Source organism: Clostridium sp. CTA-6 (genome assembly GCF_054768115.1).
The window spans coordinates 173,015-230,685 of the sequence record NZ_BAAAAU010000007.1; the positions used below are offsets into that span (position 1 = coordinate 173,015).

58 protein-coding genes and 1 riboswitch (2 of these 59 running past the window's edge) are annotated in these 57,671 nt (G+C 28.6%); of the genes, 3 read left to right on the top strand and 55 right to left on the bottom strand.

The features are described 5' to 3' along the window. The 34 genes from ACYUDJ_RS12495 to yedE all read right to left on the bottom strand — a co-directional run. Nucleotides 1-668 carry the 5' portion of a DNA polymerase III subunit alpha gene (locus ACYUDJ_RS12495; protein WP_043032574.1) on the bottom strand. 2,890 nt of this gene lie to the left of the window's left edge, so 668 of the gene's 3,558 nt are visible here — the first part of the coding sequence; it begins with the start codon at nt 666-668; the stop codon falls past the left edge of the window. A 166-nt stretch (nt 669-834) separates the two neighbouring features. Continuing rightward, nucleotides 835-1,782 (bottom strand): DNA-binding protein WhiA, encoded by a 948-nt coding sequence (gene whiA / locus ACYUDJ_RS12500; protein ID WP_030037122.1) that lies wholly within the window; start codon nt 1,780-1,782, stop codon nt 835-837. 6 nt (nt 1,783-1,788) lie between these two features. Then, entirely contained in the window at nt 1,789-3,126 is a 1,338-nt protein-coding gene (locus ACYUDJ_RS12505; RefSeq protein WP_003483084.1) for a gluconeogenesis factor YvcK family protein, read from the bottom strand. Then, a complete protein-coding gene (gene rapZ, locus ACYUDJ_RS12510; RefSeq protein WP_030037126.1) occupies nt 3,123-4,007 on the bottom strand; it encodes an RNase adapter RapZ in 885 nt (294 codons plus the stop codon). Before rapZ ends, ACYUDJ_RS12505 begins: the two co-directional genes overlap by 4 nt. A gap of 119 nt (nt 4,008-4,126) precedes the next feature. Continuing rightward, nucleotides 4,127-5,047, bottom strand: coding sequence for a UDP-N-acetylmuramate dehydrogenase (gene murB / locus ACYUDJ_RS12515; RefSeq protein ID WP_043032575.1), 921 nt, complete (start codon nt 5,045-5,047; stop codon nt 4,127-4,129). Between the two features lie 68 nt (nt 5,048-5,115). Then, the gene (locus ACYUDJ_RS12520) at nt 5,116-5,847 is read right to left on the bottom strand and encodes a phosphatase (protein WP_043032576.1); all 732 of its coding nucleotides are present in this window, start codon (nt 5,845-5,847) and stop codon (nt 5,116-5,118) included. 59 nt (nt 5,848-5,906) lie between these two features. Then, the gene (gene uvrC, locus ACYUDJ_RS12525; protein ID WP_043032577.1) at nt 5,907-7,763 is read right to left on the bottom strand and encodes an excinuclease ABC subunit UvrC; all 1,857 of its coding nucleotides are present in this window, start codon (nt 7,761-7,763) and stop codon (nt 5,907-5,909) included. Between the two features lie 13 nt (nt 7,764-7,776). Next, nucleotides 7,777-8,385: a metal-dependent hydrolase gene (locus tag ACYUDJ_RS12530; RefSeq protein WP_003483078.1), complete on the bottom strand. Its 609-nt coding sequence runs from the start codon at nt 8,383-8,385 to the stop codon at nt 7,777-7,779. 186 nt (nt 8,386-8,571) lie between these two features. Next, nucleotides 8,572-9,468, bottom strand: coding sequence for an HD domain-containing protein (locus ACYUDJ_RS12535; protein ID WP_003483077.1), 897 nt, complete (start codon nt 9,466-9,468; stop codon nt 8,572-8,574). A gap of 27 nt (nt 9,469-9,495) precedes the next feature. Beyond that, nucleotides 9,496-10,923 (bottom strand): peptidoglycan D,D-transpeptidase FtsI family protein, encoded by a 1,428-nt coding sequence (locus ACYUDJ_RS12540; RefSeq protein ID WP_003483076.1) that lies wholly within the window; start codon nt 10,921-10,923, stop codon nt 9,496-9,498. Between the two features lie 4 nt (nt 10,924-10,927). Beyond that, a complete protein-coding gene (locus ACYUDJ_RS12545; RefSeq protein ID WP_003483075.1) occupies nt 10,928-12,157 on the bottom strand; it encodes an FtsW/RodA/SpoVE family cell cycle protein in 1,230 nt (409 codons plus the stop codon). A 10-nt stretch (nt 12,158-12,167) separates the two neighbouring features. Then, entirely contained in the window at nt 12,168-12,605 is a 438-nt protein-coding gene (locus ACYUDJ_RS12550; RefSeq protein ID WP_003483074.1) for an FHA domain-containing protein, read from the bottom strand. A gap of 98 nt (nt 12,606-12,703) precedes the next feature. Beyond that, nucleotides 12,704-15,526: an excinuclease ABC subunit UvrA gene (gene uvrA, locus ACYUDJ_RS12555; protein WP_003483073.1), complete on the bottom strand. Its 2,823-nt coding sequence runs from the start codon at nt 15,524-15,526 to the stop codon at nt 12,704-12,706. Between the two features lie 18 nt (nt 15,527-15,544). After that, nucleotides 15,545-17,533, bottom strand: a complete 1,989-nt coding sequence (uvrB, locus tag ACYUDJ_RS12560; protein ID WP_042384128.1) for an excinuclease ABC subunit UvrB — start codon at nt 17,531-17,533, stop codon at nt 15,545-15,547. A 1-nt stretch (nt 17,534) separates the two neighbouring features. Further along, nucleotides 17,535-18,830, bottom strand: coding sequence for a PDZ domain-containing protein (locus tag ACYUDJ_RS12565; RefSeq protein WP_043032578.1), 1,296 nt, complete (start codon nt 18,828-18,830; stop codon nt 17,535-17,537). 87 nt (nt 18,831-18,917) lie between these two features. Continuing rightward, nucleotides 18,918-20,123, bottom strand: coding sequence for a S41 family peptidase (locus ACYUDJ_RS12570; protein ID WP_042384126.1), 1,206 nt, complete (start codon nt 20,121-20,123; stop codon nt 18,918-18,920). 209 nt (nt 20,124-20,332) lie between these two features. Beyond that, complete coding sequence (gene ftsX / locus ACYUDJ_RS12575; protein WP_003483066.1) at nt 20,333-21,223, bottom strand: permease-like cell division protein FtsX; 891 nt, start codon at nt 21,221-21,223, stop codon at nt 20,333-20,335. Beyond that, on the bottom strand, nt 21,213-21,899 hold the full coding sequence (ftsE, locus tag ACYUDJ_RS12580) for a cell division ATP-binding protein FtsE (RefSeq protein ID WP_003483065.1): 687 nt from the start codon (nt 21,897-21,899) through the stop codon (nt 21,213-21,215). Before ftsE ends, ftsX begins: the two co-directional genes overlap by 11 nt. Before the next feature lie 155 nt (nt 21,900-22,054). After that, a complete protein-coding gene (locus tag ACYUDJ_RS12585; RefSeq protein ID WP_003483064.1) occupies nt 22,055-22,918 on the bottom strand; it encodes a YitT family protein in 864 nt (287 codons plus the stop codon). A gap of 126 nt (nt 22,919-23,044) precedes the next feature. Beyond that, nucleotides 23,045-23,395 carry a hypothetical protein gene (locus tag ACYUDJ_RS12590; protein WP_042384124.1) on the bottom strand — a complete coding sequence of 117 codons (351 nt, stop codon included), beginning with the start codon at nt 23,393-23,395 and terminating at the stop codon, nt 23,045-23,047. 72 nt (nt 23,396-23,467) lie between these two features. Next, a complete protein-coding gene (locus ACYUDJ_RS12595) occupies nt 23,468-24,409 on the bottom strand; it encodes a transketolase family protein (protein WP_003483060.1) in 942 nt (313 codons plus the stop codon). Continuing rightward, the gene (locus tag ACYUDJ_RS12600) at nt 24,409-25,233 is read right to left on the bottom strand and encodes a transketolase (RefSeq protein ID WP_043032579.1); all 825 of its coding nucleotides are present in this window, start codon (nt 25,231-25,233) and stop codon (nt 24,409-24,411) included. The genes ACYUDJ_RS12595 and ACYUDJ_RS12600 overlap by 1 nt, the downstream gene beginning before the upstream one ends. A 258-nt stretch (nt 25,234-25,491) precedes the next feature. Beyond that, a complete protein-coding gene (locus ACYUDJ_RS12605) occupies nt 25,492-25,845 on the bottom strand; it encodes a type II toxin-antitoxin system PemK/MazF family toxin (protein ID WP_003483056.1) in 354 nt (117 codons plus the stop codon). Beyond that, nucleotides 25,802-26,125 (bottom strand): CopG family ribbon-helix-helix protein, encoded by a 324-nt coding sequence (locus ACYUDJ_RS12610; protein WP_003483054.1) that lies wholly within the window; start codon nt 26,123-26,125, stop codon nt 25,802-25,804. Before ACYUDJ_RS12610 ends, ACYUDJ_RS12605 begins: the two co-directional genes overlap by 44 nt. 138 nt (nt 26,126-26,263) lie before the next feature. Then, a complete protein-coding gene (gene alr / locus ACYUDJ_RS12615) occupies nt 26,264-27,424 on the bottom strand; it encodes an alanine racemase (RefSeq protein ID WP_003483052.1) in 1,161 nt (386 codons plus the stop codon). A gap of 27 nt (nt 27,425-27,451) precedes the next feature. Next, nucleotides 27,452-28,066: a germination lipoprotein GerS-related protein gene (locus ACYUDJ_RS12620; RefSeq protein ID WP_003483048.1), complete on the bottom strand. Its 615-nt coding sequence runs from the start codon at nt 28,064-28,066 to the stop codon at nt 27,452-27,454. 189 nt (nt 28,067-28,255) lie between these two features. Beyond that, complete coding sequence (locus tag ACYUDJ_RS12625; RefSeq protein WP_043032580.1) at nt 28,256-29,767, bottom strand: bifunctional ADP-dependent NAD(P)H-hydrate dehydratase/NAD(P)H-hydrate epimerase; 1,512 nt, start codon at nt 29,765-29,767, stop codon at nt 28,256-28,258. Further along, nucleotides 29,764-30,144 carry a holo-ACP synthase gene (acpS, locus tag ACYUDJ_RS12630; RefSeq protein WP_003483045.1) on the bottom strand — a complete coding sequence of 127 codons (381 nt, stop codon included), beginning with the start codon at nt 30,142-30,144 and terminating at the stop codon, nt 29,764-29,766. The genes ACYUDJ_RS12625 and acpS overlap by 4 nt, the downstream gene beginning before the upstream one ends. 151 nt (nt 30,145-30,295) lie before the next feature. Further along, nucleotides 30,296-30,658 (bottom strand): DUF6514 family protein, encoded by a 363-nt coding sequence (locus ACYUDJ_RS12635; protein WP_003483043.1) that lies wholly within the window; start codon nt 30,656-30,658, stop codon nt 30,296-30,298. Nucleotides 30,659-31,053: 395 nt separating this feature from the next. Continuing rightward, on the bottom strand, nt 31,054-32,379 hold the full coding sequence (locus ACYUDJ_RS12640) for a Na+/H+ antiporter NhaC family protein (protein ID WP_003483040.1): 1,326 nt from the start codon (nt 32,377-32,379) through the stop codon (nt 31,054-31,056). A 136-nt stretch (nt 32,380-32,515) separates the two neighbouring features. After that, nucleotides 32,516-32,626: riboswitch (SAM riboswitch) on the bottom strand. A gap of 57 nt (nt 32,627-32,683) precedes the next feature. Then, nucleotides 32,684-33,541: a YihY/virulence factor BrkB family protein gene (locus tag ACYUDJ_RS12645; protein ID WP_003483038.1), complete on the bottom strand. Its 858-nt coding sequence runs from the start codon at nt 33,539-33,541 to the stop codon at nt 32,684-32,686. Nucleotides 33,542-33,819: 278 nt separating this feature from the next. Beyond that, nucleotides 33,820-34,056 (bottom strand): DUF3343 domain-containing protein, encoded by a 237-nt coding sequence (locus ACYUDJ_RS12650; protein ID WP_042384120.1) that lies wholly within the window; start codon nt 34,054-34,056, stop codon nt 33,820-33,822. Nucleotides 34,057-34,061: 5 nt separating this feature from the next. Next, nucleotides 34,062-34,277, bottom strand: coding sequence for a sulfurtransferase TusA family protein (locus ACYUDJ_RS12655; RefSeq protein WP_003483036.1), 216 nt, complete (start codon nt 34,275-34,277; stop codon nt 34,062-34,064). Continuing rightward, nucleotides 34,255-35,343, bottom strand: a complete 1,089-nt coding sequence (yedE, locus tag ACYUDJ_RS12660; RefSeq protein ID WP_003483034.1) for a YedE family putative selenium transporter — start codon at nt 35,341-35,343, stop codon at nt 34,255-34,257. The genes ACYUDJ_RS12655 and yedE overlap by 23 nt, the downstream gene beginning before the upstream one ends. Nucleotides 35,344-35,525: 182 nt before the next feature. On the opposite strand from yedE, the gene ACYUDJ_RS12665 reads away from it, so the two are divergent. Beyond that, nucleotides 35,526-36,683 carry an aminotransferase class V-fold PLP-dependent enzyme gene (locus ACYUDJ_RS12665; RefSeq protein ID WP_043032581.1) on the top strand — a complete coding sequence of 386 codons (1,158 nt, stop codon included), beginning with the start codon at nt 35,526-35,528 and terminating at the stop codon, nt 36,681-36,683. A gap of 69 nt (nt 36,684-36,752) precedes the next feature. Here ACYUDJ_RS12665 and ACYUDJ_RS12670 read toward each other — a convergent pair whose 3' ends face one another. Together ACYUDJ_RS12670 and rpsD are read right to left on the bottom strand one after the other, a co-directional pair. Further along, a complete protein-coding gene (locus ACYUDJ_RS12670; RefSeq protein WP_003483030.1) occupies nt 36,753-37,412 on the bottom strand; it encodes a hypothetical protein in 660 nt (219 codons plus the stop codon). 211 nt (nt 37,413-37,623) lie between these two features. After that, on the bottom strand, nt 37,624-38,217 hold the full coding sequence (rpsD, locus tag ACYUDJ_RS12675) for a 30S ribosomal protein S4 (protein WP_003483029.1): 594 nt from the start codon (nt 38,215-38,217) through the stop codon (nt 37,624-37,626). Nucleotides 38,218-38,673: 456 nt separating this feature from the next. On the opposite strand from rpsD, the gene ACYUDJ_RS12680 reads away from it, so the two are divergent. Both ACYUDJ_RS12680 and ACYUDJ_RS12685 read left to right on the top strand, forming a co-directional pair. After that, nucleotides 38,674-39,846: a dicarboxylate/amino acid:cation symporter gene (locus ACYUDJ_RS12680; protein ID WP_003483027.1), complete on the top strand. Its 1,173-nt coding sequence runs from the start codon at nt 38,674-38,676 to the stop codon at nt 39,844-39,846. 159 nt (nt 39,847-40,005) lie between these two features. Further along, on the top strand, nt 40,006-40,473 hold the full coding sequence (locus ACYUDJ_RS12685; protein ID WP_003483025.1) for a demethoxyubiquinone hydroxylase family protein: 468 nt from the start codon (nt 40,006-40,008) through the stop codon (nt 40,471-40,473). Between the two features lie 216 nt (nt 40,474-40,689). Here the strand turns inward: ACYUDJ_RS12685 and ACYUDJ_RS12690 are convergent, their stop codons facing one another. From ACYUDJ_RS12690 to ACYUDJ_RS12780, 19 genes are all read right to left on the bottom strand, one after another. Further along, nucleotides 40,690-41,481: a MerR family transcriptional regulator gene (locus tag ACYUDJ_RS12690; protein ID WP_043032582.1), complete on the bottom strand. Its 792-nt coding sequence runs from the start codon at nt 41,479-41,481 to the stop codon at nt 40,690-40,692. Nucleotides 41,482-41,489: 8 nt separating this feature from the next. Then, entirely contained in the window at nt 41,490-42,329 is an 840-nt protein-coding gene (locus tag ACYUDJ_RS12695; RefSeq protein ID WP_043032583.1) for a creatininase family protein, read from the bottom strand. A gap of 201 nt (nt 42,330-42,530) precedes the next feature. Then, complete coding sequence (locus tag ACYUDJ_RS12700) at nt 42,531-43,034, bottom strand: superoxide dismutase family protein (RefSeq protein WP_043032584.1); 504 nt, start codon at nt 43,032-43,034, stop codon at nt 42,531-42,533. A 255-nt stretch (nt 43,035-43,289) separates the two neighbouring features. After that, nucleotides 43,290-45,116 (bottom strand): glutamine--fructose-6-phosphate transaminase (isomerizing), encoded by a 1,827-nt coding sequence (glmS, locus tag ACYUDJ_RS12705; protein WP_043032585.1) that lies wholly within the window; start codon nt 45,114-45,116, stop codon nt 43,290-43,292. A 622-nt stretch (nt 45,117-45,738) separates the two neighbouring features. Further along, complete coding sequence (locus tag ACYUDJ_RS12710) at nt 45,739-46,416, bottom strand: fructose-6-phosphate aldolase (protein ID WP_003483017.1); 678 nt, start codon at nt 46,414-46,416, stop codon at nt 45,739-45,741. 18 nt (nt 46,417-46,434) lie between these two features. Continuing rightward, on the bottom strand, nt 46,435-47,082 hold the full coding sequence (locus ACYUDJ_RS12715) for an HAD family hydrolase (protein ID WP_003483016.1): 648 nt from the start codon (nt 47,080-47,082) through the stop codon (nt 46,435-46,437). Between the two features lie 23 nt (nt 47,083-47,105). Next, on the bottom strand, nt 47,106-47,891 hold the full coding sequence (srlD, locus tag ACYUDJ_RS12720) for a sorbitol-6-phosphate dehydrogenase (protein WP_003483015.1): 786 nt from the start codon (nt 47,889-47,891) through the stop codon (nt 47,106-47,108). A gap of 20 nt (nt 47,892-47,911) precedes the next feature. Continuing rightward, a complete protein-coding gene (locus tag ACYUDJ_RS12725; protein WP_043032586.1) occupies nt 47,912-48,277 on the bottom strand; it encodes a PTS glucitol/sorbitol transporter subunit IIA in 366 nt (121 codons plus the stop codon). Nucleotides 48,278-48,493: 216 nt separating this feature from the next. Beyond that, nucleotides 48,494-49,498 (bottom strand): PTS glucitol/sorbitol transporter subunit IIB, encoded by a 1,005-nt coding sequence (gene srlE, locus ACYUDJ_RS12730; protein WP_003483013.1) that lies wholly within the window; start codon nt 49,496-49,498, stop codon nt 48,494-48,496. A 12-nt stretch (nt 49,499-49,510) separates the two neighbouring features. After that, nucleotides 49,511-50,056, bottom strand: coding sequence for a PTS glucitol/sorbitol transporter subunit IIC (srlA, locus tag ACYUDJ_RS12735; protein WP_003357373.1), 546 nt, complete (start codon nt 50,054-50,056; stop codon nt 49,511-49,513). A 42-nt stretch (nt 50,057-50,098) separates the two neighbouring features. Further along, complete coding sequence (locus ACYUDJ_RS12740; RefSeq protein WP_042384109.1) at nt 50,099-50,494, bottom strand: transcriptional regulator GutM; 396 nt, start codon at nt 50,492-50,494, stop codon at nt 50,099-50,101. A 13-nt stretch (nt 50,495-50,507) separates the two neighbouring features. Beyond that, nucleotides 50,508-51,557: a galactitol-1-phosphate 5-dehydrogenase gene (locus ACYUDJ_RS12745; protein ID WP_043032587.1), complete on the bottom strand. Its 1,050-nt coding sequence runs from the start codon at nt 51,555-51,557 to the stop codon at nt 50,508-50,510. Nucleotides 51,558-51,591: 34 nt separating this feature from the next. Then, a complete protein-coding gene (locus tag ACYUDJ_RS12750; protein ID WP_003483010.1) occupies nt 51,592-52,563 on the bottom strand; it encodes a sugar-binding transcriptional regulator in 972 nt (323 codons plus the stop codon). Nucleotides 52,564-52,916: 353 nt separating this feature from the next. Beyond that, complete coding sequence (gene glmM / locus ACYUDJ_RS12755) at nt 52,917-54,266, bottom strand: phosphoglucosamine mutase (protein ID WP_003483009.1); 1,350 nt, start codon at nt 54,264-54,266, stop codon at nt 52,917-52,919. Between the two features lie 134 nt (nt 54,267-54,400). Continuing rightward, the gene (locus tag ACYUDJ_RS12760; protein ID WP_003483008.1) at nt 54,401-54,931 is read right to left on the bottom strand and encodes a 2-oxoacid:acceptor oxidoreductase family protein; all 531 of its coding nucleotides are present in this window, start codon (nt 54,929-54,931) and stop codon (nt 54,401-54,403) included. Between the two features lies 1 nt (nt 54,932). After that, on the bottom strand, nt 54,933-55,682 hold the full coding sequence (locus ACYUDJ_RS12765) for a thiamine pyrophosphate-dependent enzyme (RefSeq protein WP_003483007.1): 750 nt from the start codon (nt 55,680-55,682) through the stop codon (nt 54,933-54,935). Further along, a complete protein-coding gene (locus tag ACYUDJ_RS12770) occupies nt 55,682-56,752 on the bottom strand; it encodes a 3-methyl-2-oxobutanoate dehydrogenase subunit VorB (RefSeq protein ID WP_003483006.1) in 1,071 nt (356 codons plus the stop codon). Before ACYUDJ_RS12770 ends, ACYUDJ_RS12765 begins: the two co-directional genes overlap by 1 nt. A gap of 15 nt (nt 56,753-56,767) precedes the next feature. After that, nucleotides 56,768-56,977, bottom strand: coding sequence for a 4Fe-4S binding protein (locus ACYUDJ_RS12775; protein ID WP_003357528.1), 210 nt, complete (start codon nt 56,975-56,977; stop codon nt 56,768-56,770). Nucleotides 56,978-57,078: 101 nt separating this feature from the next. Further along, on the bottom strand, nt 57,079-57,671 hold the 3' portion of the coding sequence (locus ACYUDJ_RS12780) for a nucleotide-binding protein (protein ID WP_042384105.1). It continues 70 nt past the right edge of the window; only the last 593 of its 663 coding nucleotides appear in the window; the start codon falls outside the window, past its right edge — the gene reads right to left on this strand; the stop codon is at nt 57,079-57,081.

Genomic DNA, 57,671 nt, shown 5'->3' on the forward strand with positions numbered 1-57,671 from the left:
TAATCTTCTTTTCTTATATAATGGACATCATTTGTAGCTACTAAAGGTATATCTAACTCCTTAGACATTTGTACTAATGTTTCATTAACCTTTAATTGTTCTTCCATACCATGATATTGAAGTTCTAAATAAAAGCCTTCTTTAAAAATATCTTTATAGATTAATGCTGCTTTTTTAGATTTCTCTAAATTTGCCTTTAATATATTAGCTTGAACTTCTCCCCCTAAACATGCACTTAAGGCTATTAACCCTTCACTATGTTCTTTTAAAAATTCATGATCTACTCTAGGTTTATAATAGAAACCCTCTACAGATGCTTTTGATACTATTTCCATTAAGTTTTTATATCCTATTTCATTTTTTACAAGTAACACTAAATGATGTGTTTCATTTTCTTTATCTTGTTGTTTTATATACATAGATTTTGCAGCTACATATATTTCACAACCTATTATAGGCTTTATTCCTTGTTTTATTGCTTCTTTATAAAAATCTACACATCCATACATAACGCCATGATCTGTAATAGCAATACTTTTCATCCCAAATTCTTTTGCTCTCTTTATAAGATCTGATATTTTTGCTGAAGAATCCAACAATGAATATTCTGTATGTTGATGTAAACTTACCCACTCCGGCTTCTCTTCATCTAATCGATTTTCTTCCATAGTACCCCTCCTTCCTAAGGAAATACAAAACCAAGAACGAATTTTGCTCTTTGTTATTTTATTATAATCTTAAATTTTATATAACTCAAATAAAGAGGATATCTTTAAAATCAAATCTATTTGGAGATACCCTCTTTTATAAAAAATACTATATTATTTTTTTATTTTAAATTCCTTGTTTTAATTCATCTGCAATTTTCTCTATTCTTCTTAGCCTATGATTAACTCCTGATTTCCCTACTGGTGGATTTAGCATCTTTCCTAATTCCCTTAAGGACTCATCAGGATATTTAATTCTTAGTTCTGCTACGTCTCTTAAATTTTTAGGTAATCTTCCTAATCCTATTTCTCTTTCTATAAACTTTATACTTTCTACTTGTCGTACAGCAGCATTAACTGTCTTACTTAAATTAGCAGTCTCACAGTTTACTAGTCTATTAACATTATTTCTCATTTCTTTCATTATTCTAACATTTTCTAGTTCTAGTAATGAAGCATGAGCTCCTATTATATTTAATAAATCTACTATCTGTTCTCCTTCTTTTAAGTAGATTATATAACTATTTTTTCTTTTTATTACTTTAGAATTTAAATTATAGGAATTTATTAAATTGCTTAAGTCTTTGGCATAATCTTCATTATGAGTAACAAATTCTAAGTGATATGTTTTTTCCGGATTACTTATACTTCCTCCACCTAAAAAAGCACCTCTTATATAAGCTCTCCTGCACTCATCACATTCTATAATATTCTTAGGTATGTTGTAATCTAAACTAAATACATTTATGGTCTCTTTTATTATACCAACTTCTTTTAATAAGGATTTTACTCCTTCTTCTTCAGATATCAATATAATATATATATTATTCTTTTTTAAAGAATTGTTTTTCTTTATCATTATTTCTGTATGGATACCGAAATGTTCTTTTAAAATTTTAAAAACTAATCTCGCTATAGCTGCATTTTCGGTAGTTATTTTAAAATTAAATTGTTTATTAGTAAATAATAATGTACCACTTACCTTCATTATTGCTGATAATTCTGCTATGGCTTCTTGTTTATTTATTTCTATATGTTTACATACTTCATTTTTTACTTTCAATGAAAAAGACATAGTTCTCTACCTCTGCTTATTTTTATTTTCCTTTAATCTTTCTGACAAATAGAAGTACTCTATTATTTTCTTCTTATCATATAACAATTTCTTTTCCATTATAGTTTCTATCAATATGGAAGCAAGTTTTTCAGAATTGTGTCTTATCAATTCATTTTTAACTTTCAAGAAATTGCCTCCTATTACATCTACATTTAATTCTCTTATCTTTTCTTCATCAATTTTTACTAACTTAGATTTTTTTTTCTTATATTTTTCTTCTAACTCTTTATCTATTTGACCTACATTAACTATTACATAGTCCACCATTTTTCCATGACAATGTTTATTTATGGTTTTTATATGATCCGAAACAGTAAAATTATCTGTTTCTCCTGGTTGAGTCATTATATTTGATATATATATTTTAGGAGCTTTTGTCTTCTTTAAAGCCTCTTTTATATCCTTTATTAATAAATTAGGAATAACACTAGTATATAGGCTACCAGGGCCTAATATAATAGCATCTGCTTCCTTTATAGCTGTGACAGCCTCAGATAAAGCCTTAGCGTTTTCTGGTTCTATAAATACATTTTGTATTTTACTATTATGCTGTAGACTTTTCTCTGGTATATTAGATTCTCCCTCTACTATCATATTGTTTTCTAGCTTAGCTTTTAACACTATATTTTCTAAAGTTACTGGTACAACTTTTCCTGTAACAGCTAAAACAGAACTAACCTTTTGAACTGCTTCTTCAAAATTATTAGATATTCCATCCATAGCAGCTAAAAATAAATTACCAAAGCTTTGGTTTTTAAGTCTTCCGTCTGTAAACCTATATTGTAAAAGTTCCTCCATTAAAGGTTCTGTATCTGATAGAGATAATATACAATTTCTTATATCTCCTGGGGGTAACATGCCTAAATCTTCTCTTAATTCACCAGAACCCCCACCATCATCTGCAACTGTAACAATAGCTGTTATATTGGATGTATAATATTTAAGTCCTCTTAACATGGTAGATAAACCGGTTCCTCCACCTATAGCGACTATTTTAGGACCTTTAACTAATAGTCTCTTCTCATATATCAAATTTTCTAGTTTCTTAGAGTCTAAAGATATATTTAAATATCCTTTATTCACTAAGGCTATTATTGATTTCATTCCTTGAGTTACAGATATATATAGTACAAATACTCCAGAACCTATTAGAAATACATAAAAAGCTATATAATAATTGCTATAAAATCTGTTTCTAACAAATTCTAACATACCAAACACTATTAAAAGGATACCCATAATAGCTAACAATACCCATCGTTTAACTTTTATACCAGGCCTTAACCAGTCTATAAGCTTCATAGCTTTTTACCGCCTTTATGAATATCTTCATTTATGTCTCTATGATCTATATTTACTTTATGTCCCTTTAACTTTAATCCTTCATATATAGCGTTAGCAATAGCTACTGAACGATGTCTACCTCCAGTACAACCTATAGAAATTATTAATTGTCTTTTACCCTCTTTAAAATAATTTGGTATCAAAAAGTCTAACATATCCTCTAATCTATTTACAAACTTATTTGTCACATCAAAGCTCATTACATAATCACTTACTTTTTTATCTTTACCTGAATATTCTTTAAGTTCTTTTATATAGTAAGGATTAGGTAAAAATCTTACATCAAATACTAAATCAGAATCTAAAGGAATTCCATACTTAAATCCAAAAGATAATACAGTTATAATAAGTTGGTTTTCTATTTGATCCTGTTCTCCATATATTTCATTTATAGCTTCTCTAAGCTCTCTAGTTGCAAGTTCTGAAGTGTTTATTATATTATCTGCCCTATCTTTTACTTCACGCAATCTATTTCTTTCCATAGATATACCATTTAAAATTCTTCCATCCGGTGACAAGGGATGCTTTCTTCTAGATTCTTTAAATCTCTTTATAAGAACTTCATCGGAAGCATCTAAGAATAAAATCTCGTATTTATATCCCTCTTCTTTTAAATATTTTAAACTTTCAAATAGGTCATCGAAAAATTTCCCACCTCTTATATCTATAACTAAAGCTATTTTTTTAATCTTACCCTCTGTTTGATAACAAGCTTCTGCAAACTTAGGTATTAATGTTGGTGGTAAATTATCCACACAGAAGAATCCTAAATCTTCTAAACTTCTTATAGCCTGAGTTTTTCCTGCTCCTGATAGTCCTGTAACTATAACAAACCTCATCTTTTACCTCCCTTTAAAATTAAGGAATATTATTTTATGTTTTATTTAATTATATCATATACCTATTTAACAATAAACTAGGGAAGCCATTTGTTAAGACTTCCCTTATTGCTCATATTTTAATTGTTTTCCTCTCCAATTATTCTAACTTCTGTATGAAGATCTACTTCAAATTTTTCTTTAACCTTATTTTGTACAAATTCTATAAGATTTAATATGTCCCCTGCAGTAGCGCCTCCCTTATTTATTATAAAACCAGAATGTTTTTCTGAAACCTGAGCTCCCCCTATAGATTTACCTTTTAAACCTGTATCTTCTATAAGTTTTGCTGCAAAATGTCCTTCCGGTCTTTTAAAAGTACTACCTGCTGATGGATATTCTAAAGGTTGTTTTTCTGTTCTTCTTCTATTTAAATCCATTATTCTATTTTTTATAGTATCATATTCACTATTATGTAATCTGAAAGTTACTTCTAAAACAATATAGTGATACTTTTGAATAGCACTCATTCTATATCCTAAATCTAACTGTTCTTTGTCTAGTAAAAATACATTTCCATCTTTATCTATAACCTTAGCACTTTCTATAACTTGAGATATTTCTCCATTATAAGCACCAGCATTCATCGTAACTGCTCCGCCTACGCTACCTGGTATACCACAAGCAAACTCCAGTCCACCTAAATTACTTTTTAAGGCTTCATTACAAATATTAGTTAAAGGAGCTCCACTTTGAGCCATTACTCTATCTCCTTCTACTTTTATATCGCCTAATTTTGAAAACTTAATAACTACACCTCTTAATCCACCATCTCTTACCAATAAATTTGAACCATTCCCTATTATATAATAAGGTATACTACTATTTTTACATAAAGCAATACTATCCTTTACTTGTTCTAAAGTTGTAGGTGTAATTAATAAATCTGCTGGTCCCCCAACTTTAAATGAAGTATGATTTTTCATGGGTTCATCTATTAAAACATTATTATTTCCAACTATATCTTGAAATTGCATGATAAAATTTTTATATTGGTTCATAACACATTCTCCTTGATTTTTTTATTACTAAATTAAATACCCTTATTAGTATAATGTATGCTTAGCCCTTAATCAAGATTTAAATCCTTTAACTTTCCTTTATTCTTTAAATATTTTAATATTTTATTCTCTTCATTATTTATAATAAGATCCTCTGGCATACCTACCTCTTTAAGCATATTATCAGCTTTAGGGAATCTTCCTATTTGAAAAGAAACATGTGAATCACTACCTACTATAATATTTACTTTATGCTTTTTACATAAATTTGCCACCTTTTTGCATGTTTCTTCACTGCCCTTTCTAGAACCAAAAGAGCCGTTATTTATTTCTATTAATACATTTTTTTCTTTAGCCTTCTTTACTACTACTTCTTCATTTATTGGAAAGGAAGGATTTCCAATATGCCCTAATATATCTACATAAGGATTTTCCATAACATTAATTAATGCCTCTGTATTTTCTTCTCTGCTACCAGGTCTTACACAAACATCATGTAAACTAGCTATGATTACATCTAATTTTTTTTGAGTAAAATCAGGAATATCTAGCATCCCTTTAAAATCTATAATATTAGCTTCGCAACCATGTAATAAAGTTACTCCCTTTAGTTTTCTAGGCATAACTCTAAAATTATTAAAATAAAATAAATTAGGTCCCCCTGGCATACTTGGCCCGTGATCCGTAGTTCCTAAAACTTTTAACCCTATATTAGAAGCCTCTTGTACATTTTCTAAAAATGTAGTGTATGCATGACCACTTACTATTGTATGTGTATGTGTATCTACTAAATATTTCATTTTAACCCTTCTCTCAATAATTTTATACTTTTTGCTTAAGCACCATTTCTTATAAATTTCTATTCAAAAAATTTAAGTACACTTTCAGCTGACTTTTTATCCATAGATGGTATGCTCAAAAGTTCTTCATAGGTGGCTTTTTTTATGTTATCTATGCTTTTAAAATTAAAAAGTAAATCTTTTTTTCTTTTTTCTCCTATATTAGGGATATCATCTAACAAAGAATGAAAACTATTTTTTCCTCTTAAACTCCTATGATAACTTATGGCAAATCTATGAACTTCATCTTGCACTCTAGTGATAAACTTCATAACACTTCCATATTTATTTATAATTATTTCCTCTCCATTATAAATTAAACCTCTAGTTCTATGTTTATTATCCTTAACCATACCACAAACAGGTATATTTATATTAAAGCTATTTAAAACCTCTAGTGCAATATTTACTTGTCCTTTACCACCATCCATTAATATTAAATCTGGAAAAACAGAAAACTTTCCTGAACTAAAATTTAACTTTCTATCCTGTATAGCCTTTATCTCACTTAATCCATGCTGAAATCTTCTAGTCAGTATTTCTTTCATACTTTTGTAATCATCAGCACCCTTTACTGTATTTATCTTAAATCTTCTATAATCACTAGGTTTTGCTCTGCCTTTTTCAAAAACTACCATGCTTCCCACAGAATCAAATCCTTGTATATTAGATATATCAAAAGCTTCTATTCTTATAGGTTCTTCTTTTAGGTTTAATATATTTTTTAAATCCTTTAAAACATTATCATATAAAGCTTTCTCTTGTAAATATTTCAATTTAAAATTTTCTAATGTGGTTCTAGCATTTTTTTGAACTAAATCTAATATATTCTTTTTTTCTCCTTTTATTGGTACTTTAATTGTAGATTTATTTTCCTTTTTTAATGTCAGCCATTGTTCTAATAATTCTCTATCTTCTACATCAGGAACATATATAATCTTAGGAATATAAGCAGTACCACCATAAAATTCTTTTAAGAAATTAGAAATCAAAGTAGAAGAATTAGTATCAAAAGTATCTTCTATAATAAAATGTTCTCTTCCTACTATTTTGCCGTTTCTTAAAAAGAATACTTGAAAACATGTATCCTTTTCATCACTATATAATGATATGTAATCTTCATTATCAAAATTATTCAAAATTATTTTTTGTTTTTCCCCTATTTTTTCTATGACATTTATTTTATCTCTTAACATTGCTGCTTTTTCAAATTCTAAATTTTCCGCTGCTTTTTCCATGTTTATTTTAAAATTTTCTACTATATCTAGCTGTTTTCCTGATAATAATTTTATAACATCATCTATAATTTCTCTATAGTCACTTTTATTTATGTACTGAGCACATGGAGCTTTGCATAGCCCTATTTGATAATTTAAGCAGGGCCTTATAAGTTTAGCACCCTCTACTATATTTTTTTTGCAAGTTCTTATTGGAAACGTCTTTTTTATTAATTCTATAATATCCTTAACAGAATTCCCATCTACATAGGGACCAAAATACTTACTTCCGTCCTTTGTAACCTTCCTTGTAGAAATTACTCTAGGAAAATCCTCGGATAATGTAACCTTTATAAAAGGATAATGTTTATCATCCTTTAAAAGTATATTATATTTTGGTCTATATTTTTTTATTAAATTACATTCTAATATTAAAGCTTCCATTTCTGAGTCTGTAATTATATACTCAAATTCTTCTATATTTTTCACCATAGCCTTAACTTTTTCAGAATGTTTTTGTGATTTTTGAAAATATTGCCTTACTCTATTTTTTAATACTTTTGCTTTTCCTACATAAATAATTTCCCCTAAATTATTTTTCATTAGATATACTCCAGGTTTATCTGGCAGATTTTTTAATTGATATTCTAAATCAAACACTTAATCACTCCTATTATTTGGGAAAAATTATTGGTAACTTATATATTGTTAATATTAAAACTGAAGTAGTTAATATAGCCTCTATTAATGTTGCTATTTTAGAATTACTTTTATAGGTTAAAGGAAATTTAAATTTTTTTTTGCTAAAGGGATACAAAAGTGGAACCCCTCTATTAGTGGCCATATCACATAAAATATGGCTACCATAACCAATAAAGAGATAATATACCATATAATGTATATTATACATATTTCCTAAATAGCCTGCTATAAATGCAAATATAATCATACCAAATAGACTGTGGGTAAGACCATTCCTATGAGAAGATATAGCTATTACTATTAGCATTATAGCTAAAGCCTTTAGGGCTGGTTCTCTTGTATAAAGATAGTCATACCAAAATACCAAGACACCACTACAACTATAGAAAGCTATTTTTGAAGCTTTATTTTTAAAAAGTAGTATATATTTATTGAATATACTCTTTGGGTGATCTATATCTGGAAGTAAAGAGGATATAAAAACTACAAGCAAACCTAAATAACTAAAGTTTCCTGGCAATCTACTATATATAGATAAAAACACCGCTATCCCTACTCCCGCATGTGTTTTACCTTTCATAAAATTCTCCTCTATTTAAATATTTTTAATTTTTTTATTTAATTCTTTTCTTTATTTCTTATATTATATCATTAAATTGCACTTTTTTGCCCTTTATTTGCAATTTTCGAGTAAATTTAATGGTTTTAAGAAAAAATTTTAAAATTAAATAAACCTTGTGAATTACACAAGATTTATTTAATAAAATTATATTTTGTTTTCTATGGCATTGACTATTTGACTATCAATTATATCTGCCGCATTTAACAATACATCCTCTATTGTTTTAGGCTGAAAGTTACCAAATTCTCCATGATGAGATAATATAGAATAACAAATGTCATCTAACTCCTCCTCATCTAAAACTTTTCCAACTTCACTATTTATTTCATTTATATAGGAAGCTCCCATAACTAAATGGTCCATTTTTATGGACTTTCTTCTTATTATACCTTCATAATCATATTCTTTAATTTTCATTATGTCATGAACAATGGCTTTAAGCATTAATCTATCTTTATTTATAGAATCCTTTGCGCTCATATAAAATGGATTTGTTATATAGTCAGATATTATATTTTCTATGGTTTTCATAACTCCTACTGTATGAAGAAATAATCCACCTCTTTTGTTACCATGAAATTTTTCTGCGGCCACACAGGTTATAAATTCATTCCATCTTTTCTCATCATATCCCATAGCTCCAGTAGCTGCTATAGCTATTTTTTTATATTTATCTTCTAAACTATTTATAGTTTCATTAAAATAATTTATTAAATTTTTAGGTATATTATATTCTGGTACAAAATCAGAATAATTTATATTTCCCTTAAATCCATTTATAACTGGATTTCTTATCTGCATGTTACCATTAAATGTAGCAGCTACTCCCTTTACGGATACAATAGAATTTATCTCTAATAAATTATTTAAATGTTCATATTTATCCCATACTGGAAAAGCTATTGTTCCTGTATTATCTTGTAATATAAGCAGTAGATATGGACTACCATCTTTTTTATAATTTGTCCTTTTATCATTAACTAAGGCATTAAATTCTACTACTTGACCACTGTTTTCACTAATTATATCTGCAATTTTCATATGACTTTATCCTTCACCCCTATTTTATTATTTACTTAAAGCTGCGCTCATTACTTGTGAGGCTATACTAGCTGCAGCTATACCACCTTGGCCTCCGTTTTCTACAATTACTGCTATAGCTACTTCAGGATTATCATAAGGTGCAAAACCTACAAACCAGGAATGGGCTGCCTTGCCTTTACTGGATTCATTATGATCCGCTGTTCCAGTCTTTCCAGCAACTTGAATGCCTTCTATACTAGCATTTCTACCACTACCCTCATTTACAACGCCTCTCATAAAGTCTTTAACTATTCTAGCATTGTTTTTACTTACTATTTCTCCATTAGATTCTGGTGGAATTGTTCTTATTAACTCGCCTTTACTATTTAAAACTTCTCTTACTAAATAAGGCTTCATCATAACTCCATCATTAGCAACTGTAGCTCCAATTAAAGCCATCTCCATAGGAGTTACTAATACAGAGCTTTGACCTATTCCACTTTGAGCTATACTTCCCTTTTCATAGCTCTTTAAAGATGGGAACTTACTACTTTCTATGGCTATACCATCTGTAGGAACTTCTTTATTAAAATAAAATTTTTCTGAAGTCCCCTTTAGTCTTGAATTACCTAGCTCTAACGCCAAACTACCAAACACTACATTACTTGAATGAACAAATGCACCTTTTAAATCAAGGCCTCCATAGGCTGCCCCACCATAATTACCTAAGGTATATCCTCCCCCTAAATCCAAACTACCATTATCTTGAAATGTTCTATTCATTACACCGGACATATTCTCTAAGGCACTTAAAGCAGTTACTATTTTAAAAGTAGATCCTGGGGGGTACAATCCTGCTGTAGCCCTATTTATTAGAGGAATATTCTTATCCTTATTTATACTTCCCCATATTTCATCTAATTTATTAGGATCATAGGATGGCTTAGATACCATTCCTAATACTTCTCCTGTTTTTGGATTTAATACAACTACTGATCCTTTATTGTCCCCTAAGGCATCATAAGCAGCCTTTTGAACTTTATAGTCTAATGTTGTTTTTAAATTATGTCCTACCTTTTGTTCCAACTTACCTTTATTTTTAAAGAAAGTTGTCAAATCATCCTTTATATCTGTTGACATTAGTTCCTTGTCATACTTTTTTTCTAACCCTGTTAGTCCATATTTTACATTAACATATCCTAACACATGGGCAAACATAGAATTACCAGTATATTCTCTTTTTTGCAATTCACTGTTTACTCTCTCACTCTTAGTTAGTGCTTTCATATTTCTATCATATATAGTTCCTCTTAATACTTCATTTCTTTTTACCCATAATCTCCTATTATAAGTACTATCTACTATTTTAGGCCCAACTACTATTTCAAAATAGGTTATATAGGTTATAAGTCCCATAAAGCATATTAAAAAAACTAATAAAACTTTTTTTATATTATTTGAAATATCCTTCATAATTTTATCTACCCTCTTCTGATATCTTTTGCAATATACCTAAACAAATATAAATACTCATCATGGAACTTCCTCCACGACTTACTAGAGGCAATGTTATACCAGTAAGAGGAATCATGTTTATAACTCCACCTACTATTACTAATACTTGAGAAGCTATCATAGCACTATACCCTACTGCTAAAAGTCTTGAAAAATTATTTTCTGCATGTACTGCTGCTCTCATACCTCTATAAAATAAAAGAAAATAAAATATTATTATGGCAAATCCCATTAATATTCCTAATTCTTCACATATAACTGCATATATGAAATCTGTAGTATTTACTGGCACATATTCTGGATGTCCAAGTCCTAATCCAGTTCCACTTAATCCTCCAGATGCTATAGAAAGCATAGATTGAACTATCTGATAACTTTTCCCACTAGCATAAGGCCATGGATTTTTCCATATAAGCACCCTTGTCTGAACATGATCAAACAATTTATAAGATATAACTGATCCTGCGCCAAACAATCCTAAACAAGTTAATACATATTTTAATTTAGAAGTAGCTATGTATAACATAGTTATAGATATACCAAAAAATATTAAAGCGGAACCCAAGTCTCTTTGCAATACCATAAATCCTAAACACATCATAACTACTACAGCTGGTTCTATTAACTTTATAAATTTACCATCATAATCTTTTAATGAAGCAGCTAAATAAGCTACTAAAAATATTTTTCCAAACTCTGATGGCTGAAAAGCAATACCACCTATATTTACCCAGTTCTTTGCTCCATATGTTTCTTTTCCAAATAAAGTTCCAAGACCCATAAATAAAATAGTAATTATTAAAAATAAATACTTGTATTTATCAAACCTTTTTAGATCTGGCAGTAAAACTACCATTAATATAAAAACTGTAACCCCAATAGCAAACCATATTATCTGCTTTATGGAAGTACTTACATCTATTCTGTAAAGCATAACTATGCCTATAACTGATAGTATACTAGAAAAAATAAACATATATTTATCTCCATCGGAGAAAAATTTTCTTATTATAAAATAGGAATATCCTATTAATAAACAAGTAACTGCAGCTATTATCATAGCTCCTTTATCAAAAGGTTGTTTTAATATAGCTAAATTGAAAAAGCATACTATACATAAAAAATAAGTATATCTTAAAAGTCTTTTTTCACCCTTTATAGAATCCATCCTTCTCACCATCCCACATTTCATGGATTTTATCTTATCCTATTACTTTAAAAACTGTACCACCTATTTTTATTAGATCTCCTGGTGATAAATGATTTTTCCCTGTAATGTTTTTATCATTTAATAAAGTTCCATTTGTACTATTTAAATCTTCTATTATATGTTGAGTATTTTTACTATAAATTTTTGCATGATGTCCTGAAACGTAAGGATCATCTAATATTAATACATTATCTGGTTTTCTTCCTATGGTTATATCTCCTCTAATAGGTATGACGGCACCTTTTCTTAATTCAGATTTATTTATAGCATGTATTATTTCTAAACCAAAGGTTCTTCTACCAGTAGGTCTTCTTTTTTTATTTCCGCCTTTCATATCTTTATACATTATTTTCAAAGCCCAAAATATTATAATATATACTACACCTATTATAACTATTTTGAAAATCAGACTTAATTTACTTAAATCCATACTCTCACCTTCTTTACCTTCCCTGTTGGTATATTATGCTAAAATATTTGTATTTAAAGGACTAGCACCTATATGTTTATATGCTAGTCCCAAATAAATTATAACATCTTTTTTAAATATTGTCCTGTATATGAGTTACTAGCTCTTGAAATTTTTTCTGGGGTTCCCTCTGCTATTATAGTTCCTCCCTTTTCTCCACCTTCTGGCCCTAGATCTATTAAATAATCCGCATTTTTTATAACATCTAGATTATGCTCTATAACCACTACGGTATTACCTGAATTTGTTAATCTTTGTAATATACTTATTAACTTATTTACATCTTCCATATGAAGTCCAGTAGTAGGCTCATCTAATATATAGAGAGTTTTTCCTGTACTTCTTTTAGATAACTCATAAGCTAATTTTATTCGTTGAGCTTCGCCCCCTGAAAGTTGTGTAGAGGATTGGCCTAGTCTTATATAACTTAAGCCTACATCCATAAGAGTTTGAAGCTTATTTTTTATACGTGGAATATTTTCAAAAAAGTTTAAAGCCTCTTCTACAGTCATATTTAATACATCTGATATATTCTTACCCTTATATTTTACTTCTAAAGTTTCTCTATTATATCTTTTACCCTTACAAATTTCACAGGGAACATATACATCAGATAAAAATTGCATTTCAATTTTTATAATTCCATCTCCGCTACAAGCCTCACATCTTCCACCTTTAACATTAAAACTAAACCTTCCTGGTTTATATCCTCGCATTTTAGCTTCCTTAGTATTTGAAAAGACTTCTCTTATAATATCAAATACTCCTGTATAGGTGGCAGGATTGGATCTTGGAGTTCTACCTATAGGGCTCTGATCTATATTTATAACCTTATCTACATTTTCTATACCAGTAATTTCCTTATGTTTCCCTGGATTATCCTTTGAATTATTTAACTTTTTATGAATACCTTTATATAATATTCCATTAACTAGAGTACTTTTACCTGAACCAGAAACCCCTGTTACACAAGTAAATAATCCTATAGGGAATTTAGCACTTACGTTTTTCAAATTATTTTCTTTAGCTCCCTTTATGGATATATATTTACCTTCACCCTTTCGTCTTTCTTCAGGTACTGATATTGTTCTAACTCCCTTTATATATTGTCCTGTTATAGACTTTTCAGTATTCATTATATCCTCTAAAGTTCCCGCTGCCACTACTTCTCCGCCATGTTCACCGGCACCTGGGCCTATATCAACAATATAGTCTGCTTCTCTTATGGTATCTTCGTCATGTTCTACAACTACTAAAGTATTCCCTAAATCCCTTAAATTTTTTAATGTTTTTATAAGTCTATCATTATCTCTTTGGTGAAGTCCTATACTAGGTTCATCTAATATATATAAAACTCCCACTAAACTAGATCCTATTTGTGTAGCCAATCTTATTCTTTGAGATTCTCCTCCTGATAAAGTTGATGCATTTCTAGATAATGTAAGATAATCTAAACCTACATCTATTAAAAATTTTAATCTACTACGAATCTCTTTTAGTATTTGATTACTTATTATTTCATCTTTTTTAGATAGCTCTAAAGATTCTATAAAATCTAGTTCTTTTTTTATAGACATACTGCAAAACTCAAATATATTTTTATGTGCCACTGTAACGGATAGTGCTTCATCATGAAGTCTTGCCCCCTTACATTTTGGACAAGGATTGTCACTCATATATCTTTCAATATCTCTTTTTATATAATCAGAATTAGTTTCTATGTATCTTCTTCTAAGATTATTTATAACACCTTCATAAGCATGATTTAATTCCATAGTTCTATTTTCTTTTTTATAATTTACCTTTATTCTTTCTCCATCTAGTCCATATAAAATAATCTTTACTATTTTAGGATCCAATTTTTCTATAGGAGTATTTAAATCAAATTTATACTCCTTTGACAAAGCTTTTAATATACTAAAAGTCCATGAATCTTCTTTTAAACTACCACTACCTAAGGGAACTATTGCTCCTTCTACTATACTCTTACTTTTATTTGGTACAACTAAGTCCTCATCTATTTCCATTAGAGTACCTAATCCATCACATTTATCACATTTTCCATAAGGAGAATTAAAAGAAAACATTCTAGGAGCTATTTCTCCTATACTTATATTGCAATCTACACAAGCAAATTTTTCACTAAAAAGTATATCTTCTTCTCCCACAACATTTATTATTACTATTCCTTCTGATAACTTTAATGCAGTTTCCATAGAATCTGCAAGTCTACTTTCTATGCCTTCTTTAACTACTAATCTATCTACTACAGCCTCTATTGTATGTTTTTTATTTTTTTCTAACTTTATTTCTTCCTCTTCTAGATCTACTATATTTCCATCTATTCTAGCTCTTACATATCCTGATTTTATTATGTTTTCTATGGTCTTAATGTGCTCACCTTTTCTTCCACTTATGATGGGAGATAATACTTGTATTTTAGTTCTTTCCGCCATAGTCATTATTTTATCTACCATTTGATCTACTGTTTGCTGAGTTATTTCTTTTCCACATTTAGGGCAATGAGGTTTGCCGATTTTTGCGTATAATAATCTTAAATAATCATATATTTCTGTCACAGTTCCAACGGTTGAACGTGGATTTCTATTAGTGGTTTTTTGATCAATAGATATAGCCGGTGATAACCCTTCTATATAATCTACTTCTGGTTTATCCATTTGTCCTAAAAACTGTCTGGCATAGGCAGATAAAGATTCTACATATCTTCTCTGTCCCTCTGCATATAAAGTGTCAAAAGCTAATGAGGATTTACCAGAACCAGATAGGCCTGTAAACACTATATATTTATCTCTTGGCAACTGAAGATCTATATTTTTTAAATTATTAACCTTAGCACCTTTAATAATAATTTTATCCTTCATTATTTGTTATTACACTCCTTAAAATTCTGTTTCTTTATCTTTTTTTAATTTGTATATTACATCTCTCAAATGAGCTGCTTTTTCAAACTGTAAATTTTGTGCTGCCTCTCTCATTTCTTTTTCGTATTGTTCTATTAATTTATCTATATCATTATTATAAGATTTTAATGCTTCATTTAAATTGTCATATTCTTCTCTTTCCTCTGCTATATCGCTTATTTGAATTACTTCTCTTATATCTTTTATTATAGTTTTAGGAACAATTCCATGTTTTTCATTATATTCCATTTGTATTTTTCTTCTTCTATTGGTTTCTTCTATAGTCTTTTCCATGGATTTAGTTATAACATCTCCATACATAATTACCTTACTTTCAGAGTTTCTTGCTGCCCTTCCAACGGTCTGTATAAGAGAGGTTTCTGATCTTAAAAATCCCTCTTTATCTGCATCTAATATTGTAACTAAAGCCACTTCTGGTATATCCAATCCTTCTCTTAGTAAGTTTATTCCTACTAAAACATGAAATTCTCCTTTTCTAAGATCATGTATTATCTTCATTCTTTCTATAGTATCTATATCTGAATGTAAGTATCTAGTTTTTATTCCCATCTCTTTTAAATAATCTGTCAAGTCTTCTGCCATTTTTTTTGTTAATGTAGTTACTAAAATTCTAAATCCTCTTTTAATTGTTTCCTGTATGTTAGCATATAAGTCATCTATCTGCCCCTTCACTGGTTTAACAATTATTTCGGGATCTAGAAGTCCTGTAGGTCTTATAACTTGTTCTGCTATATTAGTAGAATGTTCTAATTCATATTTTGCTGGTGTAGCACTTACAAAAACTACTTGATTTAATTTATTTTCAAACTCATTAAAAGTAAGAGGCCTATTATCATAAGCACAAGGCAGCCTAAATCCATATTCCACTAGGGAATCTTTTCTTGATTTATCCCCTGCTTGCATAGCTTTTACTTGTGGAAGAGTTACATGACTTTCATCTATAAAAAGAAGAAAATCATCAGGAAAATAATCTAATAATGTCTGAGGTGATGTTCCCTTAGCTCTTCCATCTAATACTCTCGAATAATTTTCTATGCCTGTACAATATCCAACTTCTCTCATCATTTCTATATCAAAATTAGTTCTTTGTTTCAACCTTTGAGCTTCTAATATTTTATCTTGTGATACTAGCTCTTTCACTCTTTCTTCTAGTTCTTCTTCTATACTTTTTATAGCAATTTCTAGTCTATCCTTTGAAGTTGCAAAGTGGGAAGCTGGGAATATTGATACATGTTTCAATTTAGTTATGGTTTCTCCTGTTAATGAATCAAATTCCTTTATTCTATCTATTTCATCCCCAAAAAATTCAACCCTTATTGCCTTATTGCTAGATGCAGCAGGGAAAATATCTAACACATCACCCTTAACTCTAAAGGTACCTCTAGAAAAATCAATATCATTTCTTTCATATTGTATCTCTACTAACTTTTTAATAATTTCATCTCTATCTTTTTCCATTCCTTCTCTTAAAGATATCGTTAATTTTTTATACTCTTCTGGATTACCAAGTCCATATATACAGGACACAGAAGCTACAATTATTACATCTCTTCTCTCAAATAAAGCTGCTGTAGCTGAATGTCTCAATTTATCTATTTCATCATTTATAGATGCATCCTTTTCTATGTATGTATCACTTTGAGCTACATATGCTTCTGGTTGATAATAATCATAATAAGATACAAAATATTCCACTGAACTATTAGGGAAAAAATCTCTAAATTCTGAGCATAGCTGAGCTGCTAATGTTTTATTATGAGCTAAAACTAAAGTAGGTTTTTGAACCTTTTCTATAATATTTGCCATAGTAAAAGTTTTACCTGATCCTGTTACACCTATTAACGTTTGAAATTTTTCCCCATTTTCTATACCTTTAGCAATAGCTTTTATAGCTTTAGGCTGATCTCCTGTAGGATTAAATTTTGAAATTACCTTAAACTGGCTCATCTTATTCATCCTTATCTTTGTTTTTAATTTTTTCTAATATATCTTGAAATTTCTCACTCTTAACCTTTATTACAGATGTATTTTTAGGTACATTTTTAGGTACAAATACAATACCTAGTTTTTCGTAAGAAGTTAACATACGATAATTTACGGTCTTTAATCTTCCTACATCATTTTTTATCTTAAAAGATATATGTCCATACATTTGTCCTATAGATTTAACTATATCTTCCTCGCTATCTATCTCTTTATCATTTACCTGTAATAATAAATCTCCACTTTTTATACCCATTTTATTTGCTACAGAATCTTTTGCTACATCTAATACCATAATGCCTTCTTCTGTGCTTATATATCTAGGCTCTCCTTTTAATTCAAAATATTTTTGTATATATAGCATAGCCTCGTGACCTACTGGAGCAAAAATTAATACAACTACTTTAAGTAATGTATTCATAATTGCTAATCTTGAAAGCATAAAAAGTATTAAACTATATATTACTATATATAATCCTGATATAAATTTTTTTTCTTTTCTAGTTTTAGTAAAAGTAACAGCATTATACCCAATTATTCCATAAAAAGATGTTAATGCTATAACTGCTGCATTAAGTACACTTAATGGTAAGCCTGTTTTTAGTAAAGGCCACCAATTAGGCATAGGTGCTCCACCTTGACTAATATTTGAAAGAGCTTGATTGTTAATCATAAGCATAAAAGCTATTGGTAATATCCAATATCTTTGAAGTACAAATCCTCCTATTATCTTATCATCTCTATTTGTAAAAACAGGAACATAGCCCCTATCTCCATCTATCATAACTAATATACCCTCAACTAAGTGTAATATAGCAACCATTGACATTAAGGCTGGTATATCTATATTAACAAAATTTAATTGTGGCATATTTAATAATTTAGCCATGTTTAAAAGTATTAAGCTAACCATGCCCAATGCAGCTCCAGAGTATGAGAAGCATATAAATCTAGGATTAAAGATCATAAAAAACATAGATATTAAAAATATTAAATAAATAGCTGAATCTTCTCTAAAAAATATTCCTAAATAGGACATAATTAAACTAGCCGCAGTTCCTGCAAATATTCCTAATACTACTTCAGATATTGTTAATTCAAAGGCTGTAGTTACCTTCTGGCCTATTATCATTTTTTGCATTATGATAGTTTTTCTATTTTTTCTATATAAAATTAATGATAATAATAACAAAACTATTACTGAATAGGGCTCTATCAAAAGATATGCTACTGCCTTTAATGTAATTAGTAATATGTCCATTAAAAATAATTCCCCTCTCCATAACTATGGTTTAGTTAGAAAATCTAACTAAACCATCTATTAAAAATATAAAGATTAAATACAATATTATTTTATCTTTGATTTTGCAATATTTAAAGCTTTATTAAATTGAGGATCTATTTTTCTATCATATTCTTTCTTTCTTAACTCCTCTGGATAATCGATTTCCATATCTGGAGTTATTCCTTTATGGTTTATGTTTATACCTTTAGGTGAATAATATTTTGAAATTGTAACTTTAAGGGCTGTATTATCACCAGTCTCTATTATAGTTTGAACTACACCCTTCCCAAAAGTTTTCTTTCCTATGGATGTAGCTGCATTATAGTCTTTCATAGCTCCTAAGAATACCTCTGAAGCACTTGCAGAGCCTTCATCTACTAATATAGTTACTGGAAATCCTATAAAATCTCCACCTTTAGATTTATATTCTTTCTTATTTTCATATTTATCTATAGTTGATACTACAACTTTTCCCTTTTCTATAAAATTAGAAGCCATATTAATGCATTCATCTAATAATCCTCCTGGATTTCCTCTTAAGTCTAATAATAAAGATTTCATACCCTTATCTTTTAAATTATCTAAAGCATTTTTAAAGTTTTTTGAAGTGTGTTCATCAAACATACTTACTTGTATATATCCTATATTATTATCAATCATTTCTGATTTTATAGTAGGTATATCTATTTTTTTTCTTTTTAATGTTACTTCAAAACTACCTTTTTCTTTTCTATACAATTGTAATTTAACATCTGTACCTTCTTTTCCTTTCATTATGGAAACAGCTTTTTCTAATTCCTTTCCTGTTACTGTTGTGTTATTAACCTTTTGAATTTCATCCTTTGGTAGTATTCCCGCCTCTTTAGCTGGAGATCCTTCAAAAGTAGAAGCTACAATTATTTTATCATCTTTAGCTTGTATTTGTATTCCTACGCCACTATAATTACCTTCTGTTTGAGCATTAAACTCTTTGTACTCTTTAGCATTCATAAATACAGTATAAGGATCATTTAAAGATTCTGTCATTCCTTTTACTGCACCTTCTGCCATCTTACTTTCATCTATTTTACCATCGTAATACTTATATATTTGATTTCTTATTAAAAACATCTTTTGATATTTTAATATATCTTTATATTGGTCTGCTCCAATTATAACCTTGCCATTAGGCAAATATAAAGAAACCAAATTTGTACCTAAAAACGTAAAAATATTTGTTACTAATACTATAACTACTGTCCATATAATCCATTTTTTATTTTTTTTCAAATTACCCACCTCTTTGTTTAGCCTTAATATATATTAGTAATATATAAGTATTATATATTAAATAATACATTATTACAGAAAATAAAAAATTAATTTTAAATTAATTTTTTTATTTATAAAACTAGCATGCACCATTTATAAGAAAATATTTAACATATTTCTTATATTGTGCATGCTCTCTTATTTTAATGTTTACTAATATATAATAATTATACTGATAAAAATTTTCTTATAGATAGTATACTTCCTACAGCTCCTATTACTATTCCAACTAGAACAAATATCCATAGTATACTTGATAAAACGTAACTTGGATTTAATAAATTTACAAATATTAATCCAGCTGATGCCTTAGTGTATACTCCTTTATATCCATAATATAATAGTAAAATGGCAATGATAGCTCCTAATATACCTATGATAATTCCTTCAAATACAAAGGGCCATCTAATAAACCAATCGGTAGCTCCTATATATTTCATTATTCCTATTTCTCTTTTTCTTGAATATACTGTGATCTTTATAGTATTTCCTATTAAGAATAAAGATACTCCTATTAGTATTAAAAACAATACTAATCCCATCCATTTTAGTGTGTTTGTTATTTTAGTTATTTTATCAACTATTTCTTTACCATCTTTTATTTGGTCTATTCCCTCCATATTTTTTATAGACCCTACTACTTTTGAAACTAATTCTGGTTTTTCTACCCTTACTATAATTGAATTCGGTAATGGATTTTCTTTTTCCAAACCTTCTGCTAAAGACTTATTATCTTCTCCTAATTGCTTCTTAAATTTATTTAATGCATCTTTTTTACTTTCATAGGATACCTTTTCTACCCCTGTTATAGAATTTATTTTATCTTTTATAGCTTTTTCTTGTTCTGTCTTTATATTGTCTTTTAATACTATTGTTGCTTCTACTTTTGATTCAACTTCTGTAACAGCTTGTTTTACATTCATTATGGAAAGAAGAAATACTCCTAATATAAATAAGGTAGCTGCTACAGTAGCTATAGAAGCTGTACTTAAGGTTTTATGCCTTCTTAATCCCTTTATAGAATCTACAACAAAATATTTTAATGTACTAATCTTCATATCCGTATACACCTCTTTCTGTATCTCTAACTACTGTTCCTTTTTCTATAGCTATAACTCTTTTTCTCATTTTATCAACTATATCCTTTGCATGAGTTGCCATAACTATAGTTGTCCCAGCATGGTTTATATCATTTAATATATCCATTATGCCAAGAGATGTTTCTGGATCTAAATTTCCTGTAGGCTCATCAGCTATTAATATTGATGGATTATTTACTATAGCTCTAGCTAAGGATATTCTTTGCTGCTCTCCACCTGAAAGTTCATGTGGAAAAGCTTTATATTTATTTGAAAGACCTACTAATGATAAAACCATAGGAACTTTTTTTCTAATTTCTCTATGATTAGCTTCAATTGCTCTCATAGCAAAAGCTACATTTTCGTATACATTTAATGATGGTATTAATCTAAAGTCTTGAAAAACTACTCCAATTTTTCTTCTGTAATGTGGTATTTGTTTTCTAGAAAGTGCTGTTACATCTGTACCATCTACAAGTAGTTTACCTGAAGTAGGTTCTATTTCTCTTAGTAAAAGTTTTATAAAAGTTGATTTACCAGCACCACTAGGTCCAACTAAGAACACAAATTCTCCTTTTTCAATATCTAAGTTTATATCTGATAGTGCATACTTATTTCCGTTGTATATCTTGCTTATATTTCTAAATTCAATCATGAATACCTCTCCTTATTCTGAGTTTTTGCTTCATTTTACTTTAAACAATTCTAACTATCAACATTATATCACAATAAAAGTAAAAATTAAAAACTAAATTATTGTAAAATATAAAAAGATGTTTGTAAATAATACAAACATCTTCCTATAATTTACTAAGCTTCTTCAATTATATCTTTAAAACCTTCTCCTAGAACCTCATGAGCATCACTTACAGTTATAAAGGCTTTACTATCCACTTCCTTTATATGTTGTTTTAATTTTATGAATTCTTTTCTACTTAAAACCGTATAGAGGATATAAGTAGCTTCATCGCTATATACACCTTTACCATGAAATAATGTGCAGCCTCTTTCAAGTTTTTGTATTATAAACTCGCTTATTTCTTTATTTTTTTTACTTATTATCATTATTTGCTTTGACATATTAAGTCCTTCTATCACTGCATCTATAGTAAATCCATTTATAACCACGCACAAAAGAGCATACATACCCTTTTCTACTCCAAAGGATGCCGCTGCAAAAAGAGTTACTAAAAAGTCTACCATCAACAAAGCTTTTCCTATTTCTATATGAAAAAATTTATTTATAATTTTTGCTAATATATCCGTCCCCCCAGTAGAAGCATTTTGATTAAACACTATACCCATTCCAATAGCTGATATAAAAACTCCAAATAATGAAGCCAAAAGTAAGTCATTTGTAACGGCCTTTCCACCCATAAGATCTAATTTTTCTAATATCCATATAATAGCTGCTAACGTACATCCAGAATAAATTGTTTTTGCACCAAACTTATTTCCTATAACTATAAATGCTATTGTGTACAAAAAAACTTCCATTATTAACATAAGTAGACCTACTGGTAATGAAGGAAAAAAACTATTTATAATTATAGCAATTCCTGTAGTTCCTCCTGCCGCTATATTGTTAGGTTGAAAGAAAAAAACTACTGATGTAGCTACTAAGAAAACTCCAATAGTTATAAATAAGTACTCTTTAAATCTATTATTTTTCATAAAAACCCCCCTATTTTATTTTTATATATAATTTTCACATGAAATTACACCTTCTGTAAAAAGGTGTAATAAATCAAATATATGCATAAATAATTATTATTCCAATTTAAAATATTAATCTAATAATCATTTAATTATAATTCTTAAAAATAAGCGCTGAACTGTATACGATATCATCAATGAAAATATGCTCATTAATAATATTACAAAGGATAAATTTAATTTTTTAAAATAGCTTTTCCATTGTTTTTCATGATGCAGCGGTCTTAAAAGTTCCTCTTTAGTAAAAGATATACCTGCTATAGCCATACCAAAAATAGCTACATATTGAGATACTCTACATCCCCATAAAAATATAACATAAAAGGATCTATTAGGAAATATAACACCTATGAAGCAACCTATTGCAAAGCTTACAAAAAATAGATAAAAGGATAATTTTAAACTATATAATATATCCTTTAAATAATATTTCATATCATATCCTTCCTTTAATTTTAGCAATACAAAAGGGAAGGTAAGGTACCAACCCTTTTTAATAAAAAATCACTATTTTAATTTTAATCCTTTTTTTACAGCCTTTACTATATCTTCTGATGTTAATTCATATTTTTTTAATAGCTCTGCAGGTTTACCACTTTCACCAAAGGTATCCTTTATTCCTACTCTTAAAACTGGTGCTGGATGATTTTCACTTAAAACTTCACATACAGCTGATCCTAATCCACCTATTATGCTATGTTCTTCTGCTGTAATTACTACTCCAGTTTTCCTTGCAGCATCTACAATAATATCTTTATCTATAGGTTTTATGGTATGTATGTTTATAACATTTACCTTTATACCCTCTTCAGCTAATATATTATAAGCTTGTAGGGCTGCATCTACCATTATTCCTGTAGCTATTATAGTAGCTTCTTTTCCTTCTCTTAACTTTATTCCTTTTCCTATTTCAAATTTATACTCTTTGTTATCATTTATAACTGGAACTCCTGATCTTCCTAATCTTACATAACATGGTCCATTATATTCTGCTACAGCTCTTATAGCCGCTTCTGTTTCTACTGCATCACTTGGGCAAATAACAGTCATATTTGGTATACTTCTCATTAATGATATATCTTCAACAGATTGATGAGAAGCTCCATCTTCTCCTACTGTAACTCCTGCATGTGTTGCGCATACTTTAACATTTAAGTTTGGATAACATATTGAATTTCTTATTTGTTCAAAAGCTCTTCCTGTAGCAAACATTGCAAATGTACTAGCAAAAGGAATTTTACCACAAGTTGATAGTCCTGCAGCTATTCCCATCATATTACCTTCTGCTATACCTACGTTTATAAATCTTTCTGGACAAACTTTTTTAAAGTCAGCAGTTTTAGTAGATTTTGAAAGGTCTGCATCCAAAACCACTACCTTTGAATTTTCTTCTGCTAATTTAGCTAATGTTTTTCCGTATGCTTCTCTTGTAGCTATTTTAACTCCCATTATTTGTCACCTCCGATTTCACATATAGCTTTTTCACATTCTTCTACACTTGGTGCTTTACCATGCCATCCAGCTTCATTTTCCATAAAAGAAACACCTTTACCCTTTATAGTTTTACATACTATCATAGTTGGTCTTTCTTTAGTATTTTTTGCGCTTTCTATAGCATTTAATATAGCATTAAAATCATGACCATCTATTTCTATAACATTCCAATTAAAAGCTTTAAATTTATCTGCTATAGGTTCTGCTGACATAACTTCACTACAAGGACCATCTATTTGTAATCCATTATAGTCTACAAAAACAGTCAAATTATCTAATTTGTAATGAGCTGCTGCCATAGTTGCTTCCCAAACTTGTCCTTCCTCTAATTCTCCGTCCCCAAGTAGGGCATATACCCTGTAATCTCTTTCATCAAGTTTTCCCGCTAAAGCCATGCCTACTGCTGTTGATATTCCTTGACCTAAAGAACCTGTTGACATATCTACACCTGGAACATCATTCATATTTGGATGACCTTGTAATATTGATCCGATTTTTCTTAAAGTTTTTAGCTCTTCTGGATTAAAAAATCCTCTTCTTGCTAAAGTACTATATAATACTGGAGCAGCATGCCCTTTAGAAAGAACAAATCTGTCCCTATTTAAATCCCTAGGATTAGTAGGGTCTACATTCATATCATTAAAATATAAAGCAGTCAATATCTCTACTGCTGATAAAGAACCTCCTGGATGTCCAGAAGCAGATTCAGTTAACATTGAAACTATGTCTTTTCTAATAACTTTAGCTATATCTTGTAGCTCTTCTATGTTCTTCTTCATATTTTTACCTCCAAGTATTTTTTAATTACCCTTATTTACTATATTATTGTAACATAAAAATTAATTTTAATATATAGGTGCAAAAAGCTATATATTAAACCAGTATTTTGGGCTATATATAAATATATTAACAAACTATAACTTTCTTATGTATATATTCTTAATTAATCAAAAATATTTTTTATAATTATCTTCTTTATTCTATTAAAATATAATATAAAATCAAAAAAAGATAAGGGTAAAAAACCCTTATCCTATTTAATTCAAAGCCATACTAACTAAAATAGCAGTATCAACTTTTTTCATATCTTCATCTGTCATATGACCTATTTTTTCTTTTAATCTTCTCTTATCTAAAGTCCTTATTTGTTCTAGCAATACTACTGAATCTTTATTTAATCCATAATCCTCTGAGGATATTTCTACATGGGTTGGTAGTTTAGCCTTATTTATTTGTGAAGTTATTGCTGCAATTATTACTGTGGGACTATATTTATTTCCTACATTATTTTGTATAACTATAACCGGCCTTATTCCGCCTTGCTCTGAACCTACTACAGGACTTAGATCAGCATAAAATATATCTCCTCTTTTTACTATCTGTTGTGTCATTTGGAAAATCACTCTCCGAAAGCATAGCTTCATAGTTTTTTAAATCTTTTACATCTTGTTCAAATCCCTGTTCTGCATAGTCTCTATTTATATTTGCCATTTCTATATAACCTTTTTTCATTTCATCCAATTTTATTTGCTTTTTTCTCTCCTCAATATATAGTATTATAGCTTCCCTAAAAAATTCACTTCTTTTTTGGGAATCTTTTTTTATTATTTCATTTATTTCATTATAAAGTGTATTGGGAAGATTTATAACTACCTTCTTTTTATCCGCCATAAAATAATACCTCCTAATAAGGCTATGTAATACCTATAATTTAATTATAAAGTTTTAGGAATTTCAATGTCAAAGTTTATTTTAATACAATTATGTATTATTATGTAAATTGCATATAAATATGCTTTTATATAAATTTTATATGTAATTTACTACATTTATAATTTTACCATCTTTCTTATATACTCTAGGCACTCTCTTATTTACATTACATATAACTTCGTAACTTATAGTGCCTATTTCTGATGCTATATCCTCTGCAGTATAACTTACTCCACTCTCTTCTCCCATAATTGTAACCACATCTCCAACTTTTAAATCTTCTATAGAGGTTACATCTATCATACATTGATCCATACAGACTCTTCCTATCACTGGAGCAAGTTTACCATTAACTATGACTTTTCCTTTATTGCTTAATAATCTATTATATCCATCTGCATAGCCTATAGGTAAAGTAGCTATTATGCTTTCTTTCTCTGTTTTGAAAGTTCTGCCATAGCTTATATATTCTCCTGAAGATACTTTTTTTATGTGTACTATACTAGTTTTTAAAGACATTACTGGTTTTAACTTTGTATTATTTGTTAATACATAATTAGATGGATAATATCCATACATTATAATACCTGCTCTTACTGCATCTAAGTGAGTACTTTCTAAATCTATTATAGCTGCGCTATTAGCAATATGCTTTATAGGTACCTGAATATTTTTCTCTTCTAATTTATTTATAAATTGATTATACTTATTCATTTGATACAGTGTATAATCTTTGTCTAACTCGTCTGCAGAAGAAAAATGAGAAAACACTCCTTCTATTTTAATATTAGGCAACTTACTTATTTTATATACATTTTCTACACTTTCTTTTGTAGGTAAAAAACCAATTCTCCCCATACCCGTATCTACTACTATATGTATTTTTAATATTTTTCTTTTTAGCACCGCTATTCTGGATAGTTCTAAAGCATCGTTATAAGAATATACAGATTGTTCTATATCATTATCTAAAAGCATATCCCCTAAAGCCCATGGTGTATAACCTAGTATCATAATGGGCTCCTTTACTCCACTCATTCTAAGCTCCATAGCCTCACTTAAAACTGCTACTGCTAACCTACTTACTCCATTTGCTAAAAGAGTAGGGGCTATCTCCATGGCTCCATGTCCATATGCATTAGCCTTTATAACCCCTATTATTTCTTTATTTCCACATATTTTTTTTATTTCTTTTAAGTTATGCTGTAAATTATCTAGATCAATTTCTGCCCATACTGCTCTTAAATTTCTAAACAAAATCTTCCCTGCTTTCTAAAATAAATTTTATAAGCTATCTGGATTAAATAATTTTTTATCCAAATTACTATTTGGTATAAAATTTGTATAATTTATAACTGCACTTTCATTATTTTTACTATCATATATTATTAATTTTTTAGGAATATTTTTTTCATCTTCTACAAATAATTCCGCTTTTACTGCATTCCTGTTATTTCCTGGTATAGTTAATGTTATAACCTCATATTTAGAGTTTCCTTCATCTCTTAAATCAACTTTTATCTCCTCATTAGTATATAAAAGACAAATATACTCCCCTATAAATGTTAATCTATAAAATTTATCAAACTCTTTATCTTTATTATACTTTACTCCATTAGCCAAATCCTTAACAAATATTTTATTATTTGTGTATAATAATATTCTATCTTTATTTAATTCAAATCTATAGCCTAATTCCTTATTATAAAATTGCTTTCCTTTATACTGAATTGTTTGTTTTTTGTTTTTTATATTTATATCTACATCACAACTATAACTTTCCAAATTTTTCAAATAATCTATACTATCTCCGTACTCACTATTTTTATTGAAATGTATAAATAAAAATGTAGCTAAAACTATTGCGATAGCTGAACATAATACAAATAATTTTTTCATGTAAGGCCTCCTAAATATTCGCTTCTTATTTCATTAATAATATTATTCTTATTTTCATTTATATATTACTAGGTCCTTACAAAATACTTTTATATTACTTAAAATAAGCCTCATTAAATTAGTTGTATTCTTTAATCTAATTATACATTTCACCTACACTATTAGAAAATTTTTAAGCTGAATAACATATTAATTTGATTGTATATTCTGTAATTCCTTTATAGCAAAAGGTATATAGTCTAATACATGAGTGGCATTTACACAAAACATTTTTAAAGATAATTTTTCACCACAGTACCCATGCAAATATGCTGCAAGGCAAGTAGCTTCTACGAGATTATATCCCTGAGCTATAAAAGATACTATTATTCCTGTTAAGCAGTCTCCCATACCTCCAGATGCCATAGCACTATTACCTGTAGAATTTACAAATACTTCTTCCCCATTTGTAATTATGGTATTGTATCCTTTTAAAAGTAATATAATTTTATTCTCTTTAGCAAATTCTTTAGCTAATTTCAATCTATTTTTTTTAATATAATCTATGCCATAACCTGTTATTCTTGAAAATTCGCCCAAATGTGGAGTTAAAACTATTTTGCCTTTTGCATTTTTTATTATGTCTAAATTGTTTTCTAAAACATTTATACCATCAGCATCTATAACCATGGTTCCATTATAATCCCTTATTATTTTTCTTAACAGTTCCTCTGTGTTATTATTTTTACCCATGCCTGGACCTATTGCTATACAATTGCTTTTTTTCATAATATTTTTAACGTCTTCATAATTCTCATAATTTATAGTCATAGCTTCCTCTAATTTAGAGCTTAGTATATTTTGAATATCATTAGATGTAGCCAAAGTTACAAGTCCTGTTCCACTTTTAACTGCTGCTTCTGTGCATAGGTAAGCTGCTCCTGAGAATCCTTTACTTCCAGCTATAAGTAATACCTTCCCAAAATCGCCCTTATGTTCATATTTATTTCTTTCTTTAAAATTATTTTTAAACATATACTTATCAATAATATAAGAATCATTAGAAAATAAATCTAAAACTTCCCTAGGAATTCCTATGCTTTCAATAATAATATTTCCTAAATATTTATCCCTATCATAAGTTAAAAATCCTTCTTTGTACATTTCAAAAGAAACTGTTATATTGGCCTCTATACAAACCCCTTCTACTTCACCTGTATTAGCATTTAATCCAGAAGGTATATCTATAGCCAGTGTACTTTTACTATTTTCATTTATTACAGATATAGTATCCTTATATATTCCCTCTATTTTTCTACTAAGTCCTATACCAAAAATAGCATCCACAGTCATATCACTTTTGATTATACTATCTCTTAAATAATCTAAATCTTCATAATCCCTTATAGTCTTAATATTTAAATTCATATTTTTTAATATATTATAATTTATTTCAAAATCCTTAGTACTACTTTTACTCTTCTCAATTATAAATACTTCTACTTCTTTATTTGAACAATATAAATGTCTTGCTACAGCTAATCCATCTCCCCCATTGTTACCTTTTCCACAGACTATAACAAATCTATTATTTAATTGTAAGTCTATATTAGATACAACCTTTAATGCTGCATTTTCCATTAGCACAATACTCGGTATACCTATATTTTCTATAGAATAATTGTCCACTTTTCTAAAATTTTCTGAAGAAGTTATTCTCATATAAATACCTCCAATAAAGCATAAGCTATAGCATACTCTTTTTCATGGGATATGCTCAAATGAAATTTATGGGATTTTGATATTTTTCTTATTATATCTTCAGCTTTTGGTTTTAAAATAACCTGTGGTTTCCCTAGTTCATCATTTGTTATTTCTATATCTTTAAAATTAAAATCTCTAATTCCAGTGCCTAAAGCCTTAGATACAGCCTCCTTTGCTGCAAATCTTCCTGCTATAAACTCTAGCTTAAAATTTTTCTTTTCCCAAAGGTCCATCTCATCTTTGGTAAATAATTTATTTGTAAAGTTTTTATTTCTAGTTATGGCTTTTTCTATTCTTCTAATTTCAATAATATCTGTTCCAATACCGTAGATCAAATTATCATCACTTCCTTAAGTTATATTATATAACAAACTATTTATAAGTAAAAAAAGACAAATTTAATAATTTGTTTGTTTCATAATAAAAATAAAGGATAAATAGTTAAAATCTATTACTATTTATCCTTATAAATTATATATAATTATTTCATTTACACATAGAAGATGCATTTTTTAATACATTTTCATAATCAACTACATATTCATCTGCATACTCTCCAATTATGTCTATGAGATGAATAGGTGAAACTGTTTGTTCATAAAGCATTTTTAGTAAATTATGTACTTTATATCTATGAGGACTTATATGTCTTATGTTATTGCTTTCCGAATTTGTAAGTTGCTCTTTTTGAAAATCCTTTCTTATTATTTCTATCCCATAGGATTGAACTTTTATGTCTTCCTCTTGCCAAGAAATATACAAATCACTTTTTATAAGTTTGTAATAATATATATACTCCTTGTCTTCTAAGTTTTGACCTTTAATAAGATTTTCCAATACCACTTCCATAATACTATCCCCCTGCCAACAAAATAACTTTATTAATATGCTAACATAGGTTGCACACAAAAATATGTCATTTAATGAAATGTATTTAGTATTTTCTTATTATTTAAATTGACAATTTAGTATTTTAATTTTCATTTATGATATATTTTTTTCTTATTCGCAATATGAATAACCAATTATAGGAATTTTCAGACTTCTTAATGATATTTATTGTCGAAATTTAAACTAAAAATATATTTTAAATTCATCTTATTGAAATTAAAACCTAATATTGGTATTATTTTAATTGTTTAAATTAATTATTATTACTTCCAATAAAAAAGAATAACACAATTTTACTTTATTTCTATAAAGTTTATTTTGTGTTATCATTTTACTGGTAATATATTTAATTATTATCCTATATTTTCCTCAGCTACTTTTGTAACACTTTTAAATTTAGGCAACCCTACAATTATAGCTATTAATGCACATATACCCATTAAATATGGATAATAAAGATATTGCATTATAGCAAAAGGTGATATCTTAGCAATTCCTGCTGCTGCTAACAATTGAGCACCATAAGGAATTATTCCTTGGCAAAAGCATGAAAATGTATCTAGTAAACTGGCACTTTTTCTTGGATCTACATCATATTTATCTGCTATATCTTTAGCTATTGGTCCAGCCATTACTATAGCTATAGTATTATTAGCTGTACATATATCAACAACACTCACTAACAAAGCAATACCTAGTTCTGCACCTCTTTTGCTCTTTACTTTACTTTTTATTAAATTTAATAGGAAATCTATTCCCCCATTATATTTTATTACCTCTACCATTCCACCTATTATCAAAGATATTATAACTAACTCTGTCATTCCACCAATCCCTTTGCCTATGGACTGGAATAATCCTACTATATTAAATGTTCCAAAATATAAACCTATAACCGCTGAAAAAACAATTCCACCGCATAGTATAATTATTACGTTGCCACCAAGCAATGCTGCTACTAAAACAGATAGGTAAGGTAAAACTTTTACCAATGAATAAGAATAATTTTCATCTAGTACAGTACCTTTATTAGCTGTTATTACACTAAATATTATTGCTGTTATTATTGCCGCTGGCAATACAATAAAGAAATTGGTTTTAAATTTATCTTTTAAATCGCAACCTTGAGTTCTAGATGCCGCTATAGTAGTATCAGATATCATAGATAAATTATCTCCAAACATAGCTCCACTTATAACAGCTCCTACTGTTAATCCCAAAATTATTCCTGTTTTTTGTGATATTCCCACTGCCATGGGTGCTAGAGCTACTATAGTTCCCATAGAGCTTCCTATAGATAAGGATATAAAACAAGCTATAACAAAAACTCCTGCTATTAATATATTACTTGGAAGTATGCTAAGCCCTAAATTAACTGTTGAATCTACAGCGCCTATATCTTTGGCAACCTGTGCAAAAGCACCTGCTAATATAAATATTAAACACATCAAAATTATATTTGAATCACCTGATCCCTCACAAAATACATCTATTTTTTTTGATAAAGTTTCTTTTCTGTTCATTAATAATGAACTCATAGCTGCTATTAAAAACGGTACACTCATAGGTACAGCATAAAAATCCCTTGATATAACTCCAATGAAAACATAAACTACTAAAAATATTAATAATGGTAACAGTGCTATTGGACTTCCTTTACTAATTTCTCTTCTTTCCAATATTATCCCTCCTATTTTTATATAACAAATATATTATTTTCTATATATTCTATTTTGTTCTTATCCTCTAAAGTTTTTTATTACATATAAATAAAAAAACTTCTTGCAGATAACACAAGAAGTTCATTTCCTCTATATCTTATCTACCAGGTTTAACCTGCTGGAATTAGCACCGTTTAAGGTAATAAAATACCTTAGTGGTTGCCGGGTTTCATAGGGCCAGTCCCTCCACCTCTCTGGATAAGAATCCGTATTTAATTTAATAATAATTATATATTAAAAAATTTGTTTAATCAATACATTTTTATAAATAATTTTTGTTTTTTAAATCTTTTTCTCTACTTGACACTAATAATGCATTTATTTCTCCTCCTGTAATAACTATTATGGATGTTAAGTATAACCACACTAAAAAAACAATAACCGCTCCTATACTACCATACAATCTAGAGTAATTATTAAAATTATCTACATAAAAAGAAAAGCCCATAGAAGCAATTATCCAAGCTATTGTAGCAAATATAGATCCAGGTAATACATCTCTCCATCTTAATCTTTTACTAGGAGTATAGTAATATAATGCAGCTAATATAAATATAGTTACTCCTATCATTATTGTATATCTTATTAAATTCCATATCCTATTAAACTCCCATGAAAAGCCTAGCTTATAAACTAAAGTCCTGCCTATAGTCCTTCCAAATACTAATAAAAAAATGCTCATAACAAGTACAAATGCCATACCTAATGTACAAAAAATAGTCATGATTTGAACTTTTACAAAGGATCTTCTTTCTTTTACATCATAAGCCTTATTTAATCCTCTTACTACAGCTCTAAAACCAGCTGAAGCAGTCCAAATAGTAAATATTATACTGAAAGAAAGTAAATTTCCATTTTGAGTATAAATAATTTCTTCTATAGTATTTTTTAATAATAAATAAGCATTGCTTGGTATTATCTCTTTTAATCCTAATAATAAGTCTTCACTATGTATAGGCAAGTATCCTATTAATGTTATTACAAACATTAAAAAAGGAAATACTGATATAATCAAAGCATAGGCCAACTGTGAGGATAATGCTAATACTTCATCCTCTAAAAATCTGTTTGTTAATTCTTTTATACCCTTAGGTATAATTTTAAAAAGATTTTTATTCAAAGCACTAACTCCTTTTAGTATTTTTAATACAATTATATACTATATAAAGTAATATTAGTTAGTATATTTAAAAATTAAAGATTTATTTCAAAAATATACAATAAAAATGATCCTCTAAATATAGCTTTAATTATAAAATTGAAAAGCTACGAATTGCTAATATGATATTTACCAATTCATAGCTCTTTGTTATTTCATAGTTAATTGTTTTATAAGTGCGTGAAATTACTTTATCTATCTAAAATTTATTTTTATATAACACATTGAAATTCTGTTAACTATTCAGCACAATATATACACTCATATTGTCCATTTTTTACAGAAAATAATTTTTCTATATCTTCTGCCAATATATTATTTAAATTATCCTCATAATTAAATTTAACCCCTATACCACAATTAGAGCTTAACTTCCTAGGCACTGGTATAGTTTGATTATTTATATTTAATTTATTCAAAAATCTACTATACTTTATAGCACCAGAATGAGTAAAAAAACTTGCTATATATTCCATAATCATTACTTCCTTGCAGATAAAATAAAGTCATCTTCTTTTTCTTCTATAGTAACTTTATAACCAGAATTTTTCATAAATCTTTCTACATTCCCTCTAGCAGTCATATTATCTACAATTACATTAATACCTTCTTTATTGTTTGCCAAAGCTTTTTTAGTCATAAGAACCGGTTGTGGACAAGATACTCCTCTAGCATCAATTTGAACCAACACTAACATCCCCCTTCACTTTTACTTTTTCATTTTTTTCTATATTTATATATGAAATAGCACAAACTAATATAAAGCCTATTATTACAGCTATTTTACCATTTGCTGTAGCCCCCTTTGGACTAGCTGCTAAACTAAAATTATGACAAAATGCAGCTCCCACTAACATGCCTAAAACTGTTATAACTGAATCTATATTTCCTTCTGCTGAAAGTATAAGTTGTCTCATAGGACATCCTCCTAAAAGTACAGATCCCCAACCAGCAAGAACCATACCTAGAAAATTCCATAAAGCATTTGTATGGGCAACAGGCTGTCCTACAAATCCTAGTTTAAACTTTCCTATAATTAAATTTCCTATAAGGGCAAATACAAATATGGATACAAATCCTGAAATTAAATAATTATCTTTAAACATTATTAAATCTCTAATTCCGCCTACCATACATAATCTTGTTCTTTGAGCTAAAACCCCTACAATTAATCCTGCTATCAATGCAATTGCTATAGGAGCATGTGCTGCACCAGGCCCTTTTTTACTAAAGAATATAAAAGCTGGTGATGCAACTAATAATATAAATAAACCTATATTTACTATTAGAAATAAATATCCTTCTGATTTATTTAATTTATAATTTCTTTTTAAACTAAATCCTTTGTTTAAGAATGCAATACCAATAATTATACCCACAGCAAAACCTATAAGTCCCATTATTGCATTTAAGTCTCCTCCTGCAAGTCTTAAAACCATCCTTAAAGGACATCCTAAAAACATTAAAGCTCCTACCATAACTATAAAGCCTAAACTAAATCTGATAAAGGGTGATGATCCGCCTCTAGCATCAAATTCATTTTTAGAAAGAGCCATTATAAAAGCCCCTATAACCATTCCTATAATTTCTGGTCTTATATATTGAACTATAGGTGCTCTATGTAGTCCTACAGCTCCTGCTATATCTCTTACAAAACATGCAATACAAAACCCCATATTTACAGGATTACCAAAATAAACTAAAAGTACTGCTATAATTCCTACCACAGCACCAGTAAATATAATGCCTTTTTTACTGTCCATTATTTACAGCCTCCTTTTTATTTGTTAATATTAAAATTAAATTAATGTTATATGCCAATTTCATTTTAACAAATATTTCATATTTAGTTAAATAAGTCTTTTCTATAGAAAAGAAAATAACTATAGTAAAATTTTATAATTATGATTTTATATAATTTTTTAATATAGGGGTGAAAATAATTATGAATGGTATTTATTTAGACAATAGTGCAACTTCTTTCCCTAAAGCACCTAATGTGGGGGAAAACATGCTAAATTATATAAAAAATATAGGATGTAATGTGAATAGAGGGGTTTATACTTCTTCTTTAGCTGCTGAAAATATAGTATTTGAAACAAGAGAATTGATATGTTCTTTATTTAATTTTAATAAACCAGAGAACGTTGTATTTGCTAAAAATATAACTGAAAGTTTAAACTTATTAATTAAAGGTTTATTACAAACCGGAGACCATGTTATTGTTTCTTCTATGGAACATAATGCAGTTATGCGACCCTTAAACTCCTTAATTAAAAATGGTATAGAAATTTCTAAAGTTTCCTGTGATATATTTGGACAACTTAATGTTAATCATATAACAAAAAAAATAAAGTCTAATACTAAAGCTGTTATTATGACTAATTCTTCTAATGTATGTGGAACTATATTGCCTTTAGAAGAAATAGGTAAATTGTGTAAAAAAAACAATCTAATTTTTATAATAGACTCTGCTCAAACCGCTGGATTTTTAAATATTGATTTTGAAAAAACAAGAGCAGATGCAATAGCATTTACTGGGCATAAAGGTCTTTTAGGTCCACAGGGTATTGGAGGGTTTGTAATAAAAGACTCTTTAATTCCTAAAGTTCACCCTTTTATTGAAGGTGGTACAGGAAGCCTTTCAGAATATGAGACTCAACCAAACTATATGCCAGACAAGTATGAAAGCGGTACTATGAATATACCTGGAATTTATGGACTAAATGCAGCCTTAAAATATATAAAACAAAAGTCCTTAAGTTATATTAGAGAAAAAGAATTGTTTTTAACAAAACTTTTTATAGAAGATATTCTAAATTTAGATGATGTAAGATTAGTTGGATTAAATGATATAAATAACAGAACCGCTGTAGTTTCTTTAGATTTTAGTAAAATAGATAATGCTGAAGTTTCTTTAGACTTATCTAATAGATATAATATAATGACCAGATGCGGATTGCACTGTGCTCCTTCTGCTCATAAAACATTGAATACATTTCCACAGGGCACTGTTCGATTTAGCTTTGGACATTTTAATACAAAGGAAGAAATTACCTATACTATAGACTCCTTAAATAAAATTATAAAAAAATATAAATAGTTAATCTTATAAAAAATAAAGGACTAGAATAAACTAATCCTTTATTTTTATACTTTTATTATGAGATTATTAAATTATACAACCTATTTGGTTATTCAAAATTTTTATAAAGTTACTTTTCATAAATAAGTTATACTGTAAATCTTTTGTGATTTCTTTCAAGGTATTTATAGACATACCTATATCTTCCTCTATAACTTCTAAGAAATTTTCTTCTTTTGAAATTTTTTCTATTATTTCTTTGCCACTAGAATATATACTAATATGAAATATTTTAGTCTTTTCTTCCCATTTCCTATTAAACTCTAAGCAATACTTTTTCAATTCATCTATAAGCTGGTATTCGCTTAATTCAGATAAATTATATGCTTTATTAATAAAATATTCTATTTCAATTATAGAACTTTCATTTTTACATAATGTTTTTATTTCTTCTAGCAATTCTTCTTTAAAAGCTATAGGAGTAACTATCTCGTCACTTGTATTATTTACATAACAAAAGAAAACTGTAGGTATAAATATATATTGTATGAACCCCAAAAGGGATTTTACATCTGGATATACAGCCCAATTATTATCAAAAATATTTTTTTCATAATCTATTATGGTAGTGTTAATAAAAAGAGATTTTTGGCTTATAGGTATATCTTTAAAATTTCCACTCCAGATGTTCTCTCTTTCTACTAGCAAATTTTCCCAATAGAAAAGATTATTATATTTGTTATCCATATGGCATACCTCTTGTATAAAGTTTGTATTAAATAATTTTTGTGTTACACATAAATTTTATATAGTTTTTAAATTGATGTATAAAGTTAGTTTTAAGTTGTGTGTTATTTTTAATTGTGTACAAAGTCCTTTTTAAGCTGTGTGTTATTTTTAATTGTGTATAAAGTTGTTTTTAAGTTGTGTGTTATTTCTAATATTAATTTGTTCTTTTCTATTTAGAATATAATTCTACTACTAGAGTTTCATTTGCATCTATTGGTATTTCATCTCTTTCAGGTTCTTTAATTAATACACCTGAAAATTTATCATAATCCTTTTCTATATATGGTAGAGTAAATTTTTTTAAAGCTAAGAAATTATCAGCAAACTCATCATTTTTTCTATACTTCTCCCTTAGAGTTATTACATCTCCTGTTTTTACTCCATAGGATGGTATGTTGACTTTGCTACCATTAACTAATATATGTCCATGATTCACCATTTGTCTAGCTTGTCTTATAGAATTAGCAAATCCTATTCTATATACTATATTGTCTAATCTACATTCTAGGCTTCTTAGTAAAACGTCTCCAGTTCTTTCTTTACTTTTCATAGCTTTTTTAACATATCTTAAAAATTGCTTTTCTAAAACTCCATAGTAGGATCTTATCTTTTGTTTCTCTAAAAGTTGTTTACCATAATTTGATAATTTTTTACCTTCCCTACTGTTTTCTCTTGTGGCTCTTTTCATAGCCTTAGGATGTCCATAAATATTTACTCCCAATCTTCTAGATAACTTAAATCTTGGATCTCTTATCTTAGCCATTTCTTCCTCCTAATACTATATTCTTAGCCGCGATAATAGTTTTTGTAAAAACTACTTATATTATACCATATACTGAAAATGATTTTCAATATCCCCTTTGTATTTTTTGAATATAAATTTAGTTTTTAAGTACCCTTATTCATTTTATTATATATCTAACTTTCAACTTTCTTTAATACACATACACTAATAAAAATCTTCAAATTATTTCCTTTAGTATAATTGCAATGGATCTATACATATGGTATACTTTTCCTAATATTCAAACAATAATAACATTGTTTGAAATCTATATCCATATCTTTTTAAATCACTATCCTTATTTTAAAATGCAATTTTAATATTTACTAATATCATATATATTTTTAAAATTAATTACATATTATTATATAATAATTAATAATTGTATTAATTTAATATTAATCACTTAAATATATAAAAAGGAGGAGAATATCAATGAAAAAATTAGGATTAATACCCAAAATTATTATAGCCATTATTTTAGGTATTCTAATAGGAAGCTTTACACCTGTTCCTGTGGTACGCATATTTAGAACTTTTAGTTCCATATTTGGAGAATTTCTAGGATTTCTTATACCTTTAATAATTCTGGGATTCATTGTTGCTGGTATCGCTGAACTTGGACAAGGTGCTGGTAAGCTATTGGGAATTACTGTTGGTTTAGCTTATTTATTTACATTAATATCTGGGTTTTCTGCTTTATTAGTTGGTAAAACATTATTACCATCAATTATTACTAGTGCTACCCATGTAGAAAAAGCAAAAAAGGCTTTGGACCCTTTCTTTGAAGTCAAAATTCCACCAATGATGGACGTTATGACTGCACTTATATTTGCTTTTATATTAGGATTAGGTATTGCAAAAATACAAAATAAAACTTTAAAAGATGTAGCTGTGGGATTCCAAGAAATAATAACAAAAGTTATTGAAAATGTTGTTATACCGCTGCTTCCACTTCACATATTAGGTATATTCGCTAACTTAGCTTATACTGGTGAAGTATCAACTGTTTTAAAAGTATTCTGGAAGGTATTTATAATTATACTTATTTTACATTGGATTATACTAATTTTCCAATTCTCAGTAGGTGGATCTATTGCTGGTAAAAATCCTTTCAAATCATTAAAAATCCAAATTAAAGGATATCTTACTGCTTTAGGAACTCAATCTTCTGCTGCAACTATTCCTATTAATATTCAATGTTCAGAACAAATAGGAATTAGTAAAGGTATACGAGATTTTGTTATTCCTTTATGTGCAACTGTTCACTTGTCAGGAAGTACTATTACTTTAACTATATGTGCACTAGCTGTTATGATGTTAAACGGTATGCCTATAAGTATGTCTCAGATGGCTGGATTTATAGCTATGTTAGGTGTAACTATGGTAGCAGCTCCTGGTGTCCCTGGAGGTGCAGTAATGGCGGCTCTTGGCATACTTAAATCTATATTAGGCTTTAATGAAGCTTTACTTGGTTTAATGATTGCTCTATACATTGCTCAAGATAGCTTTGGTACTGCTTGCAATGTCTCTGGAGATCAAGCTGTAGCAATGATTGTAGATGCTATACAAAAAAAATGGAATAAAAATCACGAGAAAAAAGCTTAACTAAACAATTTATATAAGATAGGTGTATAAAAGTTTTTACTTCTATACACCTATTTTATTAATATAGTATAAGAACTCTATCCTACCCCTAAATTATTTCTTTAAAATATGAATAATTTTAAGCTTAGAAATAAATGATAAATGTAGGAGGTGTTTATTATGACAAATTTAACTCAAAAAGAACAATTACTTTTACAGGATCAAAAAAGTCATGAAGAATTGTGTATTAAAAAATACACAAATTATGCAAATCAATCAAATGATCCTCAACTAAAACAAATATTTTTAAACAATGCACAGGAGGAACAAGAGCATTTAAACAGCATAAATCAACTTTTAAGTGGTCAGATTCCAAATGTTAATTCACAGCAAAATAATCAACAACAACAAAACTCTCAAATGCAACCTGGTACAGGAACTGGGTTAGAAAGTAAAAATGATGCTGACTTATGCACTGACCTTTTAGCTACAGAAAAATATGTATCTTCAACTTATGATACAGCTATATTTGAATTTAGAGATCCTAATATTAGAAATGTTTTAAATCACATTCAAAAAGAAGAACAACAACATGGAGAGGCTATTTATAAATATATGGAAAGTAAAGGCATGTACAATCCTCAATAATTAAATTATATACTTATATGAATGAAATAAATAAAATTCTGTTAAAAACAACTATGTTTTTAACAGAATTTTATTTTACACTCTCTTTTTAGTTTTTATTATTTTTTTAAATATAATTCTATTTCATTCTGATTTAATTTTCTTATATTTCTACCATCTATAGGTATGTATTCTTTAGATTTTTATAAATTCTTGCCTCTATAGCTAATTTTTTTATTAATCCTCAATAGGATAGTATATATTTATATTAAATAATCCAGTTTCATAATTAACATTATATTCTTCAAAAGGATTCCCATTAATTTTATAATTATTATCTTGGATCCAATTTATTATGCTTTCATAAACATCTCCCTTTTCACCTATAGAATTAGCTGTTGAAGTTACATATCTTCCCTTTGGTATAATATGAATATTTAGTTTTCCTTCTTTTCGAGGTTCTATTGGAATACATATCTCAACATCTGCATTTTCAGGATCATATTCCTTTTCAAAATATTTTACTATATGCGGCCCTTTTATTCTTAATCTATTCTTATTTATTAATTCATAAAGAGAACCCACAACCTTTGCTATATCTTTAGTATTAATTGTGCATCTTTTACTTATTACATTTATATTATCTAATTGAGCAATTTCAACTTCATGTATTTTATAATTAAATTCCTTGCTTTTAATTACTTTATTTTCTTTTAACATTTTATATAAATTATCTTTCATTACTGTTAAGCGAGCTATTTCACTTTCTATAATCTTTAATCTCTTTTTTATAATTTCATGCCTATTTATATTACTATTAGCTATTATTTCTTTTATTTCTTCAAGAGCCAATCCATAACCTTTAAGTTTTATTATATTTTTAGCTAAACTAAGTTGCTCTTGCCCATAATATCTATAACCATTTTCTTCATTAATACAATACGGCTTTAATAAATCAATATCGTCATAATGTCTAAGGGTTCGTGTTGATACTTTTAATATTAATGCTAACTGTCCAATTGTGTACATATATTTATTCACCTCAAAATCATATAATTCATAGCAATCTTTATTTCCTTTGAAAGTTCTGGCACATATCCATATTGGAGAAATTTAAATATTAATTCAACTGTATTTTTTATCATATCCTCGAATTGTACTTTACCTTTTTCTTTATTTCCTTTTGCTGGAGAACCTATATAACCTTCTTCCATTCCACATTCTCTCCAACATCTTTCACCACTTTTTATAAATTCTTTCATATTCATATAAACAGGTTCTAAATTACTATAACATTCTTTCACTAATTCTGGATGTTTAAATAACATAAATGAAGTTTCTCTCACATCTGCATGTATTTCTCTTTCCATGTTTAAATCATTCTTTACAATTTTAACTTTCTCTTTTGCACTTTGTGAATATATTATACTACTTGCTACCTCTAAAACCTTAAGAGAACACTCTTTATTAGGTATATCTTTTGCATTTTCGATAACCTTTATATGCCCTAAATCTAAATGATGATTAACTATTACCATTTTTTTAAATCCTGCTCTACTAATTGACTCACCCAAATCTACGACTATATTTTCTATGGTTTTTGATTTAAATGATATAGTCCCTGGATAATTCATTACACATTCATTATAACCTATGGGAAACGATGGATGGATAATATAATTATATGCATTATTTTGTTTCTCAAGATTATCTATTACAGCTTTTAATAAATCCTTTGCTGAAATATAATCTGTGCCCAATGGTAAGTGCGGTCCATGTTCTTCAATTGGGCTTAATGCAACAAAAACAGCTGACTTATCTTTGTCAAGATTATGAATGTCTTTCCATGTTACTTTTTCCATATTAAATATTGACATTTAATCATCTCCTCGCTAAATATAATATTATTATTTTACGTTACGTGAAGGTCAATAATATTTATAAAATTAATTTCATAAAAAAAGAAAACCAGAAGTAATCTTCTGATTTTCTCTTCTTATTTTTTAATAACCTTTTTATACTTTAACAAGTTTATTTTCCTTGAATTATCTTTTTTGTAATGTAAATCTGTACTTATATTACCATAAATATGGTATGCACCAATTATAAGGATTTATTATTCCACATGCAATCCTTTTACCAGAATTTCCGGATGGTTGAGATCTATAATCATCTGGATTTTCATGAATAATTATAGACTTTCCGATAATATCTTGCACCTTAAATTTATTAGTAAAAAACCACATAATGGATTTTCCATTATGTGAAAACAGAACTGGAAAATCTCCTGCATGATTTCCATGTGGTTGATTTGTAGGATTCCAATGTTCACCTGCATCTTTAAATGGGTCTTCAGGTGATCCTACATTACAATTTCCAAATTGGTGAATATGAAATCCATGTGGTCCAATAGGAGCTTTTTCTCCTTTTGCAGGCTGATAATCTGGAAGTCCTGTAATGTTTACATATACTGCAGTACCACCAGGGACATCTTGAAATAATACAAATCCTTCAACTTTAGGGTATAAAGGACCCCCTTTTATGTAAGAAATAGCATTCTTACATATATATTTATTTCTCATACAATTCACTCCACTCCTGAAACTAATACATTCCATATTATATTATGTTATATGTACTTGGAGTGTTAAAAATAAAACCGGAAATTATTTATTAAAACTTTTTGTGGGGAAAAAATATATCTATTTTTAGGACTTACCTATTTAAGTAAGCGTGAAAAATAAAATTCCAGTAAAAATAAAATTTTTACTGGAATTTTCATGGAAAATCTCTGATTTCAAATTAGCAAACCATAAATAACTTTATAAAAAGCTTTTTTATTCAACTGTAACTGATTTAGCTAAGTTTCTTGGCTTATCTACATCACGATCTTTTAATATTGCTACATAATATGCTAATAATTGATGAGGTACTACTGCAATAATACTTTGTAATATATCATTTGTTCTTGGTATATAAATTACTCTATCCCCTACTTGCTCTGCTTCTTTATTTCCTTCTTGAGTTATAGCAATAACATGTGCTCCTCTTGATTTAACTTCTTTTATATTAGAAATACTTTTTTCAAATAAATCTGTTTGAGTCATTGTAGCTACTACTGGTGTATTTTCTTCAATAAGAGCTATAGTACCATGTTTTAATTCACCAGCAGCAAAAGCTTCTGCATGCATATAAGATATTTCTTTTATCTTTAATGAACCTTCTAATGAAAGATTATAATCTAATCCTCTTCCTATATAAAATGCATGTTCATTGTCTTTTATCTCTTTTGCTATTTCTTTTATTTCATCATGTTGATCAAGTATTTTTTGTACTTTTTCAGGTATAAGTTTTAATTCATTTATTATATCATTATAAAATTCTTCAGTTATTGTTCCCCTTTTTATACCCATATCTAATGCAATCATATATAATGCTACAAGTTGAGTTGTATATGCTTTAGTTGATGCAACTGCTACTTCAGGTCCTGCCCAAGTATAAAATACATCATCTGCTTCTCTAGCTATAGAGGATCCTACAACATTAGTAATAGCTAAAACTCTAGCGCCTTTTTCTTTTCCTTCTCTTACAACTGCTAAAGTATCTGCTGTTTCTCCAGATTGACTTACAACAATAATTAATGTTTTGTCATCTATAAATGGATTTCTATATCTAAATTCTGAAGCTACATCTGTTTCTACAGCTATCTTTGCAAATCTTTCAATAGCATATCTTCCTGTTATTCCTGCATTGTATGCAGTTCCGCAAGCAACTATATAAACTTTATTTATTTCATCTAGATCTTCTTTTGTTAGTTTTATATCATCTAATTTTATTTTACCATTTTCATCTAATCTTCTAACTAAAGTTTCTTTTATACCATTTGGTTGTTCATTTATTTCTTTTATCATGAAGTGATCATATCCACCTTTAGAAGCTGCTTCTACATCCCACATTACATGGAAAGGTGCTTTTGTAATTTTTTCTTCTTTTTCGTTGTAAATTGTTACTTTATTTTTTTCTAAAGTAACTACTTCTCCATTATCTAAGAAATACACATCTCTAGTATATTTTAAAATAGCTGGTACATCTGACGCAATAAAGTTTTCGTTTTCTCCAATTCCTACTATTAATGGACTATCTTTTCTTACAGCTACTAATTGTTCTGGGTTATCTTTGCAAACAACTCCTAATGCATAAGCCCCTCTTAATTTTTTTATAGCCTTAAATACTGCTTGTAGTAAATCCCCTTCATAATAATGGTCAACTAAATGGGCTATTACTTCAGTATCTGTTTCTGATTTAAATTTCACGCCTTCAGAAACCAACCATTCTTTTATTTCCATATAATTTTCAATTATACCATTATGAACTACTGCAATTGTTTCATCCATATTTAAATGTGGATGTGAATTCACATCAGATGGCACTCCATGAGTAGCCCATCTTGTATGACCTATTCCTATAGTTCCCTCCATAGGCTTACTTTCTAAATTTTCACTTAAAACATTTAATCTACCTTTGTACTTTTGGAATTCTATTTCCTTTCCATCATTAACAGCGATTCCTGCAGAATCATACCCTCTATACTCTAGCTTTGTTAATCCATCTACAATTACATCGCTTGCCTTTCTAAATCCTACATATCCTACTATTCCGCACATAAAAAAATCCTCCTTAGATTATATTAATAATTTAAGAAGAAAGTCCTCACTAAAGCTTTTTTGTAATTAGAATCACTTCTAACTTTTATTATAGCTTTTAGGGCTGTGAGATCCCATAGGATATCCGCCGAAATTTCGATACTCCTATATCCTCGTCAACTTAAGTGACACTCCAAATTTTCAATTTGGTCAGTGGAACTTACTCAGATTTTAATCTAAGTTTCCTCTATATACTCCAAACTTTCAATTTGACTAGTAGAGCTTACTCAGATGTCAAGCTGAATTTAATCTATTACTCCAAATTTTTAATTTGGCTAGTGGAACTTACTCAGCTGCTAATCTACTATAAGCACTTAAGTTCTGGCGCTTTCATAACTCTTTTAACTTTCTTCCTAATACATTATAGCATGTTCATTTTTATTTGTTAACTTAATTTTTTATGAATATTATATTATATTTTTATTCAATTTATAGTTATATTTAATTTTTTAAGGAAAATCCTCTTATAATTTTAATAATAGTTCTTCCTTACATTATAAATAGATATATAACAAAGACACTTAATGCTGTAGCTATAATAAGAAGCTCAAATTATATATTACTATTAAAATATTATTTTATGTTATACCTCATTAGTTTTTGTATTTTTACCATATTGCATTTCCCAGTCTTTTATAAAATTATCTACACTTAAATCTGTAGATGGATGATATATTAATTGCTTTATTAAATCTTCATTTACAGTTACACTATGAGCTCCCTTTAAGCAAGCATTATGGATTTGTTCTGTATTTTTAAAACTAGCAGCTAAAACCTTAGAATTAATATTATAAATTTCAAATATACTTACTATGTCAGAAACAACTTTAATGCCATCTGCCATTAAATTATCTATTCTATTTACATAAGGCGCTACAAATTCTGCTCCTGCCTTTGCTGCCATTAATGCTTGTTGAGCTGTAAATATTGCAGTAGCTGTGATCTTATATCCTTTTTTACTAAGTTCCTTCATAGCTTTTATACCTTGCTCAGTTACTGGTATTTTTATATACAAATTACCACCGATTTTTTCATTTAAATATATAGCTTCCTCTATCATCTCTTCTGTTTTAGATCCTACCACTTGAACATGAAGCATTTTTTCTTTGCCTATGATGTTTCTTATTTCTTTTAGTATACATATAAAATCTTTTTTTTCTTTTGATATTATAGTAGGATTAGTTGTAACTCCATCTAATGGATAAATATCATTTATATGTTTTATAGAATCTATATTAGCTGTGTCTAAAAATATTAACATATAAATCGTCCCCCTTTGTTATTTTATTAAATTTTCTATTACATTTTTAGCTCCCTTTAAATCTTTTTCAAAGGATATTATTTCTTTTGTGCTTTCATCTTTCCATATACTATTTATTGCGATAACCTTACATCCTGCAGCTATAGCTGATTTTATTCCATTTATAGAATCTTCCATAATAATTGTTTCTTCACTAGAGGAACCTAATCTTTTCATAGCTTCTAAATAAGGCCAAGGATCTGGTTTTGATTTTTCCATCTCATCCCCCGGTAAAATAAACTGAAAGTAATCAATTATGCCTAATTTTTTTAGCAAAATCTCTGCTATTTCTCTATTACTACCTGTTGCTATTGCACATTTAATATTTAATTCTTTTATATAATCTAATAATTCATATACGCCATTTATAGGTTCTAGTTTTTCTAAAGCTATTTTTGTGTATAATTTATTTCTCTTTTCTAGCAATTCATTTTCGTCTTCTTCTAAATCATAATTGCTTATTGTTCTTCTTATTACTTCAATCATACTTAGACCCATGCAAGAGTTATGAAAATCTTCAGTATAATCTTTATCATACATTTTTAATAAAATTTTACTAGTCTCAAAGGATAAAGGTTCTGTGTCTATTATTACCCCATCCATATCAAAAATTATTGTATTTAACATAATTTATCTCCTAAAAATATATTTTATCTCATTTCTTGCCCACCCGTAACGTTTACAGCCTGTCCAGTCATATATGAAGCTTCTTTCGAACTTAAAAATAATACTAAATTACTTACATCCTCATAAGTGCAGCCTCTTTTTAAAGGTACCTTATCTATATAAGCTTGTCTAACTTTTTCTTTAGGTATATTTAATTTTTTGGCATATTGTTCATATAGACCATTTTTCCACATAGGTGAGTCTAATAAATTACCTGGGCAAACTGCATTAACTCTTATTCCATCCTCTGCTAAATCTAATGCTAAACTCTGAGTTAAACCTATAGCTCCAAATTTTGATGCAGAATAAGCACAATTATGCAAACTTCCTTTTTTACCTGATTTAGAGTTTATCTCGATAATAACTCCTTGCTTTCTTTTTATCATCTCCTTTGCAGCCTCTTTTGCACATAAAAAATACCCTGTTAAATTTACATTTAATATATTATCCCATTTTTCTTTAGGCAGCTCAGTAATCTTTGTACTATAAACTACTCCAGCATTACAAATTAAAATATCTATTTTTCTAAAATTATCTATTGTATTTTTTATAAGATTTTTAACTTCTTCTTCTTTACATACATCAACTTTAACTGCTATAGATCTTACTTTATATTTATCTATTATATTTTGAGATACTTTGTTAGCCTGTTCATAATCTATATCTGCAATTACTATATTAGCACCTTTTTCAGCAAAGCTATAAGCAATATATTCTCCTAAACTTTGAGCTCCTCCTGTTATTATAACAGTTTTTTCGTTAAAATTCACAGTATACCTCCTTTTTTTAACTAAGGTCTTTCAATTTCTAATAAAGTTCCTTCTTTTATTTCTTTTATTTCTTTATCCTCTAAATATAAGCTTCCTGGTAATTCTGCATTTGTACTTCCATCAAATCTTACACAAATATGTCCTAAATCACGTAGATTTTTATGAACCTCATCTCCTACAGCAGTTACTTTGTATTCTTCTCCATCAATTCTAAAAATATCTCCTACTTGTATTTCATCATTTAATTCATTCTTACCATGAAGCACACAATAATCTGCTAATTCTTCTGGAGCATTATCTTTAAATAATATTATCATTTTTTCTCCATAGAATTCTTCTACCATAATTCCTAATTTATTTACCTCTGTATTATATATTGTTTTCATAATATTTCCTCCTATTTTTAAACTACTCTTATTAATTTAACCTTTTATATTATTTTAATTACATATAAAACAAATAATATAAATTCAATTGTATATTTAAATAACTTAAATATATCAAACTATTATTATACAAAGTAAAAATTAATTTACATTATTTAAAATATAAGAATAAAAGAATGTAATCCTTTTATTCTTATATTTTATTTTTAACTAAATCTATTTAGCATATAATCCAAAGCTAGCAAGCCATGCAATAAATACTGATGTTGGACCTGTTAAAAATCTTGAATATAAAACAGATGGAACCCCAACTTCTACTGTTTCTGGTTCTGCTTCTGCAAGTCCAAGCCCTACTGGTATAAAGTCGCATGCTGCTTGAGAGTTTATTGCAAATAATGCTGGTAATGCTAAATGTGGTGGTATATTACCCTTACCAATTTCAACACCAATTAAAACACCTATAACTTGAGCTATAACTGCACCAGGTCCTAAGAATGGTGACAATAATGGGAATGAGCATATAGCTGATAGTAATACTAATCCTGGTAAGCTACCTGCCAATGGAGATAATACTGATGCAAATGCATCTCCTATACCAGATTTTAATATTATACCTATTAGCATACATACAAATGCCATAAATGGTAATATAGTTTTTATAACAGTATCTATAGTATCACGGCCGGCTTGGTATAGCATTCCTACAAAATTACCAAGAGCCATACCTATCTTAGTCATTATACCTCTATCAGATTGTTGAGTTATCTTTTTAGTTGTATCATATTTAGGTTTCTTCACTTCTTCTTTTTGTTGATTTTCTTCATAAACGTTTTCACTATTTTCAGAAGAATCTGCTAATTCAATATTCTTAACCTTTACAGAAGATACATATATGTCTGCTTTTATATATTCAGCTAATGGCCCACTTGGTCCTGCTGGCATTAAGTTTATAGTTGGTATACCTTTTTTAGGATATAATCCACATCTTAATGTACCACCGCAATCTATTATTACGCATGCTATTTCATCATCTGGTACTTTTGTTTTAAATCCATCTACCAATTCACAGCCTGTAAGTTCTTCTAATTTTTTTGCTACCTCTGAAATAACTCCTCCAGTTATATTAACTATTTTATTTTTTTGTTCTGTTGGAACTATTGTAAGGGGGCCTCCAAAACCGCCATTTCCTGCACTAACTTTTATTGCGTTATATTTTGCCATCAATTACACCTCCTAAAGTGAAATTTTTGTAGATAATTTTACATTTTGTTGTTTTTCTACATAAGAAGTTGTGAAATCTGTTATCCATCCTCTAAGGAAATTTGTAACTATACCAACTAAGAAATATCTAACTGCTAAATCCGTTGTTGATAATCCTAATTGTGTTATACCATTTGCTATACCTAAGAATACAAATAGTTCTGCTGGGTTTATGTGTGGGAATAAACCATTCATTGTATGACAAGAATATGATGCCGCTGCATAATAACTTGGTTTATATTTTTCTGGTAAAAATTTACCTAAAGATAATGTCATTGGGTTACAAAAAAAGAATGTTCCTATTACTGGTAATATTAAATATCTAGTTATTGGATTAGCTGCACTTTTTTTAGCTAACTTTTCTATTCTTTCTTCTCCAACTATTCTTATTAAAGCATTCATAGCAACTAGAAGCATAATCAATGTAGGTATTATTCCTTTTGCCATGCCTACAAAAGTATTTCCACCTTCTTGAAATAAACCTATAAAACCTTTTGCTAAATTAGTTAAAAAATCCATAAACTCATCTCCTTTTTAATAAAACGTTTTTCATTGACTCAATTATGAATTAGAATCAATCTCCTCCTTTGTTTTATAATATTCATTATAATTTTTGATTCCATCTTGTATTGCCAAAGCTGTCTGTTGGTCTAAATTTTCTAATATATTAGGATTTATGCTATGAAGATTTTGATTATTCAAAATCTCCATAGACTTAAATCTAGCTAAAATAGTAATTCCTTTCATGATTCTGCTCTCAAGTATAGAGCAATTATCATCAATAGCAATTAGTATTACTGAACCCCTCTTTACACGTCCCTTATTTTTCCCTATTACTACTCTTCCTTTTTGTCTAAGTTCTTTAAAATTTTTATTAAAATCTTTAAATTGTAAAAAACCTAATGCAGTTTGTAGAAGCCATGCAAGTCCAATAACAATTACTATTCTTATAAACATAAATTCACCTCTACTAAATTTCAACTAGTACCTTATTATAATTAATTTCTTTGTTGAACATTTTATGGAAATATCCTGGTAATTCTTCAAGTTTGATTTTATGAGATATCATTGGTTTAAATACTATTTGTCCTTTTTCCATGAAATCTAATGTAGCTCTCCAAGCTATTCCTGGGAATGGAGCTGCATATGAATTCCATGAACCTTGTAATGTAATTTCTCCACGCATTATTCTATCAAAAGTTTTTTCGCTAAATCTTAATTCATCATGTGATATCCCTAGGAAAACAACCTTTCCAAGTTTTCTACACATAAGAACAGATTGTTCTTCTGTAATTTTCATTCCTGCAGTTTCTATAACAGCCTCTACTCCACCATTGGTAATTTCTAATACTTTTTCAACTGCATTACATTCTTTACTGTTTATTATAATATCTGCACCTAATTCTTTAGCTAAGTTAAGTTTATCCTCTAAAACATCCACAGCTATTACCTTTGATGCACCAAATATTTTTGCCCATTGAATAGCAAATTGTCCTATAGGACCACAACCAACAACTGCTACAGTATCACCAACTTTTATTCCTGTTTTGCTCATTGCTTGGTATGATATAGATGCTGGTTCTATTCCTGCTGCTGTTTCATAATCTAAATCTTCTGGAAGTATTAATACGTTTTCTTTTGGAACTCTAACATATTCTGCAAAACCACCATCATTTCTAGATCCTAAAAATTCATAAGTTTCACATAAAGCAAAATTGCCTTTTTTACAGAATTCACATTCTCCACATGGTATTAATGGTACTACTGCTACTCTCTCTCCTATTTTTATATCACCTACATTATTGCCAATTTCAACTACTTCTCCTGAAAATTCATGTCCTGTTATTGTTGGGTAATGGTATGCTCCACTTACCATGGCTCTTGGCATATCTGAACCACATATACCAACATATTTAACTTTTACTAATACGTCATCTTCACCTATTGTAGGTATATTTACTTCCTCATATCTTAAATCCTTAATTGCATGTAAAGCTACTGCTTTCATTTTTCCTTCCATTTTATAAGACTCCCTTCAAAGTTTTAAATTATATTTATTTTTTATTTTTAGTAAATTGCTCATGTAAGTTTAGTACCGTTTCTGCTGTTTCATTATTAGTTATTAAAACATTTACAAAACCTCCATTTAAAGCCCCTAAAATAGACCAAGCTTTTTCTGAGGATTCTGCTACAGCTATAGAATATTCCATTTTTTTTAATTTTTCTAATTCCACACTTATTATTCTATCTTTTACCTTTTCATCAACTATGTTTCCATTTATATCGAAAAATCTTGAACATATATCTCCTACTGCATCAACATCTTTTAACAACTGTATGTCTTCGTCTCCAAAATATCCGCTCCAAATTAGGTTATTACCTTTAAGTGGTGCTCCAATTCCTACAACAGCCTTATTAACTTTATCCCATAACTCCAGTATTCCTTTAAAATTGCTGTCACTCATAATAGCTTCTTTTGTGGACTTTTCTGCTGTTATTGCTGGTGCATAAAAATAATGTCCTTTTGCTTTAAATTCATCGCTAACCCTAGAAACTATAGTATTAACATGATATTTATTATCCATATCGCTAGGTGGCCCTCCTACTAAAGGCACTACATTAGCTGATATATTTTTACAATCTTTCAATGTATTTGCTACTTCTCCAACAGATTTGCCCCAGGCAAAACCTAGTATATCACCATCTCTTAATATTCTTTTTAAAAATTCACTTCCTGCTTGACCTAATTTTTTAAGTCTAATACTTTCAGCTTCATCTTCATCTGTTGGTATAACTATGGCCTCTTTTAAATTAAAGGTTTTTTCTAGAGCATCCTCTAATTGGAAGCAGCCATCAAAGTTACTTTTTATATTTATAGTAACAATACCTTCCTCTCTAGCTTTCTTTAACATTCTGCTTATAGTTGTTCTATATTGTCCCAATCGTTTTGCAATTTCAGATTGTGTCATATTATCAATATAGTACATTTGTGCAACTTTATATAAAATTCTATCATCATACTTCATAAGGCATTTTCAACCTTTCTTAATTTTATTTGGAGGTTATTAATTAAATCTCCTTTGTTATTTTATACACAAATTTTGCACATTTGTGCAGTTGGTGAAATTTTGTTTTATTGTTGTATTTATAATATAACAATTTTATTGTTTTTTCAACAATATATAATCTTTATTTTTTTTGAATAATACTATATTTATTCTATTTTTCTTTCATTTTTTAAATGATTTGTATTATTTCATTATTTTTTGAATATTTTATTATTTTAATTTTATTTATACTAAAAAAACATAAGGGTAATTTATAATTAACCTTATAATTATAAATTACCCTTATGTTTTAAAAATATAAACCAATCTTATTATTTTACTTTACTCTCTATTAGTTTAGCTAAGTCATGCGCTAACTTGTCGATTTCGTCTTGATTTTCTCCTTCAAGCATTACTCTTACCAAAGGCTCTGTACCAGAAGGTCTTATAAGTACTCTCCCTGAGCCATCTAAGTTTTTTGTAATTGTATCTATTTCAGATTTTATTTCTTCATCTTTTAAATAAATATCTTTTTTATCATTAGGAACTTTAGCATTAACTAAAACCTGTGGTAACTCTTTCATTATAGAGCATAATTCTGAGAAAGTCTTATCACTTTCTTTTACAATATGAGCTAATTGCAGAGCAGTTACAAGTCCATCCCCTGTAGTATTATAATCTGAGAATATAATATGACCTGATTGCTCTCCACCTATTACATAGTCATTTTTAAGCATTTCCTCTAAGACATATCTATCCCCAACTTTTGTTTTTATAGTATTTATTTCTTCTTTTTTCATAGCTATATCTAATCCAAGATTACTCATTACAGTAACTACTATTGTATTTTTCTTTAACTTACCTTGTTTTTTTAATTCTTTACCACAAATAGCTAATATAAAGTCTCCATTTATTAAGTTACCATTTTCGTCTATTGCTAGACATCTATCAGCATCTCCATCAAAAGCTAATCCCATATGACAATTATTTTTAACTACATACTCCATAAGGTCTTCTGGATGTGTTGATCCTGATTTTCTATTTATATTTACACCATCTGGTTTATTGTTTATAACATAAACTTCTGCTCCTAATTCCTTAAAAGCTTCTACAGATGTTATATATGATGCTCCATTAGCACAATCTAAAGCTACTTTTAATCCTTTTAAATTACCTTTTATAGTTGATTTAGCAAAATCTATGTAATCTCTTATAGCCTCTCCATCTTCTTCAATTTTTTTTCCTATATTCTCTCCAGTTAAAACTGGAACATCCTTAAAATTATTTTCTATTAATGCTTGTATATTATCTTCTAATTTATCTGATAATTTGTACCCATCTTTATTAAAAAACTTTATACCATTATATTCTACTGGATTATGTGATGCTGAAATAACAACCCCTGCATCTGCATTATATTTTCTTGTTAAATAAGCTATTGCTGGTGTTGGTATTACACCTACACAAATAGCTTCTGCTCCTACAGATAATATACCTGCTACTAAAGCACTCTCTAGCATGTCCCCTGATATTCTTGTATCCATACCTACAAGTATCTTAGGTCTATGTGTTCCTTCTGTTAATATGAAAGCTCCTGCTTTACCTAATTTATATGCTAAGTCTGCTGTTAATTCCTTATTAGCTATTCCTCTGACTCCATCTGTTCCGAACATTCTACCCATGTAATTCATCACTCCTATTTTTTAAATACACATAGATATTATATTATAGTTTACTAATTCTAACAATAGGGAACATAATTGAAAAATATAAAAAGCCAGTGAAGATATTTTCTCCACTGGCAATATTTAATTTATTATTTTACGTATTCCTCTCCAGCTTTAAGAGCTTCTTTGTTTAATTCAAAGAATTTTTCCTTACCATGGTCTTTTAATGATGCTGTTATTTCATCCATAGTAACTATTCCTGTTTGTTTTACAAGAGCTCCCAAAAGAATCATATTAGCTATTTTTTTACTACTTATTTTATCCGCTTCAGATTGAGCTGGTATAGCTATAACTTTTATGTCATCTCTTTTTGGCATTCTATCAACTAAGTCAGAATCCAATATTATTAATCCACCTGGTGCTACCATATCTTCAAATTTATCTAAAGAAGGTCTATTCATTACTACTACTGTATCTGGTTTAGTTACTATTGGTGATCCAACTGGTGTATCAGATAGAACTACAGAACAGTTAGCTGTACCACCTCTCATTTCTGGTCCGTAAGATGGTAACCATGAAACTTCCATATTTGAGTCCATTCCTGCATAAGCTAAAAATTTACCCATTGATAATATACCTTGGCCTCCAAAACCTGCAAATATAATTTGTTGTGATGCCATATTATTTCACCTCCTCAGTTGTATCCTTCTTAACGCCAAGAGGATAGTATGGGATCATGTTTTCTCTTAACCAGTCCATTGATTCTTGAGGAGTTAATCCCCAGTTAGTTGGGCATATTGACAATACTTCAACTAAAGAAAATCCTTTTTTATCTATTTGATTTTGGAAAGCTTTCTTTATTGCCTTTTTAGCTTTTAATATATTTGGAACTGTATTTACAGCTACTCTTTCTACATAGCAAGCTCCAGTTAGAGTAGATATCATTTCTGCTACTCTTATTGGGAATCCTGCATAACTTGTATCTCTTCCATAAGGTGTTGTTTCTGTTACTTGACCTGGTAATGTAGTAGGTGCCATCTGTCCACCTGTCATTCCATATATACAGTTATTTACGAATATTGTTGTAATATTTTCTCCTCTAGTTGCAATGTGAACTATCTCAGCTGTACCTATTGCAGCTAAGTCTCCATCTCCTTGATAAGTAAATACTACTGAATCTGGATTAGCTCTTTTTATACCTGTTGCAACTGCTGGTGCTCTACCATGAGCAGCCTCAAACATATCACAGGCAAAATAGTTATATGCTAAAACTGAACATCCAACTGGAGCAACACCTATTGTTTTATCTAATACTCCAAGTTCATCAATTACTTCTCCAACTAATTTATGAATTACACCATGAGTACATCCTGGACAATAATGTGTAGGAACGTCCATTAATGCTTTAGGTGGTTGATATACTATAGCCATTATCTAGCACCTCCTACTATAGATTTAACTTTCTCTAGGATATCTGATGGATCTGGAACCATTCCACCTGTTCTTCCATAAAAATCTACTGGCTTTCTTCCATTAGATGCTAATTTAACATCATAAACCATTTGTCCGCAACTCATTTCTACAGACAGATATCCATGTTTAGTAAGGTCTACAGTTTTTTCAAATGCTTCAAATGGGAAAGGCCATATTGTTATAGGTCTTATTAGTCCTAATGTCATACCTTCTTCTTTAGCCATTTTTACAACATTTTTGCATATTCTTGAAGTTGTTCCATATGCAACTAATATTAAATCGCATTCTTTATCACAGTTATATAACTCATATCTAACTTCATTTTCTTTTATCTTAGCATATTTATCTTGTAAATGAATGTTATGTTGTTCTAATATTTCTGGTTGTAAATATAAGGAGTTTATTATATTATGCTCTTTTCTTCCATGTAACCCATTAGCTGCCCAATCTTTTGCTGGAAGTTCTTTAGATGATCTTTCTTTAAATTCAACAGGTTCCATCATTTGTCCAAGCATACCATCTCCCATAACCATACAAGGTGTCCTGTATGTATCAGCTACATCGAAGGCATTTTGTATTAAATCAACCATTTCTTGTATAGAAGCAGGTGCAAATACTGGCATATTAAAATCACCGTGTCCGCTTGCTTTTGTTGCTTGGAAATAATCTGATTGTGCTGGCTGAATACTTCCTAATCCTGGACCTCCTCTAACGATGTTTATTATAACACATGGTAGTTCTGCTGCTGCTATATATGAAAGTCCTTCTGATTTTAAACTTATTCCTGGTGAACTTGAGGAAGTCATACATCTAATTCCTGTTCCTGCTGCACCATACACCATATTTACAGCTGATATTTCACTTTCTGCTTGAACAAATGTCTTGCCTATCTTAGGCATTTTCTTTGACATATAAGCTGCTACTTCTGTTTGTGGAGTAATTGGATACCCAAAGAAACATTCACATCCTGCTTGGATTGCAGCTTCGCCTATAGCTTCATTACCCTTCATTAAAACTTTTTCACCCATTATAACCCCTCCTTCTTACTTTTCTACTGTTATTACACAATCTGGGCATATTCTTGCACATGATGCACAAGCTATACAATCATCTTTCTTTTCATCAACTATTGTAGCTGCATTATAACCTTTTACATTTAGTTTTTCTGAAAAGCTAATTATTTTTTTAGGGCACACTTGGATGCAGTGGCCACAGCCCTTACATCTTTCTTCCCTAAATATTACTTTTGGCATTATAACCCCTCCTTAAGTTTTTTAATAAGAATGCCTTACAAGTCTATATTCAATTTTTATTTATTGATAAATTTTAAGATTTTGACAATTTTGAATATAAATTACCTCCAAGGTGGTTTCATGTATATATCTATTGGAAATATTTCTCCATGAACCTTACCTTTTATATCATCTAGAAAATCTTTTCTACACACAATATATTTATAGGGAAGACCAGTCTTTTTAGAAAGTTCTAAAACTATCTCATCACCCTTTAATATGTGATCTACTGTGGTTTCATATGAAAGATTTGTATTTGATATAAGATATTTAACTTTTAATCTAGATGAAATTTCTATAGATTTTATATAATCTTCTGTTTCTTTTTCATTAGATGTAAGTGGTCTATTATTATTAACTACAAAATACATATCATAATCTTCTTCATTAAAATATTTGTTATATTGACCAAGTACTGTTGCTCCTTGATCATCACCACCTATATCCATAACAACCTCATAACTTTTATCATTGAATACTGCCATAACTTCACCAGGTACAACCATTAATTCTGCATTCATAAGTTTAGAGTCAGAAGCTATTACTCTTATTCCTAATTTATCAAACTCTTCCTTTAGACTTCTTGAGCAGAAATATGGATTTACAATATCTATGTCTACTAAAGCTACCTTTTTGCCTTCTTTCGCTAACTTCA

Excerpts from the sequence above, each read along its gene's own strand:
- uvrB (WP_042384128.1), bottom strand. The coding sequence starts at position 17,533 with ATGAGCCAGTTTAAGGTAATTTCAAAATTTAATCCTACAGGAGATCAG.
- ACYUDJ_RS12535 (WP_003483077.1), bottom strand. The coding sequence starts at position 9,468 with ATGAAAATTGCAGATATAATTAGTGAAAACAGTGGTCAAGTAGTAGAA.
- ACYUDJ_RS12610 (WP_003483054.1), bottom strand. The coding sequence starts at position 26,125 with ATGGCGGATAAAAAGAAGGTAGTTATAAATCTTCCCAATACACTTTAT.
- murB (WP_043032575.1), bottom strand. The coding sequence starts at position 5,047 with ATGAACCAATATAAAAATTTTATCATGCAATTTCAAGATATAGTTGGA.
- ACYUDJ_RS12540 (WP_003483076.1), bottom strand. The coding sequence starts at position 10,923 with ATGAAGGATATTTCAAATAATATAAAAAAAGTTTTATTAGTTTTTTTA.
- ACYUDJ_RS12770 (WP_003483006.1), bottom strand. The coding sequence starts at position 56,752 with ATGGGTGAAAAAGTTTTAATGAAGGGTAATGAAGCTATAGGCGAAGCT.
- ACYUDJ_RS12775 (WP_003357528.1), bottom strand. The coding sequence starts at position 56,977 with ATGCCAAAAGTAATATTTAGGGAAGAAAGATGTAAGGGCTGTGGCCAC.
- ACYUDJ_RS12550 (WP_003483074.1), bottom strand. The coding sequence starts at position 12,605 with ATGGATTTAAGTAAATTAAGTCTGATTTTCAAAATAGTTATAATAGGT.
- ACYUDJ_RS12685 (WP_003483025.1), top strand. The coding sequence starts at position 40,006 with ATGACAAATTTAACTCAAAAAGAACAATTACTTTTACAGGATCAAAAA.
- ACYUDJ_RS12530 (WP_003483078.1), bottom strand. The coding sequence starts at position 8,385 with ATGAAAGGTAAAACACATGCGGGAGTAGGGATAGCGGTGTTTTTATCT.
- ACYUDJ_RS12625 (WP_043032580.1), bottom strand. The coding sequence starts at position 29,767 with ATGAGAATAACTTCTTCAGAAAATTTTAGAAAAGTGGACAATTATTCT.
- ACYUDJ_RS12520 (WP_043032576.1), bottom strand. The coding sequence starts at position 5,847 with ATGAAATATTTAGTAGATACACATACACATACAATAGTAAGTGGTCAT.
- ACYUDJ_RS12635 (WP_003483043.1), bottom strand. The coding sequence starts at position 30,658 with ATGGAAGTGGTATTGGAAAATCTTATTAAAGGTCAAAACTTAGAAGAC.
- ACYUDJ_RS12650 (WP_042384120.1), bottom strand. The coding sequence starts at position 34,056 with ATGGAATATATAGCAAGTTTTTTTACTCATTCTGGTGCTATAAAGTAT.
- ACYUDJ_RS12585 (WP_003483064.1), bottom strand. The coding sequence starts at position 22,918 with ATGAAAAATAATAGATTTAAAGAGTACTTATTTATAACTATTGGAGTT.
- ACYUDJ_RS12715 (WP_003483016.1), bottom strand. The coding sequence starts at position 47,082 with ATGTTAAATACAATAATTTTTGATATGGATGGGGTAATAATAGACACA.
- glmS (WP_043032585.1), bottom strand. The coding sequence starts at position 45,116 with ATGTGCGGAATAGTAGGATATGTAGGATTTAGAAAGGCAAGCGATGTA.
- ACYUDJ_RS12565 (WP_043032578.1), bottom strand. The coding sequence starts at position 18,830 with ATGGACATATTACTAATTACATTAAAGGCAGTAGCATATCTTTTGATA.
- srlA (WP_003357373.1), bottom strand. The coding sequence starts at position 50,056 with ATGGATTTTTTAACTAATTTAGCAAAAGGTTTTATAGGTTTATTTCAA.
- ACYUDJ_RS12680 (WP_003483027.1), top strand. The coding sequence starts at position 38,674 with ATGAAAAAATTAGGATTAATACCCAAAATTATTATAGCCATTATTTTA.
- ACYUDJ_RS12690 (WP_043032582.1), bottom strand. The coding sequence starts at position 41,481 with ATGTACACAATTGGACAGTTAGCATTAATATTAAAAGTATCAACACGA.
- whiA (WP_030037122.1), bottom strand. The coding sequence starts at position 1,782 with ATGTCTTTTTCATTGAAAGTAAAAAATGAAGTATGTAAACATATAGAA.
- ACYUDJ_RS12765 (WP_003483007.1), bottom strand. The coding sequence starts at position 55,682 with ATGGCTATAGTATATCAACCACCTAAAGCATTAATGGACGTTCCTACA.
- ACYUDJ_RS12740 (WP_042384109.1), bottom strand. The coding sequence starts at position 50,494 with ATGTTTATAAGAATAGTAATTGTTATTGGACTTGCATGGCTTCTACAA.
- ACYUDJ_RS12590 (WP_042384124.1), bottom strand. The coding sequence starts at position 23,395 with ATGAAATATTATTTAAAGGATATATTATATAGTTTAAAATTATCCTTT.
- ACYUDJ_RS12695 (WP_043032583.1), bottom strand. The coding sequence starts at position 42,329 with ATGTCAATATTTAATATGGAAAAAGTAACATGGAAAGACATTCATAAT.
- ACYUDJ_RS12670 (WP_003483030.1), bottom strand. The coding sequence starts at position 37,412 with ATGGATAACAAATATAATAATCTTTTCTATTGGGAAAATTTGCTAGTA.
- yedE (WP_003483034.1), bottom strand. The coding sequence starts at position 35,343 with ATGGACAGTAAAAAAGGCATTATATTTACTGGTGCTGTGGTAGGAATT.
- rapZ (WP_030037126.1), bottom strand. The coding sequence starts at position 4,007 with ATGAGGTTTGTTATAGTTACAGGACTATCAGGAGCAGGAAAAACTCAG.
- rpsD (WP_003483029.1), bottom strand. The coding sequence starts at position 38,217 with ATGGCTAAGATAAGAGATCCAAGATTTAAGTTATCTAGAAGATTGGGA.
- ACYUDJ_RS12750 (WP_003483010.1), bottom strand. The coding sequence starts at position 52,563 with ATGAAGTATGATGATAGAATTTTATATAAAGTTGCACAAATGTACTAT.
- ACYUDJ_RS12545 (WP_003483075.1), bottom strand. The coding sequence starts at position 12,157 with ATGAAATGTGGGATGGTGAGAAGGATGGATTCTATAAAGGGTGAAAAA.
- glmM (WP_003483009.1), bottom strand. The coding sequence starts at position 54,266 with ATGGGTAGAATGTTCGGAACAGATGGAGTCAGAGGAATAGCTAATAAG.
- ACYUDJ_RS12710 (WP_003483017.1), bottom strand. The coding sequence starts at position 46,416 with ATGTTAATATTTTTAGACACAGCTAATATAGATTCTATAAAACATATA.
- ACYUDJ_RS12725 (WP_043032586.1), bottom strand. The coding sequence starts at position 48,277 with ATGAAAACAATATATAATACAGAGGTAAATAAATTAGGAATTATGGTA.
- ACYUDJ_RS12745 (WP_043032587.1), bottom strand. The coding sequence starts at position 51,557 with ATGGAAGGAAAAATGAAAGCAGTAGCTTTACATGCAATTAAGGATTTA.
- srlE (WP_003483013.1), bottom strand. The coding sequence starts at position 49,498 with ATGGCAAAATATAACGCAATAAAAGTTAGTGCAGGAAATGGCGGTTTT.
- ACYUDJ_RS12700 (WP_043032584.1), bottom strand. The coding sequence starts at position 43,034 with ATGAGAAATAAATATATATGTAAGAATGCTATTTCTTACATAAAAGGG.
- ftsE (WP_003483065.1), bottom strand. The coding sequence starts at position 21,899 with ATGATTGAATTTAGAAATATAAGCAAGATATACAACGGAAATAAGTAT.
- ACYUDJ_RS12760 (WP_003483008.1), bottom strand. The coding sequence starts at position 54,931 with ATGGCATCACAACAAATTATATTTGCAGGTTTTGGAGGCCAAGGTATA.
- ACYUDJ_RS12505 (WP_003483084.1), bottom strand. The coding sequence starts at position 3,126 with ATGAAGCTTATAGACTGGTTAAGGCCTGGTATAAAAGTTAAACGATGG.
- ACYUDJ_RS12600 (WP_043032579.1), bottom strand. The coding sequence starts at position 25,233 with ATGAAGAAGAACATAGAAGAGCTACAAGATATAGCTAAAGTTATTAGA.
- uvrA (WP_003483073.1), bottom strand. The coding sequence starts at position 15,526 with ATGAAGGATAAAATTATTATTAAAGGTGCTAAGGTTAATAATTTAAAA.
- ACYUDJ_RS12605 (WP_003483056.1), bottom strand. The coding sequence starts at position 25,845 with ATGACACAACAGATAGTAAAAAGAGGAGATATATTTTATGCTGATCTA.
- ftsX (WP_003483066.1), bottom strand. The coding sequence starts at position 21,223 with ATGAAGATTAGTACATTAAAATATTTTGTTGTAGATTCTATAAAGGGA.
- ACYUDJ_RS12655 (WP_003483036.1), bottom strand. The coding sequence starts at position 34,277 with ATGTTAGTGTTGGTTCAAATTGATGCTAGAGGAGTATCTTGTCCACAA.
- ACYUDJ_RS12595 (WP_003483060.1), bottom strand. The coding sequence starts at position 24,409 with ATGGGAGTTAAAATAGCTACAAGAGAAGCATACGGAAAAACATTAGCT.
- ACYUDJ_RS12665 (WP_043032581.1), top strand. The coding sequence starts at position 35,526 with ATGAATGGTATTTATTTAGACAATAGTGCAACTTCTTTCCCTAAAGCA.
- ACYUDJ_RS12620 (WP_003483048.1), bottom strand. The coding sequence starts at position 28,066 with ATGAAAAAATTATTTGTATTATGTTCAGCTATCGCAATAGTTTTAGCT.